The organism is Pseudomonas sp. NPDC086251, assembly GCF_044746405.1.
Taxonomy (GTDB): Bacteria; Pseudomonadota; Gammaproteobacteria; order Pseudomonadales; family Pseudomonadaceae; genus Aquipseudomonas.
In genome coordinates this window covers 1,683-58,553 of the sequence record NZ_JBIVBY010000017.1, presented here as the reverse complement: position 1 = coordinate 58,553, position 56,871 = coordinate 1,683, and the positions used below count along the sequence as shown (strand labels likewise).

The window sequence follows — 56,871 nt, the reverse complement described above, 5'->3', positions numbered from 1 at the left end:
GATCTTGCGGCGCATGCCGATGACCGGGATTTGTTCTTCGTCGTTACGTTGGGCGTAAGCAGCGGTGGCGGTCGATTGCGGCTTCTGACCCTGAGCCAGATAGGCGTCGAGGTCTTCATGCAGCACGCGACCGGCAGGGCCAGTGCCCCGCACCAGACGCAGCTGGATGCCGAGATCGAGCGCATGTTTGCGCACAGCCGGGGAGGCCAGTGGGCGTTCATCCGCCTCGCGAGCCACCATCGGCCCTTGGCACACGGCCGCTCGTGGAGCGGCAGCAGCGACCGGTCTGCTTTCAGCTATGGCGGCAACTTTTGGCGCCGCAACCGGTGCTTCTTTCACAGCAGTAGCAACGGTCGCCGGCTGAGCCGACTCTTTAACGTTCCCCGCGCCTTCGACTTCAATGCTGATCAGGATGCTGCCCACCGCCATGACTTCGCCAGGCTGTCCGCCCAGCGCAATCACCTTGCCGTGGACCGGCGAAGGGATGTCGACCATCGCCTTGTCGGTCATCACATCGGCCAGCACCTGATCTTCGACGACCATGTCGCCGACCTTGACGTGCCACACCGACAATTCAACTTCTGCAATGCCTTCGCCAATGTCCGGCATTTTAATAACGTGCGTGCCCATTCAGACCTCCATAACCCGATGCAAAGCCGCGCCCACTCGGGACGGACCAGGGAAATACGCCCACTCTTGTGCGTGCGGGTAGGGAGTGTCCCAACCGGTGACGCGCTCGATAGGCGCTTCCAGGTAGTGGAAGCAATGCTCTTGCACCAGGGCGACCAGTTCGGCACCGAAGCCGCAAGTGCGGGTCGCTTCGTGAACGATCACGCAGCGGCCGGTTTTCTTCACCGACTTGACGATGGTGTCCAGGTCCAGCGGCCAGAGGCTGCGTAGGTCGATGACTTCCGCGTCGATCCCGGTTTCTTCAGCCGCGACTTGCGACACATAAACCGTGGTGCCGTAGGTCAGGATGGTCACGTCCTTGCCCGGACGTGCGATGGCGGCAACGTCCAGCGGCACGGTGTAGTAACCGTCCGGGACTTGTGCGGCCGGGTGTTTCGACCACGGGGTTACCGGGCGGTCGTGGTGGCCGTCGAACGGGCCGTTGTACAGGCGTTTCGGCTCCAGGAAGATTACCGGGTCATCGTTTTCGATGGAGGCGATCAGCAAGCCTTTGGCGTCGTAAGGGTTGGACGGCATGACCGTGCGCAGACCGCAAACCTGGGTGAACATCGCCTCGATGCTCTGGCTGTGGGTCTGGCCGCCGTAGATGCCGCCACCGCAAGGCATGCGCAGGGTCATCGGTGCGGTGAACTCGCCGGCCGAGCGATAACGCAGGCGCGCGGCTTCGGAAATGATCTGGTCCGACGCCGGGTACACGTAGTCGGCGAACTGAATCTCGGCCACCGGACGCAGACCGTAGGCGCCCATGCCCACGGCGACGCCGACGATGCCGCTCTCGGAGATCGGCGCGTCGAACACGCGGGAGGTGCCGTACTTGTTCTGCAAGCCTTCGGTGCAACGGAACACGCCGCCGAAGTAGCCGACGTCCTGGCCGAAGACCACGACGTTGTCGTCACGCTCAAGCATCACGTCCATGGCCGAGCGCAGGGCCTGGATCATGGTCATGGTGGTTGTGGTCATGGCGGTTTCCGTGTTCAGCTCGATAGTGGTGTTGTGGTCGTTCATGTCAGATCCCCAACTCTTGACGCTGGCGCTTCAAGTGCTCCGGCATCTCTTTATAAACGTCTTCGAACATCGTCGCGGCGCTTGGAATCTGGCCGCCGGCGAGGGTGCCGTACTGCTCGGCTTCTTTCTGCGCGGCAATCACTTCGGCTTCCAGTTCAGCGCTGACGGCGACGTGTTCCTCTTCGGACCAGTGGCCGATTTTCACCAGGTGCTGCTTGAGGCGCGCAATCGGGTCGCCCAACGGGAAGTAGCTCCAGTCGTCGGCAGGACGGTATTTGGACGGATCATCAGAGGTGGAGTGCGGGCCGGCGCGGTAGGTGACCCACTCGAGCATGGTCGGGCCGAGGTTGCGGCGCGCCCGTTCGGCGGCCCAGGCAGAGGCGGCGTAGACCGCGACAAAATCGTTGCCATCGACCCGCAGGGAGGCAATCCCGCAACCGACGCCACGACCGGCGAACGTGGTGGCTTCACCCCCGGCAATCGCCTGGAACGTGGAGATCGCCCACTGGTTGTTGACCACGTTGAGGATCACCGGCGCACGGTAGACGTGGGCGAAGGTGAGGGCGGTGTGGAAGTCCGATTCTGCGGTGGCGCCGTCGCCGATCCAGGCCGAGGCGATTTTGGTGTCGCCCTTGATCGCCGAGGCCATCCCCCAGCCCACGCCCTGTACGAATTGGGTGGCGAGGTTGCCGGAAATGGTGAAGAAGCCGAAGTCTTTGACCGAGTACATGATCGGCAACTGACGTCCCTTGAGCGGATCACGCTCGTTGGACAGCAGCTGGCAGATCAGGTCCACCAGCGGCACTTCGCGCGCCATCAGGATGCTTTGCTGGCGGTACGTCGGGAAGCACATGTCATCGACGTTCAGCGCCAGGGCCTGGCCGCTGCCGATGGCTTCTTCGCCAAGGCTTTGCATGTAGAACGACATTTTTTTCTGACGCTGGGCGACCACCATGCGGTTGTCATAGATCCGCGTCTTGAGCATGGCGCGCATGCCTTTACGCAGGATCTCAACGGGCACGCCTTCAGCCCACGGACCGAGGGCATTGCCTTCGTCGTCGAGCACGCGAATCAGGCCCTTGGCCAGATCAGCCGTGTCAGCCGGTTCAACGTCGATTGGGGGTTTGCGCACCGTGCCGGCGTCGGTCAGACGCAGGTAGGAGAAGTCGGTTTTGCAGCCAGGACGGCCCGAAGGTTCGGGAACGTGCAGATGCAGCGGTTCGTACGCTTGGTTCATGGCTTCTACGCTCGATCTTGTGAATTTTTTGTAGTGAGCTGACAGAATTCCTTCGATAAAAGGAATCTTGTCCTACAACAATAATAGGCCCGGGCCAGAAGAATATTTATCTCTGTTTCGTTGCGCTGGAGATCATTTGAGGATAAATAATCTGCATAAACATAAAAAACAGGTGGTTTTGTCTCATGCGCAAACTGGACCGTACCGATATCGGCATTTTGAACAGCCTTCAAGAGAACGCCCGTATCACCAACGCCGACCTCGCACGCTCGGTCAACCTGTCGCCGACGCCGTGTTTCAACCGGGTCAAGGCGATGGAGGAACTAGGGCTGATTCGTGAGCAGGTGACCCTGCTGGATGCCGATCTGCTGGGGCTGCACGTGAATGTGTTTATCCACGTCAGCCTGGAGAAACAGGTGGAGGAGGCGTTGCAGCATTTCGAAGAGGCGATCTCGGATCGTCCGGAAGTGATGGAGTGCTATTTGATGGCCGGTGACCCGGACTACTTGATCCGCGTGCTGGTGCCGACGATTCAGTCGCTTGAGCGCTTCATGATGGATTTTTTGACCAAAGTGCCGGGCGTGGCGAACATTCGTTCGAGCTTTGCGCTGAAGCAGGTGCGCTACAAAACCGCGCTGCCGTTGCCGGCCAACGGGTTAACCCTTGCCAGCTGAAATATCACCCTGTAGGAGCGAGCTTGCTCGCGATGGACTTGAGGGCGATGCGTTTATTCAGATAACTCGCGTCATCGTTAACGTCCATCGTCGGAGCGCCGCCCGGAGCAAGCTCGCTCCTACAGGCAGGGTCAGAGTTTGTTCAGGGGAATTTTAAGGTACGTGACGCCATTGTCCTCGGGCGGCGGTAGATTCCCCGCCCGCACGTTCACCTGAATCGCCGGCAACAACAGCGTCGGCATGCCCAATCCGGCATCGCGCCCGGTACGCATCGCGACGAACGCGGCCTCATCAATGCCATCGTGAATGTGAATGTTGCTTTTACGCTGCTCACCCACCGTGCTCACGCACTGAGGTTCGCGACCTGCGGGCGGGTAGTCGTGGCAGACATACAGTCGCACGCTGGCAGGAAAGGCCAGCAGTTTGTGAATCGAGGCAAACATCTGGTTGGCGTTGCCGCCGGGGAAGTCGCAACGCGCGGTGCCCACATCCGGCATGAACAGCGTATCGCCCACCAGAATCACATCGCTGTCGATCAGGTAAGCCATGTCCGCCGGGGTGTGGCCGGGCACATGCAGGGCCGTGGCTTTCAGATTGCCGATGCGGAACGATTCGTCCGGCGCAAACAAATGATCAAACTGCGAACCGTCGACACAAAACGCCGGCTCAAGATTGAACAACGCCTTGAACACCCCCTGAACCTTGCTGATCGATTCGCCAATGGCAATCTTCCCGCCCAGCTCCCGGCGCAGGTACGGCGCGGCGGACAGGTGATCGGCGTGGGCGTGGGTTTCCAGCAGCCATTGCACGTGCAACTGATGTTCACGCACGAAGGCGATGATGTTGTCGGCCTGGGTGGTGGCGGTGCGCCCGGCGGCCGGGTCGTAGTCGAGCACCGGATCGACGATCGCGCATTGACCGCCATCGGCTTCGTAGATCACGTAGCTATAGGTCGAGGAGGCAGGGTCGAGGAAGGCTTCAATCAAGGCGGGCATGGTGGCTGTTTCGAGTGGGACAAGTGTTGAGGGTAGTTTCATTTTCCCCGGGTTGACCAGCCCCGGCTGAATTCAATGCAGGAAAAAAGCTGTGCGGGCTCTATCCTGTCACTCAATCGATACCGGGCGTTCCCGGCTTTTTTCGCGGATCACGAGTGTTTTATGTTGCTGGCAGGTTTTTTTGGCGTGGTGATGGGATTGGTGCTCGGCTTGACCGGTGCCGGGGGCGGCATTCTTGCCGTGCCGGCCCTGGTGCTGGGGTTGGGCTGGAGCATGACCCAGGCGGCGCCGGTCGCGCTGTTTGCGGTGGGCAGTGCGGCAGCGGTCGGCGCCATCGACGGTTTGCGGCACGGTCTGGTGCGTTATCGCGCGGCGTTGCTGATCGCACTGTTGGGCGCGATTTTTTCGCCGATCGGCATCTTCTTCGCCCATCAGTTGCCGGAAAAAATCCTGATGATTCTGTTCAGCTTGTTGATGGTCATGGTGGCGTGGCGGATGTTGCGTCGCGAGCGCCAGGACGAAGGGCCGAGCGACCACGGTCACGCCAACTGGGGCCAGAAAAACTGCATGCTCGATCAACAGACCGGGCGCTTTTCCTGGACCGCCAAATGCACCGCGACCCTCGCGGCGCTCGGTGCGGTGACCGGCGTGGTCTCCGGGCTGCTCGGCGTCGGCGGTGGCTTTCTGATCGTCCCGGCGTTCAAGCAACTGACCGATGTGCAGATGCGCGGCATCGTCGCCACCTCCTTGATGGTGATCAGCCTGATCTCCGCCATTGGCGTGATCGGGGCCTTTCATGCCGGCGTGCGCATCGACGGTTTGGGCGTGACGTTCATCCTCGCGAGCATCGTCGGCATGGTCATTGGCCGCAACCTTTGCGCACGCGTAGCGCCGCGGGCACTGCAAACCGGCTTCGCTTCCATCTGCGTGGTGGTCGCCGCTTACATGCTGTTTAGAGCGGTCGTCTAGCCCGTAGCGGTTCCTCTGAACGCCAGTCCGCCCGGCAGGCGTACACCCTTAGTTCCGGGCCTTGGCGTGGCCCGGTCTTACACCGAACTTGCCGCGCACCAGCGGCCAAACCAAAGCACCTGCAAACCGCCTCCAAGGCAGCGTATGACGCCGCCGGTCAGCTTTCGATAATCGCCTCCGACATCCAGTCCCCCCGCTGCGGAGCGCGTCATGCACAACAATAAGAACTTCAAGCATCGTTTCTTGCCGGCCTTCATCGCCAGCCTGTCGACCTTCGGTTTGAGCTCGATCGCTGAAGCCGAGATCATGCTGTACGACAAGGACCAGACCACGTTTTCCACTGACGGCTACATCAACGCCTTCTACGTAAACAGCGATGTCGACCGTGCCGGCGATCAGTACGACCGCAAGCAAGCGCGAGTGAAAATGGGGTATCTGCCCAACTACCTGGGCTTCAACATGGGCAAGCAAGTCGATGACCTGAAGCTCGGCGCCCGGGCATCGTTCTGGGTGACCATCAACGACAGCCAGACCAACGGCACCGACACTGCCATCGATGTGCGGCAGTTCTACGGCACCGTGGCCAATCCTGAGTGGGGCGAGGTGCTGATCGGCAAGGACTTCGGCCTGTTTGCCCGCTCCAACATCCTGCTGGATGAGTTGCTCGCCGGTTACGGTCAGGTCAGCGATACCTTGGGGCTGGTGGACGGTGGCGGGGTGTCGTTCGGCAACATCGGCACGGGCTATCCGTACCCGTTCCCGACGTCGCAGATCACCTATCGCACGCCGGTGATGGAGGGACTGCGGGTGGCGGTGGGGATCATGGACCCGGTGGACACCAACGACAGCAGCCCGTTGGGCAAGGCGTATCAGGAAAACCCGCGTACCGAGAGCGAGGTCACCTACCAGTTCGACGTGGCCGGGGCGAAGATTTATAGCTGGGTCAACGGCAGCTACCAGACGTCGGACAATACTGATTCCACCGTCAACTCGGTCACCTCCAAAGGTGTTGGCTACGGCGTGCAGGCGAAAATGGGCGGCCTGACCCTGGTCGGTTCTGGCTTCCAGGCCAAGGGCATCAACCCGTTCTTCACCAACAACGCCGGTGAGCCGACCCTGCGCAACGTCGACAGCGACGGCTACCTGTTGCAGGGCTCCTACAAACTCGGCAAGAACCGCCTGGCCTTGTCTTACGGCAAGACCAACGACGATGGCAACGGCGTGGTCGGCAGCGGTGCGGACTACGAGACCCGGGGTGTTGCGCTGTTCCATGACATCAACGACAACCTCAAATTGGTGGCCGAGTACAACCAGTTCGAAATCAACGGCCACGACACCAGCGACCAGAATGAAAACACCGACACCTTCGCGGTGGGTGCTGTGTTGACCTGGTAACCCCACGCCAACCCCCTGTAGGAGCGAGGCTTGCCCGCGAAGAGGCCATCACATTCAACATTGATGTCGACTGGTACACCGCCTTCGCGGGCAAGCCTCGCTCCTACAGTGGGGGCGGTGTGGGCCTGGTAGTCCTGCGCCAATCCTTTGTAGGAGCGAGGCTTGCCCGCGAAGAGGCCATCACATTCAACATCGATATCGACTGGCACACCGCTTTCGCGGGCAAGCCTCGCTCCTACAGGGGATGTGTGGCGTTTTTTAGATCCGCGATAGACCGGCTCTCATCCCATCGAAGCGGCTATTCGCTACCCAAGTAGCATACGTCGCAGCCCCTAGCCTTCGTACACTCGTGCCTCATACACGCGCACCTGCGGGAGGCGACAATGCAGCAGGTCCAGAATGAAGGTGTGGTCAGTGCGATGTCCCAGGCCACCGATGCCCAGCAGGTGGCGCAGGAGCTGGCGCGGCAGCTATTGCACCCGCATTTGGGCTTCGTACTGTTTTTCTGTTCCGCCGAGTACGACTTGCAGGCGCTGGGCCAGGCCTTGCAACAAAGCTTCGGCGGTATTCGCCTGGTCGGTTGCACCAGCGCCGGGGAAATCACTCCGCTGGGCTACGGCCGCAATTGCGTGACAGCGGTGGGTTTCGACCATCGGCATTTTTCCATCGACGCTGAACTGATCTCCGAAATGGAGCACTTCAGCCTGATCGACGCCCAGCAAATGGTCGAGCGCCTGGTGAGTGGCTGTCGCAGCAACACCCTGGCGCCGATCAAGGGCAACAGCTTCGCCTTGACCTTGCTCGACGGCCTGTCCAGCCGCGAAGAAATGGTCCTCGCCGCCCTGAGTGCGGCACTGGGTGACATCCCGCATTTCGGCGGCTCGGCCGGCGACGACAACCGCCTGACCCACACCCATGTCTATTGCAATGGCGAGTTCCACAGCGGCGCCGCGGTGGTGGTGCTGGTCAACACCTGGCTGGATTTTGAAGTGTTCACCACCCACCACATCCTGCCAAGGGCGGAAAAACTGGTGGTCACCGGGGCCGACAGCGCCTCACGCCGGGTCTTCGAACTGAATGCCGAACCCGCCGCCGAGGAGTACGCCCGCCACATCGGCGTGCCCGTCGCGGAGCTCGATCACCGGGTCTTCGCCGCGCACCCCTTGGCGGTGCGGATCAACGATCAGTATTACGTGCGGGCGATCCAGCAGGTTCACCCGGACCTGAGCCTGAGTTTCTACTGCGCGGTGGAAAACGGCATCGTCCTCACGGTCATGACCCCAGGCCCGATGCTGCCGAACCTGCAAACCCTGTTCGAAGGCCTTCAAGAGCGCCTCGGCGACCTGTTGCTGACCATCGGCTGCGACTGTTTTCTCAGGCGTCTGGAACTGGAAGACGGCGGCAGTCTGGAGCAGATCGGAAGGTTTTTGCGTGACCAGCGGGTGATGGGTTTCAACACCTACGGAGAACAGTTCAATGGCATGCACATCAACCAGACCTTCACTGGGGTTGCCATTGCCCGAGGCCGGACCCCTGGACATCGCTGAGCTTCAGGCACAGGTCGCCAGCCTGCGTCACGACAACCAGAAATTGCAGCGCATCAATGGCGCGCTGATCGAGCGGATCGAGTCCGGCATCACCCGTGGCAACGACCCGTACGCGGCGTTCCAGCATTCGGTGGTGCTGGCTGAACAAGTTCGCGAGCGCACCGACGCCTTGAACCAGGCGATGGCCGAACTCAAGTCGGGTAACCATTTGCTCAGCGAAGCGCGCCTGCGGGCAGAAACCGCCCATCAACATTTGATCGACGCCATCGAGAGCATTTCCGACGCCTTTGTACTGTTCGATGCCGATCAGCGAATCGTCCTGTTCAACAGCCGTTTCAAGGCGTTCTGGGGCAACAGCCGGGTGCGGATCAACGCCGGCATGCGCCTGTCCGAGGTCAAGCGCTTGATGGCCTCCACCGGGTTGTTCACCGAAGAACCCCGTGGGCATGCCGACGAAAACCTGCTCTATCGCCTGCAGAACGGTCGCTGGCTGCAAGTCAGCGAACGGCCGACCCAGGAAGGCGGGCGGGTGATCCTGTTCACCGACATCACCGACGTCAAACTCAGTGAAACCGTGCGCCGTGAACAAGCCGTGGCGCAGAAATCGCATTTGCTGCAACGGGCGGTCGACAACCTGTCCCAAGGCGTGGCGATGGTCAACGCCGAAGGCATCCTGGAACTGTGGAACCGGCGTTTCCTTGAGCTCAGCGGACTCGCTCCAGTGGCGGCGCATCGACCGTTCGCCGAGGTGATCGCCGACAGCGAATTGAACCTGCTGACCCCGGCCAGCCGCGATCCGAACGGGCGGCACGTGCAGGAATGCGAACAGCGCCTGTACGATGGCCGAGTCCTGGAAATCCGCACCCATCCGTTGCCCACCGGTGGCTTCGTCAACACCTTCACCGACATCACCGAACGCTACCAGCACGCCGAAGCCCTCAGCGAAAGCGAGCGCTGGATTCGCCTGATCACCGACCATGTGCCGGCGTTGATCGCCTACCTCAACGCCGATCTGGTCTACGAGTTCACCAACAAAGTCTACGAAGAATGGTACTGCTGGCCGCGTGGCGTGATGCTAGGGCAGAGTCTGCGCGAAGTGCACAGCGAACAGCATTACCAACGCCTGGAAGCCTACGTGGCGCGGGCGCTGGCCGGTGAAAGCGTGACATTTGAGTTCGCCGAAACCAACATCAACAATCAGGAGCGCTACATGCTGCGCTCTTACGTGCCCAATCGCCTGGCCACCGGGGAAGTGGTGGGGATTTTCGTGTTGATCCGCGACATCACCGAGCGTCGCCGCACTGCCGAGGCGTTGCACCAGGCTTATCAGAACCTTGAACTGCGAGTGCGCGAACGCACGGCGGAGCTGACCACGCTCAATGACCAGTTGCTGCGCGAGATCGATGAACGTCGGCGCATGGAATCGCGCTTGCGTGAAGCCAAACTCGAAGCCGAGCAGGCCAACCTGTCAAAGACCAAATTTCTCGCCGCGGTCAGCCACGACCTGCTGCAACCGCTGAATGCTGCGCGGCTGTTTACCAGCGCGCTGATGGAGCGCCGCGAGCCGGTGGCCAACGCAATTCTGGTGCGCAATGTCAGCAATTCCCTCGAAGACGTGGAAAACCTGCTGGGCACATTGGTGGACATTTCCAAACTGGATGCCGGAGTCATCAAGGCCGACATCGCGCCGTTTGCCCTCAGTGAGTTGCTGGACAACCTCGCCGCCGAATACACCCACGTGGCGCGTAGCGAAGGGCTGCAACTGCATTTCATCCCGTGCTCGGCGCTGGTGCGCAGCGACATTCAGTTGCTGGCGCGGATTCTGCGCAATCTGCTGAGCAACGCCATTCGCTACACCTACAGCGGTCGGGTGGTGCTCGGGTGCCGGCGTCATCATCAGCGGTTGTCGATTGAAGTCTGGGACAGCGGCATGGGCATCGCGGAAAACCGCCTGGAAGAGATTTTCCAGGAGTTCAAACGTGGTGACGTGCAACGTCCGGATCAGGATCGCGGGTTGGGTCTGGGGCTGGCGATCGTGGAGAAGATTGCCGGGATTCTCGGGCACCGGATTCATGTGCGTTCGTGGCCGGGCAAGGGCTCGATGTTCTCGGTTGAAGTGCCTTTGAGCGCGACCGCACCGAAGGCGCTGCCGAGTCTGGTCATGAGTGAGCCGATGCTTGAGCGTCTGCGCGGCGCCCGGGTGTGGGTGCTGGACAACGACGCGGCGATTTGCGCCGGCATGCGCACCTTGCTGGAAGGGTGGGGATGCCGGGTGGTGACGGCGTTGTCGGAGCAGGACCTGGCGCGGCAGGTGGACAACTACCATGAAGAAGCCGACCTGCTGATCGCCGACTATCACCTGGATGACGATCAGAACGGCGTAGATGCCGTGGCGCGGATCAATGCCCGGCGTGGCTCAGCGATCCCGGCGATGATGATCACGGCCAATTACAGCAATGAACTCAAACTGCAGATTCGCGAGCTGGGTCACACGTTGATGCATAAGCCGGTGCGGCCGATGAAGCTCAAGACGGCGATCAGTCATTTGCTCGGCAGGCCTTGAGGCTTCTGGTGTTTGTGCTGGTCTCTTCGCGAGCAAGCCCGCTCCCACATTTGATTTGAGGTGAACTCGGTCAAATGTGGGAGCGGGCTTGCTCGCGAAAGGGGCGACGCGGTCTCAGCGCCGTAGGTAAGACCCGAAATCAATATCCCCGGCACTCAGTATTGCCTGCACCCGGTTGTGCACATTGAGTTTGCGCAAGATCGCCGAGACATGCGCCTTGACCGTGGTTTCGGCGATTTCCAGGGTGTAGGCGATCTGCTTGTTCGACTCACCTTTCGTCATGCGTTCGAGCACCAACAACTGCTTGCGGGTCAGGGCCTGGAGCAGTTCGGTCGGGAAGCTCGGGTTGTCGTTCATGCGGCGATGAGTGCCGGGTTTTTGCGTGCGGATGATGTCCGGCGGCAAGTAGACATTGCCGTTGAGAATCTGCTGGATGGCCTCGGTCATCTGCACCCGCGGCGAGGATTTGGTGATGAAACCCACCGCACCATACGTGATGGCTTGCAGCACGATCTGTTTGTCCTGTTCGGCCGAGACGATCACCACCGGAATGGTCGGCGCCTCGTTGCGCAGGTTGATCAGGCCATTGAGGCCGTGCATGCCGGGCATGTTCAGGTCGAGCAGGATCAAGTCCAGGTCGTCGTGGTCCTGCGTCAGCGCCAGGGCGCTGTCGAGGTCGGCGGTTTCCATCACTTCGCTGCCGGGGAAACCGTCGCTGATGACGTTATGGATGGCTTCGCGAAACAGCGGGTGATCGTCGGCAATCAGAATTTTATACATAGCCTTTCACCTCATTATTTTGATTATGGTGGGACAACACGCAAGCGTAAAGATCAGGGAAAGGGCTCGGGCTGGGCCGGCACCACGGGCAGGTTCGCCGCTTGCCAGGCATCCAGGCCATCGCGGTACCAATACAGTGTTTTATAGCCCATGGCGGCGGCGCGCCTGACCGCGTTCCAGCTCAACCAGCAATCGGAGCGGCAGTAGAAGACCAGCGGTTGCGCGCGATCGCCGGCGGTCAATGCGTTCAGCTTACGCGCAAAATAGTCGCGCCAGTCGGGCGTCAGGTCACCGTCGCCGGTATTGGCCAGCCAATGGCTGCCGGGCAGGTTCTCGTGGGGCTGGTCTTCGATGAAACGGCCTTGCAGCCATTGACGGCGGTAGACATCGATCAGCACCGGACGCGGTGTTTGGCTCAGCAGGGTTTGCAGGGCGGCGGTGTCGACGATGGCCGCTCCGTCCAGTTGATTCGGCGTTGGGCTGCGGTATAGACCGATGCGGTAGCCGTCGGCGGAGAACAGCGGGGTCTCGGCGTGCGCGACGCCCAGCAACAGGCTCAACGACAGCACAGCGAGCGAAGGGCGCAGCAGACGACGTCGGGCACGCGGCATGGGGTTCAATCCTTATAGTTATGAACCCATTACATGCCAGTCGCGGTGCGATTGGAATGCGACGATAGACAGGTAAACCGGTACTAAAGTAGTAATTTTCTCCTATTCAACGAAGATCAAATGTGGGAGCGGGCTTGCTCGCGAAGGCGGCGTGTCAGACACCTACTGTGTCGACTGGATGGCCGCTTTCGCGAGCAAGCCCGCTCCCACATTGGATTTGTGGTGTTAGCTGGATTTGCGTAAGGCGGCGTGTTGCGGGTTGAAGGTGAGCACGGCGAGCAGGGTGAACAGCAGCGTCAAGCCCACGCAGACCCCGAGCGCCAACGGATTGAAGCGTTCATACAAGGCAAACCGCACCAGCTCCACCGCATGGGTGAACGGATTCACCGCGCACAACCAGTACAACCACTCGCTGGACTCGCGCATTTTCCACAGCGGGTACAACGCCGACGACAGGAAAAACAGCGGAAAGATCACGAAATTCATTACCCCGGCGAAGTTCTCCAACTGGCGGATCGCATTGGATAGCAGCAGGCCCAGTGCACTGAGCATTAACGCCACCAGCAACAGCGCCGGCAAGGCGATCAACAAGCCCATGGCCGGCGGCTGCACGCCATACAGCCAGGCGATCGCCAGAAAGGCATACACCTGCAACAGCGAAATCAGCGAGGTAGCCAACAACTTGCTGCACAGCAGGAAGGTCCGGGGCAGGGGGCTGGTCAGCAGCACGCGCATGCTGCCCATCTCCCGGTCGTAGACCATCGACAGCGAACCTTGCATGCCGTTGAACAGCAGAATCATGCAGGCCAGGCCCGGGATGATGTAGACCTCGTAGGGAATGTAGGTGTCGTAAGGCTCGATGATCGCGATCCCGAGGGCCGCGCGGAAACCGGCGGCGAACACCAGCAGCCACAGCAGCGGCCGCACCAGCGCACTGAGAAACCGTGTGCGCTGCAACACGAAACGCAGCCATTCGCGCAGGACGATGCCGCTGAAACATTGCCAGTAAGCGTTCATCGGGCGGCTCCAGAGGTGGTCAGGCGAGCGAAGGCCGAGCCGAGATCGCCACCGTGTTCCAGGCTCAGCGCGTCGGCCTGTCCGCTGGCGACCAAGCGGCCCTGATGGAGAATCAGCAAGTCATCGCTGGGCTGCACTTCATCCAGTAAATGAGTGGTCCACAGCACGCTGATGTGCTGTTCGCGGCACAGGCTGCGGATGTGTTGATTGAGCGCCAAGCGACTGGCCGGGTCGAGACCGACACTGGCTTCGTCGAGCAGCAACAGGCGTGGTTCATGCAGCAAGGCGCGGGCGATTTCCACTCGGCGACGGTGGCCACCGTTGAGTTCGCGCACCCGTTCCCGACGGCGTTCTGTCAGCGCTTGGCGCGCCAGTTCGGCCTCGACCCGCAGGCCGGTCTGGCGCCGCGACATGCCATGTAGCGCGGCGTGATAACGCAGGTTCTGCTCGACGCTGAGGTCCAGGTCCAGAGTGCTTTGCTGGAACACCACGCCCAATTGCTTGAGTGCCGGCCGCGCGGCGTTGCGCAGCGAACAGCCGCCGACCGAAATGTCACCGCGTTGCAGATCATACAGCCGGGTGAGCAGGGCGATCAGCGTCGACTTGCCCGCGCCGTTCGGCCCCAACAGCGCCGCGAAACGTCCGGGCGCCAGGCTGAAATTCACCTGGCGCAAGGCCTCGCGTGTGCCATAAGCAAAGCTCAGGTCGCTGACGTCCAGTGCGTTCATGGCGTTACCACCACGCCCCACGGATAGCGCCCGACCTTGACCGATTTGGTGACCTTGAGGCTGTCGACATCGATCACCGACACATCACCGCTGACGCCATTGGTGGCAAGCAATTGCTTTTGGTCCGGGGTAAATGACATCTGCCAGACGCGCCGACCGACCAGCAGGTAATCGAGGATTTCGAAGGTCTTGGCATCGATCACCGCCACATGATTCGCCGGGCCGAGGGCGACGAAACCGTACTTGCCGTCGGCGCTGAGCTTGATGCCCACCGGTTGCACCTTGTCCGGGTGCACGCCCTTGATCTGGAAGGTCAGGGTCTTGAGGATCTTGCGCGTCGCCACGTCGAGAATGGTCACCGTGCCGCCGATCTCCGCCGACGCCCAGAGCTTCGAACCGTCCGGGGTGAACTCGACGAAGCGCGGGCGCTGATCCACCAGCGTGCTGTCGGCCAGGGTCTGGGTGCTGGTGTCGATCCAGTGCAGCATGTTGGTGGTTTCACTGGTGTTCACCGCCCATTTGCCATCGGGGCTGACGGCCATGCCTTCGGGCTCGACGCCGACGTTGATCTGGCTCAGGACCTTGGAGGTTTCGGTGTCGATCACCGTCACCAGCGCATCGTCCTCGTTGGAAACGTACAGCCACCGGTTGTTGGGATGCAGGGCGAATTGCTCGGGGTCCTTGCCGGACGGCAGTTCCTTGATGATCTTGCGCGTGGCCACGTCCATCACCTGCACTCGGTCCGAATCGCTGGCGCAGATGTACAGCAGCTTGTTGTCATGAGACAGCAACAGGCCGCGCGGGCGCTGGCCGACGGGCAGGGTGTCGGTGACTTGCAGGGTCTGCAGGTCGATCAGGCTCAGGCTGTTGTCCTTTTCGTTGGAGACCCAGGCGGTGCTGGCCGCGGCGTGCCCGGCGGCGAGCAAGAGGGCGCAGGAAAGCAGGGTGCGGCGCATGGCAGATTCCTTGTTGTTTTAATTATCGGCTCAGGGAAAACGGCAGGTGACTTCGGCCTTGTCGTAGCCGAGGCTGTCCATTTCGTTAAAGGGGTGCAGGAAACCGTCCTGGGGCGAGGTGCTGACCAGTGCGCGGGGCTGGACGATCGGTATCGGTTGGCGCAACTGGCCGTTCCACGGTCGATAACTGAGTTTGCGACCCTTGAAACCGTCCAGCGGCAATTGATCGCTGATCTCAAGCGTACGGATCGCCATCGGATCGACCTGACGCAGTTTGCTCACCGCGCTGGCGAGGCTGCGCACGGCGATCCATGCGGCGAAATCGCGGTCGTTCATCCAGCGTTCGGCCAGGGCTTCGAAGCGCTTTTGCAATTGCGCGGCGCCGTAGGTTTCCACGGTTTTGTGCCAGCCCACCGGCGTCAGGCCCTGGGTGCCGGCGACCGGGCGGGGATACCAGGTCTGGTAGGGCACGTACTCGCCAAAGTCGCCGCGTTCATCGGCCACTAGCACCACGTCGTACTCGGCGGTTTGGGTGAACAGCGGCATGTCGGCCTGGGCGCTGCGGCGCTGATCGTTGTCGAAGCTCCAGGCTTTTTCCGCCACCAGTTTCAGCCCGAAGCGTTTGGCCGCGCGGCGCAGGGCGGCGGCATAGGCTTGATCGTCCGGGGTCGGGCCGACGATCAGCAGCGCCCGTTGCCATTTGCGCACCACCAGGAATTGCGCCAGCGCATCGGCGAGCATCGCGCGGCTCGGCAAGCTGTGCAGCACGTTCGGCAGGCAATCGGTGGTGCGCAGGCTGTCATCAGGGCTGCCGGCGTTGAACAGCAAACTGTCGGGCAACGCGGCGCTGAGTTGGCGCAGGCTGGCGGCCGGCGCGTTCACCACAAACAGACGCAGGCCCTGTTCATGCTGGGCCTTGGCCGCTTCGAGCAGCGCATCCGGCGTGTCGACGTTGGCGCTGAGCAGGCTGTAACTCTGGTTGAGAAAACGCCCGGTGCTGTTGCTGTCGGTGATCGCCAGTTCGGCGCCGCGCAACCCGGCATCGACCGGTTCGGGAATGATGTTCGACAGCAGCGGGCCCGGATCGGTGCGATAGCCCAAATAGCCGATCTGCACCTGCAACGGCGCGTCGGCCGCCTGGCTCTGGGTCGCCAGCCCGGCGGCGCAGGCAATCGCCAGCAGGTAGATCAGGGCGTATGGGGCAAGCTGGCGCATAAGGCACTCCGTTACAGGTAGCGCCAGCATAGGAAGCCTGCGAGGCAGAATGAAATATGCAGAAAGTACCGCTCAGGCAGTACCAAGGTAGTAACTCATCGGCGGCGGCGCGGTTTTAGCATGGGTTTCAACGGCCATCACTGTGAGGGAGATCGACCATGCGTATTCTCAAGGCGCTGCTCCTGCCGTTGCTGCTGATTTTGACGTTGATCGGCGTCGACAAATTGCATGGCCCGCGACCGACGCTGGTGCAGGTCTTGCCCGCGACACCGGCGCGTTAGGCGGCGCGGATCAACGTTGGTAGTGGCGCCCATGGAGGTAGTCACAGGAGCTGACGCTCGACCTAGCCCCCTGTAGGAGCGAGCTTGCTCGCGAAAAACGTCAATGCTGGCGCGTTTTAACAGGGAAAACGCGGCGTCTATGCGTCCATCGCGAGCAAGCTCGCTCCTGCAGGGGGGAGTGGTTTTCGGATTTGGGTGTGCGCCACAAGCCCTACTACCAAGGTACTGGGTGGCGGCCACCAAAGCAGCATGGGGCTGGCGCGAAGTCGTTCCTAAGATGGGTGCCATAGCCTCTTCAAAGAGGTTTTGCGTGCAATCCTGAGGGCATAACAATGACAACAAAACGCAACGCCTTACTCGTTGCCGGACTGCTGGCCGGTTTTATCAGCGCAGGTTCCGTCTGGGCCCACGGCAACGTGGTACCGCAGGCCATCGCTACGCCGGGCCTGACCCCGATCAAGGATTCCGGAGTGCCGGTCGATGCCGATGGCTGGGCCTCGGTGAACCCTTATCGCACCTCACCGGAACATGACAAGGCCGTGGAAATCGGTTCCTCCGCCTACAACCAGAACTGCGCGGCGTGTCATGGCCTGGAAGCCAAGTCCGGTGGCATCGCCCCGGATTTGCGCATGCTCGATGTCGCTGACGCCGGGGATGAATGGTTCGTCGAACGCGTGCGCCACGGCGCGGTGCGTGATGGCCGGGTCTACATGCCGAAGATGGCCGACTACTTGAGCCAGGAAGCCTTGTGGGCGGTGCGCACTTACCTGGATAGCGTTCACGTCGAGGAGTAACCCATGCGCCTGCTCGCTGTGTTGATCAGCGCTGCGCTGCTGTGCTGCCAGGTGGTGCAGGCGCAGGTTCGCACCTATGACGAAATGATCGCCGCCGGGGAGCTGAAAGTGGCGGTCTACAAGGACTTCGCCCCCTACAGTTTTGAAGACGCCGGCCAGCCGCGAGGCGTTGATGTCGAACTCGCCCAGGCACTGGCCAAGTCGCTAGGCGTGCAGTTGAAACTGATCTGGGCACCGGCCGGCGAGAAGCTCGACGACGACCTGCGCGACTACATCTGGCGCGCCAGTCAGTTGCACGATCAGCAACTGGCCGACCTGATGATGCGCGTGCCCTACGACCGCGATTACGCGCAAAAACGTAACGAACTGGGTGAGCTGGAAAACGGCCACGTGGTGATGTTCGGGCCGTACCAGAACGAAAAATGGCAAGTCGCCTATGACCGCCGTCGACTGGACAAGGTCGGCAGCGTCGCGGTGTTCGAGCAACACCCGATCGGCGTTGAGGTCGACAGCGTGCCGTCGTTTTACCTGACGTCGGTGTTCAACGGCATGCTCGCCGCCAAGACTCACCACTATCCCGACGTGCCTCAGGCCTTTGCGGCGATGAAGGCCGGCGAAGTCGATGCGGTGATGGCCATGCGCGGTGAAATCGACTGGCAAGTCCACGAAGCGGCGGACCCGCAAGTGGCGCTGGCGGAAAACGCCTACCCGAACATGGGCAAGCAACTCTGGGAGATCGGCATGGCGGTGCACGAAAGCAACCGCCAGCTGGCGTATGCCGTGGAAGAGGCGCTGGAAGGCCTGATCCGCGAGGGCTCGGTCAAAACCATTTATGGCCATTACGGCCTGCGCTATGACGTGCCCGAGATGTATCAACAGTGAATTGGCCAGCGATGTGCCTGATCTGCTGGTTGCCCATTGCTGCGCACGCGTCGGACCTCGAACCGCGCAAGGACCCGGTGCCGTCGGTGATGTGGGACTTCTATCACAAGCAAATGCTCGGCGACGCACCGTTTGTGTTTGATGACCGCGTGAAGCTGCTGGCGCCGCCGTTTGCCGAAGACGCCCGGCAAGTGCCGCTGGAAATCGACGCCCGGGCGTTCAAGGGCGAAGTGGTGAAGATCCTCGCCTGGGCGGAACTCAATCCCTTGCCGAAAATAGTCGACTTCCAGCCCCTCGACCGCGTACTGCCGTGGTTGTCGATCCGCATCCGCATCGAGCAAGCCACACCGTTGCGTGCGGCGGTGCTGACCCGCGACGGCGTGTGGCATGTCGGTTCAACCCTGATCGATGCGGCGGGCGGCGGCTGCACGGCGCCGAGCGTGGTGCGCACGCAGCCGGGCTGGGAAGAGCACATCGGCGAAGTGCTTGGCGGGCGTTATCCCCGTGGCGAATTCAGCCGTGTGCGTATGCAGGTGGCGCATCCGATGGACAACGGCATGGTCAGCGGCATTCCTGAGTTCTTCATCAACCATGCCGAACTGCGCGATCAAGACGATCAAGTGCTGGCCCGTCTCGAACTGTTTCCCGCCGTCAGCGAAAACCCCAACCTGACCTTCGACATCGAAGGGGCAGGGCAGACGCGCCTGTTGTTGCGTGACAACAGCGGCAATCAATTCGATGCGGCCATACCCTGACCTCAAGGAGCGCGTGATGCGCTGGATACTGCTGCTGTGTCTGAGCCTGAGCCTTCCTGTGTGGGCCGACCTCGACTACTCACTCAAACCCCGACAGATCGCCCAAGACACCTGGCTGCTGGAAGGCAGTACCGACAATTTCGCCAAGGCCAACGGCGGCAACATCGTCAACACCGCGTTCATCGTCACCGAGCGTGGGGTGGTGGTGATCGATACCGGGCCGTCGAAGCGCTACGGCGAAGCGATGCGCAAGGCGATTGCCGCCACCACCGACAAACCGGTGATTCAGGTGCTGCTGACCCATCATCACCCGGACCATGTGCTGGGCAATCAGGCTTTCACCGATGTGCCGATTGGCGCATTGGCGGGCACCACCGAGCTGCTGCATCAGCAGGGCGACGGCATGGCCGAGAATATGTATCGGTTGGTGGGCGACTGGATGCGCGGCACCGAAGTGGTGTTGCCGACCGAGACGCTGACATCTGGCGTGAAAAGTTTTGGGAATCACGATTTGCGCCTGCTGAGCCTGGGTGGGCACACCGGCGCGGACCTGGCTATTCTCGACCAGAAAACCGGCGTGTTGTTCGCCGGGGATTTGGTGTTTTATCAACGGGCGCTGACCACGCCGAACAGTCCTGGGCTTTCAGTCTGGCTGGCAGATATCACCACACTCCAGACCTTGCCGTGGACGCTGATCGTGCCCGGCCATGGCCCGGTGGCCAGCGATCAACAACCCTTCGAACAGATGCGCGATTACCTCACCTGGCTCGACCAGTTGCTGCGCGATGGCGCCGCCAACGGCAGTGACATGGCCGAGATGATCCGCAGCCCCATCCCCGAACAGTTCGCCAGCATCAACCTGAGCCGCTACGAACTGATCCGCAGCGTCAGCCATCTGTACCCGCGTTACGAGCGCGGGCAGATGACCCGAGTCGATTCCAGCGCGAACAAATGAACAACACCGATCCAATGTGGGAGCGGGCTTGCTCGCGAAGGCGGTGGATCAGTAAATAAATGCTTCAACTGACACACTGCCTTCGCGAGCAAGCCCGTTCCCACATTGGGCCGGCGTTGATCACCACATCGGTGTTCATTTCCTCCGACCCGCTACTAAGGAACTAGCAATCTCAGCACTGCGGGCAATTGTTGCAAGGGCGGTGGCGGCGAAGAATCTGCACCAGACCGGGAAAATTTCCCGGGTATAACAAAAACCGCAGAGGTAGCCGTCATGACCCAACCCGCACGTCGCCAACCCTTCGTCTTGAGTGTGTTGCTCAGTGCCATGCTGCTGTCTGGCCAGGCATTGGCCGGCGTCACCGACCAGGACATTCTCCAGGACCCCAAGAACCCGGAGCAGATCGTCACCAACGGTCTGGGCGTCCAGGGTCAGCGCTACAGCCCGCTGGACACCCTCAACGTCGATAACGTGAAGGATTTGCGGCCCGCTTGGGCGTTCTCCTTCGGCGGTGAAAAACAGCGCGGTCAGCAAGCACAGCCGATGATCAAGGACGGCGTGATGTACATGACCGGTTCCTACTCACGGGTGTTCGCAGTCGATGCACGCACCGGCAAGAAACTCTGGCAATACGATGCGCGCCTGCCCGATGACATCCGTCCGTGCTGCGACGTGATCAACCGTGGCGTCGCCCTGTATGGCGACCTGGTGTTCTTCGGCACCCTCGACGCCAAGCTCGTGGCCCTGAACAAGGACACCGGCAAAGTCGTCTGGAGCAAGAAAGTCGCCGACCACAAAGAAGGCTATTCGATCAGTGCCGCGCCGCTGGTGATCAACGGAAAACTGATCACCGGCGTGGCCGGTGGCGAGTTCGGGGTGGTCGGCAAAATCGAAGCCTACGACCCGAAAAACGGCGACCTGCTGTGGACCCGACCTACCGTCGAAGGCCACATGGGCTACGTCTACAAGGACGGCAAAGCGGTGGAGAACGGCATCTCCGGCGGTGAAGCAGGCAAAACCTGGCCCGGCGATCTATGGAAAACCGGCGGCGCCGCGCCTTGGCTCGGCGGTTACTACGACCCGGAAACCAATCTGCTGCTGTTCGGCACCGGCAACCCGGCCCCGTGGAACTCGCACCTGCGTCCTGGCGACAACCTCTATTCCTCATCACGCCTGGCACTCAATCCGGACGACGGCACAATCAAATGGCACTTCCAGAGCACGCCTCACGACGGCTGGGACTATGACGGCGTGAACGAGCTGGTCTCGTTCAACTACACCGAAGGCGGCAAGGAAATCAAAGCCGCGGCCACCGCTGACCGCAACGGTTTCTTCTACGTGCTGGACCGCACCAACGGCAAGTTCATTCGCGGCTTCCCGTTCGTAGACAAGATCACCTGGGCTACCGGCCTGGATAAAGAGGGCCGGCCGATCTACAACGAAGCCAGCCGCCCCGGCGCGCCAGGCACCGAAGCCAAAGGCAGTTCGGTGTTCGTCGCCCCGGCGTTCCTCGGCGCGAAAAACTGGATGCCGATGGCCTACAACAAGGACACCGGGCTGTTCTATGTGCCGTCCAACGAGTGGGGCATGGACATCTGGAACGAAGGCATCGCCTACAAGAAAGGCGCGGCGTTCCTCGGTGCCGGGTTCACCATCAAACCGTTGAATGACGACTACATCGGCGTGCTGCGGGCGATCGACCCGAAAACCGGCAAGGAAGTCTGGCGCCACAAGAACTTCGCGCCGCTGTGGGGCGGGGTCCTGACCACCAAGGGCAACCTGGTGTTCACCGGCACGCCGGAAGGTTTCCTCCAGGCGTTCAACGCCAAGACCGGCGAGAAAGTCTGGGAATTCCAGACCGGCTCCGGCGTACTTGGCTCGCCTGTGACCTGGGAAATGGACGGCGAACAGTACGTCTCGGTGCTCTCCGGTTGGGGCGGTGCTGTACCGCTGTGGGGCGGCGAAGTGGCCAAGCGCATCAAGGACTTCAACCAGGGCGGCATGCTCTGGACCTTCAAACTGCCTAAAGACCTGGTTGCCAAGCACTAAAACGAAATCCACCGCGTAAACCCTGTGGGAGCGGGCTTGCTCGCGAAGGCGGTGGGTCAGTCGACATCAATGTTGCCTGATAAACCGCCTTCGCGAGCAAGCCCGCTCCCACATTTGATGTGCGCGAACCTACTACCAAATAACGAGAGTCCCCCTGCCAACGGCGCATTCGTCTGGCGCGCGGGGCTCTCTACTATCGGTTCATCGCCTGTTTGCCCGACAGGCATCGACCCAGACAGAGGCCCATCATGATCTACGCACAACCCGGAACACCTGGCGCCATCGTTTCCTTCAAACCACGCTACGGCAACTTCATCGGCGGCGAGTTCGTCCCGCCGGTCAATGGCGAGTACTTCACCAACACCTCGCCGGTGACCGGTGAAGTGATCGCCGAATTCCCACGCTCCAGCGCTGCCGACATTGACAAGGCCCTCGATGCGGCTCACGCCGCTGCTGACGCGTGGGGCAAGACCTCGGCGCAGGATCGCTCGCTAGTGCTGCTGAAAATCGCCGACCGCATCGAACAAAACCTTGAAATCCTCGCCGTCTCGGAAACCTGGGACAACGGCAAAGCCGTGCGCGAAACCCTTAACGCCGACGTGCCGCTGGCCGCTGACCATTTCCGTTACTTCGCCGGGTGCATCCGCGCGCAGGAAGGCGGCGCCGCCGAGATCAACGAGCTGACCACGGCCTATCACTTCCACGAGCCATTGGGCGTGGTCGGGCAGATCATCCCGTGGAACTTCCCGCTGCTGATGGCCGCCTGGAAACTCGCCCCGGCCCTGGCCGCCGGCAACTGCGTGGTGCTCAAGCCGGCCGAGCAAACGCCGCTGTCGATCATGGTCTTCGCCGAGCTGGTCGCCGACTTGCTGCCGCCCGGCGTGCTCAATATCGTCCAGGGCTTCGGTCGTGAAGCGGGTGAGGCACTGGCCACCAGCAAGCGCATCGCCAAGATCGCTTTCACCGGTTCCACCCCGATCGGCGCGCACATCATGAAGTGCGCTGCCGAGAACATCATTCCAAGCACCGTTGAACTGGGCGGCAAGTCGCCGAACATCTTCTTTGAAGACATCATGAACGCCGAGCCGCAGTTCATCGAGAAGGCCGCTGAAGGCCTGGTGCTGGCGTTCTTCAACCAGGGCGAAGTCTGCACCTGCCCGTCTCGGGCCCTGGTGCAAGAGTCGATCTATGACGACTTCATGAAAGTGGTGATGAAGAAAATCGTCAAGATCAAACGCGGCAACCCGCTGGACACCGAAACCATGGTCGGCGCCCAGGCGTCCGAGCAGCAATACGACAAGATTCTCTCGTACCTGAAAATTGCCCAGGAGGAGGGCGCTGAGCTGCTCACCGGCGGTGCGGCCGAGCGTTTGGAAGGCGACTTGTCGACGGGTTATTACATCCAGCCGACCCTGCTCAAGGGCCACAACAAGATGCGCGTGTTCCAGGAAGAAATCTTCGGCCCGGTGGTGGGCATCACCACCTTCAAGGACGAAGCCGAAGCCCTGGCGATTGCCAACGACAGCGAGTTCGGCCTCGGCGCCGGCCTGTGGACCCGCGACATCAACCGCGCCTACCGCATGGGTCGGGCGATCAAGGCCGGTCGTGTGTGGACCAACTGCTACCACCTGTACCCGGCCCACGCCGCGTTCGGTGGCTACAAGAAATCCGGTGTCGGCCGCGAAAACCACAAGATGATGCTCGACCATTATCAGCAGACCAAAAACCTGCTGGTGAGCTACGACATCAACCCGATGGGGTTCTTCTAACACGCCACTAGAACACCGCAAAACCCTGTGGGAGCGGGCTTGCTCGCGAAGGCGGCGTCACATTCAGCACATGGGTTGAGTGACAGACCGCTTTCGCGAGCAAGCCCGCTCCCACATTGGTTTTGTGTGTAACCCCCCTACCAACGCACGCCGCCACTTCGTTCGAAAGTAGCATTCGGCCGTCCGGCGCCTCGTGCATTAATGGCTTTACCGGAATCGCCCGGCACAAGAAGAGGATTGACCCATGTGGACTAAACCCGCGTTTACCGACCTGCGTATTGGCTTCGAAGTGACGATGTATTTCGCCAACCGCTGATTGTTCACCCGGCCAGCCGTTGCGTTGGCCGGGCCTGCCTTCTGGAGCATCGCCCATGCACATCCGCGTTCTCGGTTCCGCCGCTGGCGGTGGTTTCCCGCAGTGGAACTGCAACTGCCAACATTGCGCCGCGATGCGCAACGGCAGCCTGCGCGCGCAACGGCGCACGCAGTCGTCGATTGCCCTGAGCGACGAGGGTGTGGAGTGGGTGCTGTGCAACGCTTCACCGGACATCCGCGCGCAACTCGAGAGTTTCGCGCCCCTGCAACCGGCCCGCCAATTGCGCGATACCGCGATTGCCGGCGTCGTCCTGCTGGACAGCCAGATCGACCATTGCACCGGCCTGTTGAGCCTGCGCGAAGGTTGCCCGCATCACGTCTGGTGCACCGAGCGCGTCCATCAAGACCTGAGCAGCGGTTTCCCGCTGTTCACCATGCTCAAGCACTGGAACGGTGGCTTGCAGTGGCAACCCATCAGCCTGGACCGCGAGCCGTTCAGCATCGCCGCGTGCGCACACCTGCAATTTCGCGCGATCCCCTTGCTGAGCAACGCACCGCCGTACTCGCCCAATCGTGGCAATCCGCAGCCGGGCGACACCATTGGTTTGTTTATCGAGGACCTGCGCAGCGGCGCCTCGGTGTTTTATGCGCCGGGCTTGGGGCAAGTCGACGATGAAGTCCTGAGCTGGATGCAGCGCGCCGATTGCCTGTTGCTGGACGGCACGCTGTGGCGTGACGACGAAATGCGCGTGTGCGAAGTCGGCCAGAGCCTGGGCCGTGAAATGGGGCACCTGTCGCAAAGCGGCCCCGGCGGCATGCTTGAGGTGCTGGAGGATTTTCCGCGCCAGCGCAAGGTGCTGATCCACATCAACAACACCAACCCGATCCTGGATGAAGATTCGGCGGAGCGCGCGTTGTTGGAGCGGCGGGGGATTGAAGTGGCCTACGACGGCATGAGTATTGTGCTGTAGCGGATGGCCTCTTCGCGGGCAAGCCTCGCTCCTACAGATTTTGTGTCGTGCCTTGTAGGAGCGAGGCTTGCCCGCGAAGGCGCCAGACCAGACACCGCAGAGCTTCCAGGAGCACCGCAATGACCAAACCACCGATGACCCCCAGCGAATTCGAAGCCGCCCTGCGTGCGAAAGGCGCCTACTACCACATCCATCATCCCTTCCACCAAGCCATGTACGCCGGCCGTGCCACCCGCGAGCAGATTCAAGGCTGGGTCGCCAATCGCTTCTACTACCAGGTCAACATCCCGCTGAAAGACGCCGCCATCCTCGCCAACTGCCCGGACCGCGATGTGCGCCGGGAATGGCTGCAACGGATCCTCGACCACGACGGCGTGCCCGGCAGCGAAGGCGGGATCGAAGCCTGGCTGCGGCTGGGCGAAGCCGTAGGGCTGGATCGCGAACAAATCCTCTCCCAGGAGCTGGTGTTGCCCGGCGTGCGTTTCGCCGTGGACGCCTACGTCAATTTCGCCCGTCGCGCCTGCTGGCAAGAGGCGGCCAGCAGCTCCCTGACCGAACTGTTCGCCCCACAGATCCACCAATCCCGGCTCGACGCCTGGCCGAGCCATTACCCGTGGATCGACGTCGCCGGTTACGACTATTTCCGTACTCGCCTGAGTCAGGCACGGCGGGATGTGGAGCACGGCTTGCGCATCACCCTCACGCATTACGTCACGCTCGAAGGCCAGCAACGCATGCTGGAAATTCTCCAGTTCAAGCTCGACGTGCTGTGGAGCATGCTCGACGCGATGAGCATGGCCTACGAACTGGATCGTCCGCCGTATCACACCGTCACTCGTGAGAACGTCTGGCACCGGGGGATTGCTTTGTGAGCCTGATGAATCGCCAAAAAACACCGACCTTGCGCCAGGGTTTCCGTCTGCAATGGGAACCCCGTCAGGACTGTCACGTGCTGCTGTACCCCGAAGGCATGATCAAACTCAACGCCAGTGCCGGGAAGGTGCTCGATCTGGTGGACGGTCAACGCAGCGTCGCGGCGATCATCGATCTGTTGTCCGCGTGCTTTCCCGGCGAGCCGGACATTGACCTGGACGTGCTGGCGTTTCTGGAGGTGGCCCATGCTCAATACTGGATCGAATGACTCGCGTCCGGGGCCGCCGTTGTGGCTGTTGGCGGAGCTGACCTATCGCTGCCCGTTGCAATGCCCGTACTGTTCCAATCCGCTGGACTTTGCCCAATCAGGCGAAGAGTTGAGCACCGAAGAATGGATTCGCGTATTCCGCGAGGCCCGGGACATGGGCGCGGCGCAACTGGGCTTTTCCGGTGGCGAGCCGTTGGTGCGCCAGGACCTGGCCGAGCTGATCAAAGCCGCGCGGGACATGGGTTACTACACCAACCTGATCACCTCGGGCATCGGCCTGACCGAGCAGAAAGTCCGCGACTTCAAGGTCGCCGGGCTGGACCATATCCAGATCAGCTTCCAGGCCGCTGACGAAGCGGTGAACAACATGCTCGCCGGCTCGCGCAAGGCCTTCGCGCAGAAACTGGCCATGGCCCGGGCAGTGAAAGCCCAGGGTTACCCGATGGTGCTGAACTTCGTCACCCATCGGCACAACATCGACCAGATCGACCGGATCATCGACCTGTGCCTGGAACTGGAAGCGGATTTTGTTGAATTGGCCACGTGTCAGTTCTACGGCTGGGCCGAGCTCAACCGCGTCGGCCTGTTGCCGACCCGCGATCAATTGCAGCGTGCCGAGCGCATCACCAACGAATACCGCGAGCGGCTTGAGGCTCAGGGCCACCCGTGCAAGCTGATTTTCGTCACCCCGGACTACTACGAAGAACGCCCCAAGACCTGCATGAACGGCTGGGCCAACCTGTTTCTCGACATCACCCCGGACGGCACCGCGTTGCCTTGCCACAGCGCCCGGCAGTTGCCGGTGCAGTTTCCCAACGTGCGCGAGCACAGCATCGAACACATCTGGACCGACTCGTTTGGCTTTAACCGGTTTCGCGGCGATGACTGGATGAAAGAGCCGTGCCGTTCCTGCGAAGAAAAGCACAAGGATCTGGGCGGCTGTCGCTGCCAGGCGTTCATGCTCACCGGCGATGCCGAAAATGCTGATCCGGTGTGCAGCAAGTCGCCGCACCATGGGGTGATCCTCAAGGCCCGCGAAGAGGCTGATGCGCCGGGGCAGGGCATGGAACACCTGACGTTGCGCAATGAAAAGGCTTCTAGGCTGATCTATCGCGGATGAACTGTGCCCGCTCCCACATTTTGATCTGCGGTGAGCCAACCTGCTGTCCTTTGGTCTGATTGCATTCGCAGCCGGATGCTTTAGTGTGGGTTCTACCTTTCAAAACAATAAAAACAGGCTTTCCAATGAGCCAGAATCTCAGCCAGCTGCGTAAATTCGTTTCGCCTGAAATCATCTTCGGTGCCGGTTGCCGGCACAATGTCGGCAACTACGCCAAGACCTTTGGTGCCCGCAAGGTGCTGGTCGTCAGCGATCCCGGGGTGATTGCCGCCGGGTGGGTCGCCGATGTCGAGGCCAGCCTGCAAGCCCTGGGCATCGATTACTTCCTGTACAGCGCCGTTTCGCCCAACCCTCGGGTCGAAGAAGTGATGCTCGGCGCTGATCTGTACCGGGAAAACCACTGCGATGTGATCGTCGCCGTCGGTGGCGGCAGCCCGATGGATTGCGGCAAAGGCATCGGCATCGTCGTCGCCCACGGCCGGAGCATCCTCGAGTTCGAAGGCGTGGACACTATCCGCGTGCCCAGCCCGCCACTGATCCTGATTCCGACCACCGCCGGCACCTCGGCCGACGTCTCGCAATTCGTGATCATCTCCAACCAGCAAGAACGCATGAAATTCTCCATCGTCAGTAAGGCTGTGGTTCCGGATGTGTCGCTGATCGACCCGGAAACCACCTTGAGCATGGACCCGTTCCTGTCGGCCTGTACCGGCATCGACGCGTTGGTGCACGCCATCGAAGCCTTTGTTTCCACTGGCCACGGGCCGTTGACCGATCCCCATGCGCTGGAAGCCATGCGCTTGATCAACGGCAACCTGGTGCAGATGATCGCCAACCCGAACGACATCGCCCTGCGCGAAAAAATCATGCTCGGCAGCATGCAGGCCGGGCTGGCGTTCTCCAACGCGATCCTCGGCGCGGTGCACGCGATGTCCCACAGCCTCGGCGGCTTCCTCGATTTGCCCCATGGTCTGTGCAACGCGGTGCTGGTGGAGCACGTGGTGGCGTTCAACTACAACTCGGCACCTGATCGCTTCAAGGTGATCGCCGAGACGTTCGGCATCGATTGCCGTGGCCTCAATCACCGGCAGATCTGCGGGCGCCTGGTCGAACACCTGATTGCCCTGAAACACGCGATCGGCTTCCATGAAACCCTCGGTTTGCACGGGGTCAGCACGGCGGACATTCCGTTCCTGTCACAACACGCCATGCACGACCCGTGCATCCTGACCAACCCGCGTGAATCCAGTCAGCGTGATGTCGAGGTCGTCTATGGCGAAGCCCTCTGACGAACAGCAACGGGCGCTGGCCGGGCTACTCGGATTAGGCAGCCATTCGGCGCGCAAGAGCCATTACCCGGAACTGGCCGCGCGCCTCGATGAGCTGGAAGCCGAGCGCAATCGCTACAAGTGGCTGTTCGAAAACGCAGTGCATGGAATCTTCCAGGCCAGCCTGCTCGAAGGCATGCGCGCCGCCAACCCGGCGTTGGCGCGCATGCTCGGTTATCAAGACCCGCAAGAGGTGCTGTTTTCCCTGGCGGACCTGGCGAGCAACCTGTTTGTCGGCGGTGCAAAAGAGCTGGAAAATATCGGCGAAATGCTCAGGCACCAGGGCAGCCTGCACGGCTATGAAACCCAACTGCGGCGCAAGGACGGTAGCAACCTCGACGTGTTGATGAACCTGTTGCTCAAGCCTGATCAGGAAGGGCTGGTGGAGGGGTTTGTCGCCGACATCACCGAACGCAAACTCGCCCAGCAACGCTTGCAGCAACTCAATGACGAACTGGAGCAACGCGTCACCGCGCGCACCGACGAGTTGCTGGAAGCCAACCGCAACCTGCAACAGCAGATCACCCAGCGTAAACAGATCGCCCAGGCCTTGCGCGATGCCCGTGACGCCGCCGAAGCCGCCAATCGCAGCAAGGACAAATACCTCGCCGCTGCCAGCCACGATCTGTTGCAACCGCTCAACGCCGCACGTTTGCTGATCTCGACCCTGCGCGAGCGCAAACTGCCCGACGTTGAACAGGTGCTGGTGGAGCGCACGCACCAGGCGCTGGAAGGCGCCGAGGATTTACTCACCGATTTGCTGGATATTTCCCGGCTTGATCAAGCGGCGGTGAAACCGGACATTGCCTTGTATCGCCTCGACGAACTGCTCGGGCCGTTGGTCTCGGAGTTTCAGTCGGTGGCCGAAGCCGCAGGCTTGAACCTGCGAGTGCACATGGGCGACTACGCCATCAGCACCGACTTGCGCCTGATGACGCGCATCCTGCGCAACTTCCTCAGCAACGCCTGCCGCTACACCGACGAGGGCAGCATTCTGCTGGGTGCCCGGCGCCGAGGGGAAATGCTGCGCCTGGAAGTCTGGGACACCGGACGCGGGATCGCAGCGGATCGACTGGATTCGATCTTTCTCGAATTCAATCAGCTGGACGTTGGCCGCGCCTCCGACCGCAAAGGCGTCGGCCTGGGGCTGGCTATCGTCGAGCGCATCGCGAAGATTCTCGGCTATACAATCCGCGTGCAGTCGCGGCCGGGACGCGGGTCGATGTTCAGCATCGAGGTGCCGATATCCCATGAGATTCCGTTGCCCATCAGCCAGGCTGCGCCGCTGCCGGGCACGGGCAATCCGCTGCCGGGCCGGCGTTTGCTGGTGCTGGACAACGAAGTGAGCATTCTCGACAGCATGAGCGCGCTGCTCGGGCAGTGGGGCTGCGAAGTGGTGATCGCCACCGATGAGTTCTCGGCGCTGGCCGCCTTGCAGGGGCGCGCGCCAGAGCTGATTCTGGCGGACTATCACCTTGATCACGGGGTGGTGGGCTGTGATGTGGTGCGGCATTTGCGCGAGCATTTCAGCCAGAGGATTCCAGCGGTCATCATCACGGCCGATCGCACCGACCAATGTCGGCGCTCGCTGCAAAGACTCGAAGCACCGCTGCTGAACAAACCGGTGAAACCCGGCAAGTTACGCGCGGTGCTGAGTCAGATGCTGGGTTAAGCCAGTTCGCGGTATTGCAGACTGAAACCCAATTCAGCCGACTGGCCTTGCTCCAGCAAGCGCAACCCCGGCCGCCCCGGCAGGTGGTGCGCGTTAACCGGGTGACTCACCGGCTCGATGCAGAAAAACCCCAGGTCCACCGGGCAGTACAGCAGGTAATAATCGCTGCCGGTGGCCTGGCATTCCAGTTCATAGCCCAGGTCGGGCTGCTGGATCAGGCAACGGCCGTCCCAGTGGCAGAAACCGTTGTCGACCAGTGTCGCGGGCAACGCGGTGGTTTGCTGGAAGTCCCATTCAGCGGGCAGGGCGCTGAGTTGTGTCGGCAGTTTTGACGCGTCACACAACCAGACCTGCTCGGCCTGAGCCTGCAGCCGCGTGTTGGCTCTACGCGGAAAATAAGGGTGCAAACCGAGCCCATGCCACGCCGCGCGATCGGCCAAATGGGTGACCTGCAACTCGATGCTCAATCGACCTTCACGCAGATGGAAGCGTTGCCGGGCGCGATAGGCAAACGGCGTTGTGCTGTCGAGTTGCAGCACGATTTCATCACGGGTTTGCGACACCACCTGCCACGCCTGTTGCCAGGCGCTGCCGTGAATCGGCAGCGGATCGGTCAGGCTGTTTGGCGTCAGTGCCAGCCAGCCATCGGGGCAGTCAAAACCCCCTTCGGCAATGCGGTTCGACCACGGCACCAAAGGAAAGCAGCCGAGCTTGCCTGGCAACCCGGTGTTCAGCGCATGAGCGTCACTGTGGCGCAACAGCGGCTGACCGGTGCTGCGTACCGTCCAGTTGACGATGCTCGCACCGAGTTCCGGGGCGAGGGTGAGGCGGGTGAATTCGTCTTCGAGGTTCAGCAATGTTGGCGTCATTCAATTGAACTCTAATGTGATAACACCGCTGCTCCTTGTAGCAGCCTTCGGCAGCTGCTACACGGGGATCTGGTTCATCCCTTGAACTGCGGCTCTGGCAAGCCTTTGACACCCGGATTAAGCGCGAACACGCCACCCGCCAGCGACTGTTCGTCGTGGTCGTCACCGGGGCGGATCGAGGTCACGAACAGCGTGTCCAGTCGGCTGCCACCAAAGGCGCACATGGTCGGCTTTTTCACCGGCACCGCGAGGGATCGGTCCAATCGGCCATCCGGGGTAAAGCGGTGAATCAACCCGGCATCGTTGGCGCAGATCCAGTAGCAGCCTTCGGCATCCACGGCGGCGCCATCGGGGCGGCCGGGGAACAGATTCATGTCGACAAACAGTCGGCGGTTGGAAGGCGTGCCGCTGTCGAGGTCGTAATCAAAAGCCCAGATCTGCTGGGCCAACGGATGGGAATCAGACACATACATCGTGCGCCCGTCCGGGCTGAAACCCAGGCCATTGGGCACGATGAATCCGTTGAGCTGAGCGTCAATCGGTCCGCGTTGACCGGCGCTGTAGCGATACAGCGTGCCTTTGGCCGCGTTGGCGCCCATGTTCAGCACCATGCTGCCGGCCCAGAAACGCCCCTGACGATCACAACGACCGTCGTTCAAACGCATGTCAGGGCGGGCGTGATCAACGCGGGCCAGCAGTTCGCTGTCGAGGCTGCCATCGTTGTGCGTGTGGAGATGGAAGAACCCGCTTTCCATCCCCGCCACCCAGCCACCGTCACGATGGCGGGTGATGCAGGCGAGCATTTCCGGCGCGGTCCAGGCGTGGACATGACCGCTGTCGGCACTCCAGCGCTGAAGTCCGCCGGCAGGAATATCGACCCAGTACAGGGCGTTTTCCTCGGGGACCCAGACCGGGCACTCACCGACCGCATTACGAGCATCGACAATCAATTCGGCTTGCATGCAACGCATTCCCTTGGGGTCAAGTGAAGGAAGAGGTTCAGTCGCCGAACGGGCCAGACGCAACAAACGCGCCACCCTGGTAAACCATCGCCGGGTCATCGGCGGCGGGCATCGGTTGGGCTTCGACTTTATCGCGGAACACTTCGGAATTGTCCTGCGGTTTGTAACCCAGGCCGGCGGCAAAGCGGTTATCCCACCAGACGTGCTTGTTATCGGACACGCCGTAGACCACGGTGTGGCCGACGTTCGGGGCGTACAACGCGCATTCGAGCAGCTGGGTCAGGTCACCGAAGCTCAGCCAGGTGCTCATCATCCGGCGGTTTTGCGGTTCCGGGAACGAGGAGCCGATACGCACGCTGACGGTCTCGATGCCGTAGCGATCGAAGTAGAAACTCGCCACGTCTTCGCCGTAGGACTTGGACAAACCGTAGTAGCTGTCCGGGCGGCGCGGCGAGTGGGCGTCGATGACTTCGTTCTGTTTATAGAAGCCGATCACGTGGTTGGAGCTGGCGAAAATCACGCGTTTCACGCCATGCCGGCGCGCGGCTTCATAGATGTGGAACACGCCGCAGATGTTGGCGCCGAGGATATCTTCGAACGAATGCTCCGTCGACACGCCGCCGAAGTGCAGGATCGCGTCGACGCCTTCGACCAGTTGATGCACGGCTTGCTTGTCCGCGAGGTCGCAGATCACGACTTCTTCGTGATGATCCTGGGCCGGGGCGATGTCGGCGATGTCGGACAGGCGAATCACGTTGGCATAAGGCCGCAGGGTTTCGCGCAGGACTTTGCCAAGGCCACCGGCGGCACCGGTCAGCAGCAGGCGATTAAAAGGGGCTGGAGGAGTAGTGATCATGGAAGTCCCTGAAACGCAGTTATTGTTAATTGTTGTAAGTTGTCGTACGACTAAAGTGAAGTATCCTAAGCCTGTCCGGTGCTTGTCAACGCGTCATCACTTGAAATTGACGAAGGGTCCGCCAACCCCCGCAATCCCTGTAGGAGCGAGGCTTGCCCGCGAAAGCGGTGTGTCAGACAAGCAGCCTTCGCGGGCAAGCCTCGCTCCTACAGGTGGGCAGGCTCAGGTGCCTTACAACAGGGAGATCGGGTAGTTGATGATGATGCGGTTTTCGTCGAATTCGTTGGTGCTGAAGTCCTTGCGAATGCTCGCGTTGCGCCATTTCACGTTGAGGTTTTTCAACGGACCGCTCTGTACGGTATAGGCCAGTTCCGATTCGCGGCCCCATTCCTTGCCGTCGGTGATGGTGCCGGTGTGCACGTTATCACCGCTGATGTAGCGGTTCATCATGGTCAGGCCGGGAATGCCCAGCACGACAAAGTTGTAGTCGTGGCGCAGCTGCCAGGATTTTTCCTTGGCGTTGTCGTAGCTGGAGTTGTAGCTGTCGTTGGCCAGGGTGCCGCCGCTGGTGCCGTTGACCCGCATCCAGAGATCGTCGCCGGTGAGTTTTTGCAGGCCGACAAAGAAGGTGCTGCCGCCGTATTTGGCCGAGAGCATGGCGAACGCGGTTTTGTTGTCGAGGTCGCCCGCCAGGGCGCTGCCGTCTTCCTTGCCGATGAAGTAGCCGAGGTTGGCGCCGAGGGTCCAGTCGCCCATCGGCTGGCTGTGGCTCAGGTTGAAATACTGCTGCTGATAGATGTCGCTGAGTTCCGCGTACCAGACACCGACCTGGGTGCGCTTGTCGTTGAACGTGTATTCACCGCCGCCGAAGTTGAAACGGTCCGAGGTGAAGGCGGCCGATTTGCCGTTCATGAACATGTCTTCCATGCTCGCATCGTTGCGCGGACTGTTCTGGCGGAACTGGCCGCCGTAGAGCGTCAGGCCACTGATCTCGGTCGAGGTCACCTGGCCACCGCTGAAGGTCTGCGGCAGGGAGCGGCCGTCGTCCGAGCGCAGGATCGGCAGCACCGGCATCCATTCGCCGACCTTGAATTCGGTTTTCGAGATTTTGCCTTTCAGCGCCACGCCCAGGCGACCGAAATTGTCGGCAGGGCGGCCATCGTCATGGATCGGCAGCAAGCTAGTGCCGCCCGTGCCTTTGCCGCCGTCGAGCTTCTGCGAGTACAGCCCCAGCACATCCACGCCAAAGCCGACCGGGCCTTGGGTGAACCCGGATTTGGCGTCGAGGATGAAGTTTTGCGTCCACTCTTCAGCCTTGCCCTGGGGATAGGCCGGGTTGGTGAAGTTGCGGTTGATGTAGAAGTTGCGCAGGCCCAGCGTGGCTTTGGCGTCATCGACAAACCCTTCGGCGTTGCCGGTCATGGGCACGGCAAGTGCCAGGCTGCTGAAGCCAATCAAGCTCAGGGTATAACGGCGAGCGAAGGATGGACGAGGGGTGCTGGCGGAGAAATGACGGACGAGCTTGCTCAAAGTAACGCTCCCTTGAATCTTGTTGTTTTTATTTTTGTTATACGTCGTCGTACAACATGGCGGCGATTATTTGCGAGGGGTTCAGGGATTGTCAATCAGAAGTTGTACGATGACTCGACGGGATTTTGTGGGATGGCGAAGAACCCTGTGGGAGCGGGCTTGCTCGCGAATGCAATCTTACATTCAAGATTGATGTTGGCTGATACACCGCTTTCGCGAGCAAGCTTTGCTCCTACAGGGGCGTGTTTTAGCTGGAGATCATCGGTGGCAGGGTGCCGAGCAGGGACACCGCCGCCACGGCACCCATTCCCAGCAACCATTCCACGATCACGCTGGCACGTAACGTGGTGAGGCGTTGATTGCAGTCGTTGAGCCGCAGTCGGTTGAACAGCGCGAGCCCGAGCATCCCGGCGACCAGCACCACCTTGATCAACAGAATCAAGGCGAACCCGGACAGCAACGGCGTCGGCCAGAACGCCCCGGTGAGCACCCGCACATTGATCAAACCGGTCAGCACCAGTCCCGCCACCAACACGTAGCCAACCCCGCTGAAGCGTCGCAGGATTGCGCCGACGGTATGGCCCGCCGGTTGCCGAAGAATCATCACCAACAGCATCAAGCCACCGAGCCAGGCACCGACGCAGGTCAGGTGGATGATTTGATTGAGGATCAGCAAATGACCGCTGAGGCCGTCGAGCATGGCGCCGTGACCGACCGGGGCGAGGGTTGCCAGCAGCAAACTGGCCAAGCCAATCCGCAACGTCTGGTTCGAACGCAACGGCGTCATCAGCAACGCCACCAACACAACATTGAGCAGCAAATGCCAGCCCCAGACCTGGCCGAAAAACGTGTTGCGCAACACCAGGCGCAAGGTCGGCAGATCGAATGCCGCGCTCCAGGTACCGGCCATGCTGGCGGTGATCAGCAGCAACCAACCGATGCCGCTGAGCAAAGCCACCGCCGCCAGCCATCGACTCACGCGCGCCAGAGGCCCATCGAGCGCCGTCTCCCGGCCCAACAGCAGCGGCTTGAACACCCAGGCCCCGAACAGCATCAACACCACGGTGAAATGCAGGAAGCGGCACAGCACCATCGCGTCTGTCATGAATTATTGGCCAACCTTGAAGCGGTAGGCGCCTTCGCTTTTGTGGGTGTCGACCGACACGGCATGCCACTCGACTTTATAGGTGCCCGCCGCCAACGGTGCGGCTGGCGTCACGATCAGAGTCTTCTTGTCGCTGCCTTCGGTGGCCAGGCTTTTCACCGGCACATCGGCACCGTCCTTGCTGATCGTGACTTTGGTAAAGGTCGCTTCAACGCCTTCGGAAAACACCAACCGCAGGTCCGGCGGCGCGCTCACGGTGCTGTCGGCGGCCGGCGTCTGTTCTTTCAGATGGGCGTGGGCAAACACCGACGAAGCGACGAGCAGCGAGCCGAGCAGGGCGGCGGCGGTGAGGGTTTTCTTGAGCAGCATCGTGGATACCTCAGAGGCAGGTTCAAAGTGCCGTCAGTTTAGCGGCGAGAAGCGCTGTGTACGAAGTTTCGTTTTCCCCTGTCGCCGCGATGTAGAGCGGATGCTAGTCTTGATCAACGTTGGTGTCAGGGAGCCCTCATGGGCAATCACAAGATCGAGATTCGTCGCAGTAACGTCGAGAAAATTCTGCTGGGGGCTGAAAAGGTCTTCGCCGAAAAAGGTTTCGGCAGCACTGCCATGGCCGATATCGCCGCCGAAGTGCAACTGCCGCGCTCCAACCTGCATTACTACTTCAGCACCAAGACCGAGCTGTACAGCGCCGTGCTGTTTGACTTGCTGGAAGTCTGGAAGCAGGACGCGCTGTGCTTCGAGATGTTCGACGACCCGCGCGTGGTACTCAGCAGCTACATCCGCGCCAAGATGAACCACTCCCGCAGCCGGCCTTACGGCTCGAAAGTCTGGGCCAACGAAATCATCCACGGCGCGCCGACCCTGGGTGAGAAACTCGACGTCAGCCTGTACGACTGGGCCAAGATGAAAGAAGCGAAAATTCGCCAGTGGGTGGACGACAAACGCATCCTGCCGGTGGAGCCTTCCAGCCTGCTGTACATGATCTGGGCCTCGACCCAGCATTACGCCGACTTTGATCATCAGGTGAATATCCTGAACGATCATCAGCCGTTGTCGGACATGCAATTTGAGCGGGCGGTGCAGACGGTGACCAGTGTGATTTTGCGCGGGATCGGGTTGGAGCCTTGAGGTTTGCGGTGTAGCGACGGGCCTCTTCGCGGGCAAGCCTCGCTCCTACAGGTTTATGCGATCCCAGTAGGAGCGAGGCTTGCCCGCGAAGGCGTCAGCCCAAACAACACATCATTCAGACGGTTACATGGTACGGATTCCTCGGATCATGATTCCAATCCAGAAACGGCTTGCCGTTGTCCATCGGCACCATCTCGATGCAATCCTGCACCGGGCACGTAATCTGGCACAGGTTGCAGCCCACGCATTCCTCATCAATCACTTCATACTTGCGCGTCCCGTCCGCCTGCTTGAGGCTGGCAACCGCCTGGTGCGAGGTGTCTTCGCAAGCGATGTGACAGCGACCGCAACCGATGCAGACTTCCTGATCAATCTTGGCAATCACTTGATAATTGATGTCCAAGTACTTCCAGTCCGTGGTGTTGCCCACCGCACGCCCGGAAAAGTCCGAAATACGGGCGTAGCCCTGACTGTCCATCCAGCGTGACAAGCCGTCCTTCATCTCCTCGACAATCCGGAAACCGTGCAGCATCGCCGCCGTGCACACCTGCACCGAGCCGCTGCCCAGCGCGATGAATTCCGCCGCATCACGCCAACTGCCGATACCGCCAATGCCGGAGATCGGCAGGCCTTGGGTCTGCGGGTCGCGGGCGATTTCGGCGACCATGTTCAGCGCAATCGGCTTCACCGCCGACCCGCAGTAGCCGCCATGGGTGCTCTGGCTGCCGACGGCGGGATTGGCGACCATGCGCTCCAGGTTGACGCTGGTAATCGAGTTGATGGTATTGATCAGCGACACCGCATCGGCGCCGCCACGATGGGCTGCACGGGCAGCGACGCGAATGTCGGTGATGTTCGGCGTGAGCTTGACGATCACCGGCAGCGAGCAATAGGTCTTGCACCAGCGGGTGACTTGCTCGACGTACTCCGGCACCTGACCGACCGCCGCGCCCATGCCGCGTTCCGGCATGCCGTGCGGGCAACCGAAGTTCAGCTCGATGCCGTCGGCACCGGTGGCTTCCACCAGCGGCAGAATGAATTTCCAGGATTCTTCGACGCAGGGCACCATCAGCGACACGATGAGTGCGCGGTCCGGCCAGTCCTTTTTGACCTGGGTGATTTCCCGCAGGTTGATCTCCAGCGAGCGGTCGGTGATCAGCTCGATGTTGTTGAAGCCCACCACCTCGCGGTTGGCACCGAAGTGCGCTGAGTAACGCGACGACACGTTGACCGCCGCCGGGTCTTCACCCAGGGTTTTCCAGACCACGCCACCCCAACCGGCCTCGAAGGCGCGAACCACGTTGTAGGCTTTGTCGGTAGGCGGCGCGGAGGCCAGCCAGAATGGATTGGGGGCTTTGATGCCGGCAAAGACAATCGAGAGATCGGCCATTTACGCAGCCTCCACGTTGAGCATGAGTTGGGCGTTGATGGCTTCGGCCGCCAGTTTGCCGTGCTGCACCGCTTGCACGGTGAGGTCCTGATCGAGGCTGGTGCAGTCGCCGCCGGCGTACACGCCGGGGATGCTGGTGCGCAGCTGTTCGTCCACCAGGATTCGATCGCCCGAACGCTTGAGTTCACGGGCCAGCGGATCGGCGAGGGCGCTGCCATCGAAGGCCTGGCCGATGGCTTTGAAGATCGCATCGGCGGCCAGCTCGAAGGTTTCGCCGGTGGTTTGCAAGCGACCTTCTACCAGGTGCGTGCGGGCGAAACGCATGCCGCGCACCTGACCGTTGTCATCGAGCAATACTTCATCGGGTTGCGCCCAGGTCAACAGTCGCACCTGATTGGCCTTGGCGATGTCCTGTTCGTGGCCGGTGGCGCCCATGTCCTCGACACCGCGGCGGTACACCAGGTTGACGTCGTGAGCCCCGAGACGCGCCATTTGCACGGCCATGTCGATGGCCGTGTTGCCTGCACCGAGGACGATGCAATGGTCCGCGAGAGGGAGCTGGGTCAGGTCATCGGCCTGACGCAGTTCGCGGATGTAATCGGTGGCGGCGAGCAGGCCGGGTGCCTCTTCCTGAGCCAGGCCCAGTTGTTTGCTGGCGGCCAGGCCGAGGCCGAGGAACACCGCGTCGAATTGCTGGTGCAGGTCGCTGAGGGTCAGGTTTTCCCCGAGCTTGTGGCCGTGGCGGATTTCGATCCCGCCGATCTCCAGCAGAAATTCCAGTTCCTTTTGTGCGTAGTCATCCACCAGTTTGTACTTGGCGATCCCGTATTCATTCAGGCCGCCAGCCTTTTCCCTGGCCTCGAAAATCACCACGTCATGGCCGTGCATGGCGCTGCGGTGCGCGCAGGACAGCCCGGCAGGCCCGGCGCCGACCACGGCGATGCGCTTGCCGGTGGCGGCGGCTCGCTGGAAGGGGTGTTCGCTGAAGTGCGCGTTGTCCACGGCATAGCGTTGCAACAGGCCGATCAGCACCGGTGCGCACTCATGGTCGTTGTTGCGCACGCAGGCTTGCTGGCACAGGATTTCCGTCGGGCAGACCCGGGCGCAACTGCCGCCGAGGATGTTGGCCGAGAGGATTTTCTGTGCCGCGCCTTGAACGTTTTCCTGATGGATATTGCGGATGAACGAAGGAATGTCGATGTCGCTCGGGCAGGCGTTCACGCACGGCGCGTCGTAGCAATACAGGCAGCGCGAGGCTTCCAGATGCGCCTGACGGTCGTTGAGTGGCGGCGCGAGATCGGTGAAATGGCCGGCGAGGGTGGCCGCATTCTCATAGGGATGCGGGAGGTGGGTCAGGGTCTTGATCACGGTGTTGGCCTCACGGTTATTGAGGTACTGCCTCTGATGGGCATTGGTTTTTGTGTTGCCTGGGCCGGCCTCTTCGCGAGCAAGCCCGCTCCCACAGGGGAATGCATTTCAAATGTGGGAGCGGGCTTGCTCGCGAAGGCCGAAGGCCTCGATTTCAGCGTTTCACTGCCACAGGCTTATTCAACTCCGCCCGCTTGCTCAGCAAATCAAACACCGCCGGGTACGCCGGCCGTTCGACATACCGCCCGGCACCCCGCTCGGCGCGCAGGTCGCCATCGGCCCAGACCACACGACCCTGACTGACGGTATGACTGGGCACGCCACGCACGGTCTTGCCTTCAAAGATGTTGAAGTCGACTTGCTGGTGATGTGTCTTCGCCGAAATCGTCCGCGTGCCCTCCGGGTCCCACAGCACCAGATCGGCATCGGCACCGACGCGGATCGCGCCTTTGCGCGGGTAGAGGTTGAAGATCTTCGCGGTGTTGGTGGAGGTCAGCGCCACAAAGTGCTGCATCGACAAACGCCCGCTGTTCACCCCTTCATCCCACAACACCGCCATGCGGTCTTCGATCCCGGCGGTGCCATTGGGGATCTTGCTGAAATCGTCCTTGCCGGCGGCTTTTTGCTCGGCGCAGAAACAGCAGTGGTCGGTGGCGGTGGTGTGCAGGTTGCCCGATTGCAGCCCGTGCCAAAGCGCTTCCTGATGACCGCGCGGACGGAAGGGCGGGCTCATCACGTAACCGGCGGCGGTCTGCCAGTCCGGGTGTTGATAGACGCTGTCGTCCAGCAGCAGGTGCCCGGCCAGCACCTCGCCGTAGACTTGTTGGCCCTTGCTGCGGGCGTAAGTGATTTCGTCGAGGGCTTCCTTGGTCGAGACATGCACCAGGTACAGTGGCGTGCCCAGGGTTTCGGCGATACGGATCGCCCGGCTCGCGGCTTCGCCCTCAACCTGCGAGGGCCGCGACAGCGGATGCGCTTCCGGGCCGGTCATGCCCTGGGCCATCAACTTGCGTTGCAGGTGATACACCAACTCACCGTTTTCCGCGTGCACAGTGGGCACGGCGCCAAGCTCCAGGCAACGTTCGAAACTCGCCACGAGCGTGTCATCGGCGGCCATGATCGCGTTCTTGTACGCCATGAAATGCTTGAAACTGTTGACCCCGTGATGGCTCACAAGCTCAGCCATTTCCTCACGAACCTGTTCGCTCCACCAGGTGATGGCGACGTGGAAACCGTAATCCGACGCCGACTTCTCGGCCCAGCCACGCCACTGGTGAAACGCTTCCATCAGCGATTGCTGCGGATTGGGAATCACGAAGTCGATGATCGACGTCGTGCCACCGGCCAGTCCCGCCGCCGTGCCACTGAAAAAATCTTCGCTGGCCACGGTGCCCATGAAGGGCAGTTGCATGTGCGTGTGCGGATCGATGCCGCCGGGCATCAGGTATTGGCCGCTGCCGTCGAGCACTTCGGCACCCGCCGGAATATCAAGGTTTTCACCGATGGCTTTGATCACACCGTCGGCACAATAGACGTCGGCGCGATAACTTTCATCGTGGGTAATAACGGTGGCGCCACGGATCAACAGAGACATTCCGAGTTCCTCGCAGGCAATGACCGACTTGTGTCGGTTCTAACTGTTTTATATGAAGCCAGTGCAAACAGGTGTATTCCTGTCAGTGCTGTCAAGAATAGACGCTAGCTGTAGATTGTGGATTGAGCAAGAATATTTTTTATAAGCTTATATCTGTTTTAACTAATTGATAATTAACGATTAAAACTACGAATCACCAAAATGGTGAGCCTAATCACCATTTTGACGCACTTGACAGGTTCCAGAAATAGACGAGATTTCCTATGTGAAATCAGCTGTTTGAGAATGGTCTATGGTTGATGCGCAACTTTGAAAAAAAGTCGCCTGCACCAGATTGAGTCCTGACGGTATGCACAACTTGCCCGGCATTCGGCCTGAGTGAACAGGCAAGCACCGAGGACTTAGTGGCGATACACATAAAACTGATAAACATCAGTTGGTTATAAAGTTTTTATGGAACTGCCCGATGCGCAAACGGGGTGCCCGGCACGCTTATTGATGTCGTGAGCCCCTGATGAGCAAAAAATAATTCAAAGAACAGTGGAGCGGCCATGCAACAGATCAGATCGCAAGTGACCGAGCGCGACGGCTTGTTTGAGCTCGAAGCCGGCAGCGACGTCCTCGACAGTCCCCGTTATAACCACGACATGGCGCCGACCAAGGTGCGCGAACGGACCTGGAACAAATGGCACATCACGGCGTTGTGGGTCGGCATGTCGATCTGCGTGCCGACGTACACCCTTGGCGGCGTGCTCACCGCGTATTTCGGCCTGACCGTCGGCGAAGCGCTGGTGGCGATTCTGTTCGCCAACATCATCGTGTTGATCCCGCTGACGTTGAACGCCTTCCCCGGCACCAAGTACGGCATTCCGTTTCCGGTGTTGCTGCGTTCGTCCTTCGGCATCCTCGGTTCCAACATTCCGTGCCTGATCCGCGCCTTGGTGGCGTGCGGGTGGTTTGGCATCCAGACCATGTTTGGCGGGCTGGCGATTCACCTGTTCCTCGGCTCGGTGTTCGAAGGCTGGAAATCCTTGGGCGGTACCGGTGAAGTCATCGGTTTCATGATCTTCTGGGCGTTGAACCTGTGGGTGGTGATTCGCGGTGCGGAGTCGATCAAGTGGCTGGAAACCCTGTCGGCGCCGCTGTTGGTGCTGGTGGGTGTGGGCTTGCTGGTGTGGGCGATGCCGAATGTGTCGATGACCGAGTTGCTGGCGATCCCGGCCAAGCGTCCGGAAGGCGCCAGCGTCGTCAGTTACTTCGCTGCCGGGCTGACCGCTATGGTCGGTTTCTGGGCCACGTTGTCGCTGAACATCCCCGACTTCAGCCGCTACGCGAAAAGCCAGAAGGACCAGATCGTCGGGCAGATCATTGGCCTGCCGCTGACCATGTTCCTGTTTGCCTCGCTGGGCGTGGTGATGACCGCCGCGTCGGTGAAACTGGTGGGCGTCACGGTCTCCGATCCCGTCACCTTGATCGGCCATATCCAGAGCCCGGTCTGGGTGGCGTTGGCCATGGCGCTGATCATCATCGCGACGCTGTCGACCAACACTGCAGCGAACATCGTGTCGCCGACCAATGACTTCCAGAACATCGCACCGAAGGTGATCAACCGGACTAAAGCGGTGATGCTCACCGGCTTTGTCGGGTTGCTGCTGATGGGCCATGAACTGCTGAAAAAGCTTGGGTTGATTGTCTCCGACGTCAGCCTGGAAACGGTCTATTCCAACTGGCTGCTGGGCTATTCCAGCCTGTTGGGGCCGATCGCCGGGATCATGGTGGTGGACTATTTCCTGATCAAGAAACAGCAACTGGACCTGGCCGGACTCTACCGCGACGACGTGTACCCGGCGTGGAACTGGTTCGGGTTTATCGCGTTTGGCGTGCCGGTGGTGTTGACGTTGCTGTCGCTGGGTAGCGATGCGTTCAGCTGGTTCTACAGCTATGGCTGGTTCACCGGCTCGGCGCTGGGCGGGGTGATTTATTACGGGTTGTGCTCGATGCGGCCTGACCCGTCTGTCGCGAAATCTGCGGTGTGAGGGATGGCCTCTTCGCGAGCAAGCTCAGCGCCTACAGAGGTATGCATTCCTCTGTAGGAGCCGAGCTTGCTCGCGAAGACGGCCGCCAAGACACCCAAAAAATGCCTGAAGAAATCCATAAGAACTGCCTGAGGAGATCATCATGAACGCTGCCGTAGACGTTCTGCAGTCCACGCATCAGCACATCAACCGCGACCGCCTGTGGCAGTCGCTCATGGACCTGGCCAGGCTCGGCGCCACGGTCAAGGGCGGCGTTTGTCGCCTGGCCCTGACCGACCTCGATCGCCAGGCCCGGGACATCTTCGTCCATTGGTGCGAAGAGGCGGGCTGCACCGTCAGCATCGACGCCGTCGGCAACATCTTCGCCCGTCGTCCCGGCCGCAACCCGAACCTGCCCCCGGTGATGACCGGCAGCCACATCGACACCCAGCCCACCGGAGGCAAATTCGACGGCTGTTTCGGCGTGCTTGCCGGCGTCGAAGTGCTGCGCACCCTCAATGATCTCGGCGTCGAAACCGAAGCGCCATTGGAAGTGGTGGTCTGGACCAACGAAGAAGGCTCGCGCTTCGCTCCGTGCATGATGGGCTCTGGCGTGTTCGCGGAAAAATTCACCCTCGAAGAAACCCTGGCCAAGGTCGACGCCGAAGGCATCACCGTTGGCGAAGCTCTGAATGCCATCGGTTATGCCGGCCCGCGCAAGGTCAGCGGGCATGCCGTTGGCGCCTATTTCGAAGCCCACATCGAACAGGGGCCGATCCTCGAAGACGAGCGCAAAACCATTGGCGTGGTGATGGGCGCCCTCGGCCAGAAATGGTTCGACCTGAAACTGCGCGGTGTCGAAGCCCACGCCGGCCCGACCCCGATGCACTTGCGCAAGGACGCGTTAGTTGGCGCGTCAGTGATCGTCGGTGCCGTCAACCGCGCGGCCCTCGGCCATCAACCCCACGCCTGCGGCACCGTCGGCTGCCTGCAAGCCTATCCGGGTTCGCGCAACGTCATCCCCGGCGAAGTGCGCATGACCCTGGACTTCCGGCATCTGGAACCGGCGCGCCTGGATTCAATGATCGCCGAAGTGCGCGAAGTGATCGAAACCACCTGCGAGGAGCACGGCCTGACCTTCGAACTGACACCCACCGCCGACTTCCCACCGCTGTACTTCGACAAGGGTTGCGTCGAGGCGGTACGCGGTGCGGCTCAAGGCCTGGGACTGTCACACATGGACATCGTCAGCGGAGCAGGGCACGACGCAATCTTCCTCGCCGAGCTTGGCCCGGCCGGAATGATCTTCGTCCCGTGCGAAGGCGGCATCAGCCACAACGAAATCGAAAACGCCGCGCCGGATGATCTGGCGGCCGGGTGCGCGGTGTTGTTGCGGGCGATGCTGGCGGCGTCGGCGGCGATTGCCAAGGGCGAATTGGCGGCTTGAAGATCAAAAGAGCGCAGGCTCCTGCATTGACCGCGCATACCCGTGAGATTACCGGTGTACGCAGCCCCTGTAGGAGCGAGCCTGCTCGCGATGGTCTTGAATGCACCGCGTTTACCCTGTTGAAACGCGTCATCGTCAACGTTCTTCGCGAGCAAGCTCGCTCCTGCAGGTGACGGTATTGACTGCCCCATCATGCCTTCACCACCACTGCATCTGCACTATCCCACCCCACTGCGGTCGACATCTTCACAGGCCGGCGCGTGAAGGCGCCGGCCGCACCCGTGGAGATGCAATGAGCCAGGACGTCCTGACCACCGAAACCAATCGCCGCCAGTTGCAACAAATCATCGCCGGCCTGTCCGACGGCGTGATTCTGCTGGAACTCGACCAGACCCTTCTCTGGGCCAATGACGCCGCGCTGGCCATGCACGGTGTCAGTCGAATCGGCGACCTGGGGGCCAATGCCAAGGAATACGCCAAGCGCTTTGCCTTGCGCTATCGCAACAATCATCCGGTGCCCGCCGACAACTACCCGATCAACCGCGTGGCCCGCGGCGAGACGTTCAGCGATGTGCTGGTGGAAGTGACGCCGGCCGATGATGAGGAACGCACCTGGGTTCACAACGTGCGCAGCATGGTGTTGGCCGACAGCAGCGGCGAGCCGGAGTCGCTGGTGCTGATCATGGACGATGTCACCGAGTGGGCCAGCGCCGAACAGCGCTTCGAGAAGACCTTCAACGCCAACCCGGCCCCGGCGGTGATCTGTCGCCTCAGTGATTTACGCTACATCAAGGTCAATCCCGGATTCCTGGAAATGACCGGTCACTCCCGAGATCAGGTGATCGGTTGTTCGACCTATGAACTGGACGTGCTCGAAGGCGCCGAGAACAAAGACCTGGCCAAGCAGCGATTGCGTGAAGGGGCGACCATTCCGCAGATGCAGGCCGAGTTGCAGGTGGCCGACGGCGGCACCAAACAAGTGATCGTCGCCGGCCAACCGCTCGAACTCAATGACGAGGCCTGCATGCTGTTTTCCTTCGTCGACATGGAGCCTCGGCACAAGGCCGAAGTCGCCCTGCGTCAGAGTGAGGAGCGTTTCGCCAAAGCCTTTCGCTTGACCCCGGTGCCGATCCTGGTGTGCAACGCCAGTGATCAGGTGGTGATGGATGTGAACGAGGCGTTTCTCGACACCTTTGCGTATCCCAGCGAAGAAGTGATCGGCAGGACCCTCGTGGAGATTGACTTCATCCACGACAAAGGCGCTCGAACCAAGCTGCTCGCCGCGCTGGAAAAAACCGGAAGCCTGGATCGGGTCGACGTTCGCATGCGTAAAAAAGACGCCGAAGAGATCGATTGCGCCGTTTCCGCCGACACCGTGAACATCCAGAACAATCCCTGCTACTTGCTGGTGTTGATGGACGTCACCGAGCGCAAGCGCACGGAACTGGAGTTGGTGTCAGCCATCGAAGAGGTGATGAAAGATGCCTCATGGTTCAGCCGTACGCTGATCGAAAAACTGGCCAACGTGAAGCACGTCAGCTCGCCGAAGTTGCCCAGTGTGTCCTTCACTGACCTGACTGCCCGTGAACGCGATGTGCTCGGCCTGATCTGTGAAGGCCTGGCGGACAAGGAAATCGCCGCCCGCCTGAAACTGGCGCCCAACACCGTGCGCAATCACGTCTCTACGGTGTATTCCAAACTCGATGTGCACAGCCGCAGTGAGGCCATTGTCTGGGCGCGCGAGCGTGGCTTGTTCTCCAGCGAGTGGCGGCCAAAGGGCTAGCGGTAAGGTGCAAATGCACTAGTTCGAGAGGTGCATTTTGATGTTCTGGACAGGTAGGGCAATTCTTAATCTGTAAGGGTGCGATACAGGTCTTTGAACCGTACGCGTCCCCTTAGAAACAGCTTGAGGAACAGCCACATGCTTCGCCCATTCAAAACGGTTTCGATCGACGGGGCTACCCAACAACCTGGAGGTGAATCGTAATGATTTATCTGACGCAATTGCGCGCGCAATTGGAGCAGCAGTTTTCTCCCCGGGCTTGTGAGTGCAGCGTGTCGGGTGACAACTCGGTGACGGTGAAGCTTTATCACCCGGTATCCGGGCAAGTGGATCTGGTGGTCAGCGGGCTGAATGTGTCGAACCTCAGATCACCCGAGGCCGTGGCCGCTCTGGTTGAAGAGTTGCGGTATGAACTTGAGAGCAATTCCTTGCATCATCACCCGCAAACTTCATAAACCTGTCTTTTCTGCTGTCGACCCGTGGACTTTCCCGCGCTGTTTTGTTGTCACAAAACTGTGTACATCACTCATCGCGGGTCAACCTATGAAAAGTCTTGGGAAACGCATGTTCGCACCACTGCCGCTTGCACTCTGCGCGGCCATTCTCGGTGGTTGTGCCAGTCCTCCGCCGCCACCACCCCTTGCTCCACCGCCGCCCCCTGTGCGGACCTGCCAGACCACCGAAAACACAGATGTGCAAGGCGACATGCGAGCTGAAGGGCAGGTGACCCGAAACACCACGCTGACACGCTGCGTCACTCAGTAAGCGCGGATCAGTGTGCAAGCCGCCAGCGGCGTTGTGCTGCTGGCGGCGATCGCTCGTTCAGACGTCCTCGATCCTGACCCACCGCGATTCCCGCGCCGCCAGGCGAATCGCCGTTGCCAGGCGTTCGACTTCCCACGCCTGTTCGAAATCCGTCCCGCCCTGACCAAGCCCGGCCAGTGCCATCACCAGATCATGCACTTCCAGGGTCTTGAGCTCGTTGTAGCCCAGTTGATGCCCGGCCGCCGGGCTGAACGCCGCGTAACCCGGTAGGTTCGGTCCGGCCAGCAGGCGCTGAAAGCCATCCTGTCCGGCGCGATGCAGGCGCAGTTCATTCAAACGTTCCTGATCGAACGCCAACGTCCCCCGCGTGCCGCTGATTTCAAAACTCAGATGGTTCTTGTAGCCGTGCTTGAGCCAGCTGCTGCTGACCGTCCCGCGCGCGCCATTGGCAAACCGCAGCAGGGCATGGGCCTGATCGTCCACCGCGATGGTCCGTTGCTCCTGGCTACCCGCCGTGGCAGGACGTTGCCCGTGTACAGTCTGGGTGTCGGCGCAGACCGATTCGACATCACCCACCAGATAACGGGCCATCGCCAGCAGGTGACTGCCCAGGTCCGCCAGTGCACCGCCGGCATGTTCAGCGTCGCAGCGCCAGGACCAGGGTGACGCGGGGTCGGCCATGAAGTCTTCGCTGAACTCACCCTGAAAACTGACGATCTGCCCCAACTCGCCGTTCTCGATCAACTCGCGCGCCAGCCCGATGATCGGGTTGTGCTGGTAGTTGTAGCCCACCCGCGTCACCACACCTGCTGCTTTGGCGGCAAGTCGCATGGCGTTGGCCTGCTCCAGACTGACTGCCAGGGGTTTTTCGCAATACACCGGTTTACCGGCAGCCAGGGCCGCCATGGCCATGGGGTAGTGCAGATGGTTGGGCGTGGTGATGGCGATCAGATTGACCTTGGGGTCATCGATCAGTTTTTGCCAGTCGCTGTGGGCGGTTTCAAAACCCCAGGCGTCGGCACAGTGACGGGCGCGTTGCGGGTCGGCATCGGCCAGGGCGGCGAGCCTGAGCTTGAGGGGCAGTTCGAAAACCGCGCTGACATTTCGAAACGCCAAGGCATGGGCGCGGCCCATGAAACCTGTGCCAATGAGTCCGATACCGAGTTCGCGCATAGCCGGGGTCCTTTTGAATTTTTGTTTTCAAGAGGACTCTTTATGGAATAAATATTCACTAAATGCAATTAATAGAATAAATATTCTCCAGGCGAGCGAAGACCCTGTAGGAGCGAGCTCGCTCGCGATGAACCCGAGAACGACGCGTTTAACCAGCAAACACGCGTTATCGTTCACACCCATCGCGAGCAAGGATTGGGTCAGGACAGAAAGCCGCCATCCACGTTCAGGGAAACACCCGTGGTGTAGCTCGAAGCGTCGCTGGCCAGGTACAGCACCGCGCCGGCCATTTCGCTCGGGTCCGCCACGCGCTTGAGTGGAATCTGCTGCAACGCGGTGTTCAAGATCGCCTCGTTCTTCACCAGTGCCGACGCAAACTTGGTGTCCGTCAAACCCGGCAGCAGGGCGTTGCAGCGGATGCCGAACTGCGCGCATTCCTTGGCGAACACTTTGGTCATGTTGATCACCGCAGCCTTGGTCACCGAATAGATGCCCTGGAAGATCCCCGGTGAGATGCCGTTGATCGACGCCACGTTGATGATGCTGCCGCCGCCGTTTTCGCGCATCAGCTTGCCGGCTTCCACCGACATGAAGAAGTAGCCACGGATGTTCACGTCGACGGTTTTCTGGAAGGCGCTGAGGTCGGTGTCCAGTACGTTGCAGAACTGCGGGTTGGTCGCGGCGTTGTTAACCAGGATGTCCAGGCGCCCGAACTGTTCGCGGATGCCAGCGAAAACCTGGCTGATCTGTTCCATTTCTCCGATGTGGCAAGCGACGGCGGTGGCTTTGCCGCCGGCCGCGATGATCGCGTCGGCCACGTGTTGGCAGCCGTCGAGTTTGCGGCTCGAAACGATCACATGGGCACCTTGCTGGGCCAGCAGTTTGGCGATGGCCTCACCGATGCCACGGCTGGCACCGGAGACGAAAGCGATCTTGCCGTCGAGGTCGAACAACTGAGTCTTGGACATGGGGTTCCCTTATAAAAAGTCTTGTTTTTGGACCTGGTTGCAATAGAGAGCCGTGATCAGAGGCTGGATTTTGAAATGACCTGCAAGCTCATCTGCTCCAGCAGTTTGTTCATGTGAATGAACTGCGCGAAGCGTTTGTCCTGGGTCTGGCCATGGAAGAAGCGGTAGTAGATCTGCTGCACGATACCGGCCAGGCGGAACAGGCCGTAGGTGTAGTAGAAGTCGAAATTGTCGATCTGGATGCCCGAACGTTCGGCGTAGTAATCGACGAATTCGCGGCGGGTCAACATGCCCGGAGCGTGGCTCGGCTGGCGACGCATCAGTTGCACCGGCGCCGGGTCATCGGCTTCGATCCAGTAGGCGAGGGTGTTACCCAGGTCCATCAGCGGGTCGCCGAGGGTGGTCAGTTCCCAGTCGAGCACGCCGATGATCTGCATCGGGTTGTTCGGGTCGAGGATGACGTTGTCGAAGCGATAGTCGTTGTGCACGATGCTCGACGTCGGATGATCGGCCGGCATCTTGTCATTGAGCCAGGCTTTCACCGCGGCCCACTGCGGCGCGTCGGGGGTCAGGGCTTTCTCGTAGCGATCGCTCCAGCCTTTGATCTGCCGCGCCACGTAACCTTCAGGTTTGCCGAGGTCGGCCAGGCCGTAGGCCTTGTAGTCGACCCGGTGCAGCTCGACGAATTTGTCGATGAAGCTCTTGCACAGGGCTTCGGTCTTTTCCGAGTCCAGACCCAGTTCCGGTGGCAGTTCGGAGCGCAGGATGATCCCGTTGACTCGCTCCATCACATAGAACTCGGCACCGATCACCGATTCATCGGTGCAATGCACGTAGGCTTTCGGGCAGTACGGAAAGCCGTCCCGGAGTTGATTGAGGATGCGAAATTCGCGGCCCATGTCGTGGGCGGACTTGGCCTTGTGGCCAAACGGCGGCCGACGCAGGACGAACTCCTGTTCGGGGTATTCCAGCAAGTAGGTGAGGTTCGACGCACCGCCGGGAAACTGGCTGATTTGCGGCAAGCCACTCAGGCCCGGAATATGGGCCTTGAGGTACGGATCGATCAGGCTGGCATCGAGTTCTTCGCCGGTGCGGATACGGGTGGACTGGTCAGTAAGCGCCATGCTTATCCCTTCTGCTTATTCTGGAGGCCTGAGACTATTGGCTAATCTAATGCGCGCAGGGGCCACCCACAACCACGAACGGCCCTTATAGGTGAGCGTGTTGCCGGCCAATCATTGCTTTTGATACAACCGTTTGAATGGCCCCTTATAGCACTGCCTTGATTTCGCTGGCAGGCAGATCAATAGGCGTGAGCACCGGTTCGCCAGAAAAGAACGCCATCAGGTTGCGACCCACCAGCTCCACGGTGCCTTGAGTGGCTTCCGGGGACAGCCCGGCGACATGCGGGGTGAGGATCACGTTGGCCAATCCCTTGAGTGCCTCCGGCACGTGGGGTTCGGCATCGAAGACATCCAGCGCCGCGCCGGCGATCCTGCGTTGCTCCAGGGCGCTGATCAAATCAGTGGTCACGATCACGCTGGCCCGGGCGATGTTGACAATGAAGCCCTTGGGACCCAGCGCGTCGAGCACGTGTCGGTTGATCAGATGTTTGGTGCCCAGGCCGCCAGGTGTGGCGACGATCAGGAAATCCGATGCGCGAGCCAGTTCGGCGGGCGTCGAGCAGAAGCTGTAGGGCACGTCGCTGCGATGCTGGCGATTGTGGTAACTCACCGTCATGTCGAAACCGTTGGCGGCACGTTTGGCAATGGCCATGCCGACGGCACCGAGGCCGAGGATGCCCAGGCGTTTGCCGGCGAGGGAAGGGCGCATGATTTTCGGCCATTCGCCCCGGCGCACAGCGGCATCACAACGAGGAATGTCGCGCACCAGCGACAGCAGCAGCGCCATCGCGTGGTCGGCGACTGATGAGGCGTTGACCCCGGCGCCATTGGTCACGGTGATGCCGCGGTCGGCGGCCGCTTGCAGGTCGACGTGCTCATAACCGGCGCCGATCACGCAGATGATCCTGAGCTTGGGCAGGGCGGCGATTTCATCGGCATACAGGCCCAACGGGCCACGGGTCAGGACGGCATCGATCTGTCCACCGTGCCGCGAAATGGCGGCGGCGCGCTCGGCAGGCGTCGGGGCAAGAATCAGGTGAAAGCCCTGATGTTCGAGAATCGGCAGGTAATCATTAATGGTTTCAACCAGTACCAGAACGGTTGCGGGCATTGCTAGGCTCCTGTTGTCTGTCGTCGGCGTGTCGGGCGCAAAAGTAATTTCAGGGTGCTGATACCAGAGTTGTTTGGCAATGGTCGTCAATCGCAGAGCGGTACTTTTCAGTCTGGACTGCTTCTCGGAAGAAGCAAATTATCGATTCAAGGCCGCCGGAGGCGGTGTCACGACTGTGCAGCACACTGCAAATACAGTGTGCAGCTGTAAGTGTCACTGGGCCGTTTGTGCTTGTTGTGCCTTGTTTTGTTCTGCCAGCGCTATCGCTTTGAAGTCGTAGGTCGGATAGAACTCGGTTCTGTAAGTCCCCCACGCCGTATTTTCGAGTGCAAGGTTTACTTCTGCCAGGCGGGACGCCGGAAGGCGCAGTGTCACGACCTGTCCGATGCCCATCATAATGTTCCAGCTAACGACCTCGACTCCAGCCGGTGGAAATGTTTTATAGAATCCTTGCTTGGCTAGCTGCGCCTTTAGTTCGCCGAGCGGTCTTGACTGATCATGTTTTAAAAATACGGTAAGCATGACCGCATTATCAGGCGTGGCAATGGCATTTTTCGCCGGGGACGAGGTGGTGGATTGCGCACTGACAACTCCACAGAAGGCCGAAGTTGTCAGTAAGGTAGATATCAATAATGTTTTGAGTGTATTTTTCATATTGAAACTCCGTGTATTTTTAAAAAAATTAACTTGGCTACAGAAATAGCACTAATAAGGTGAAGCTGGCAGGACGTCGTTAGTGCACGACGGATTTCATGTGTGCGACGTATTAATTGGGCTTGATGGCAGACGTTGTGTCCACTGTTCCAGTGTAAGGGGAATGAACGACATAGGTGCGCACAAGCGGGTTGTTAGCTACCATGTCGCGGGGCACTTCGCGAGAATAAGTGAACTCGCTTCGATTTAATGTTTCCAGTTTCCTGATCACGGTTTTAGTCGGCCCTATATCGGGTACCAAAATATGGGTTTTGTGATCGCCAGTGACAAAGAAGTAACCTCCGCCGCCATTGTTGTACTTTGATTCACCCGTATCTGCGTAAAAAAACTCATAGCGATTACGTTCGGTATCCCACGTCGATATTCCAACCACGCCAGGATAATTCGCTTTTACATCTGTTTGTGGTGCCCCCTCTATATAGACCTTGGTTGTCAGCCATCGAGGAGAGGATGCCAGATCTCGAACGTCGGCAGTGACGGGAGCTTGCTGCGCAAAGCTACCGAGAGGAAACAGCAGTGCCGCTAGAAGTAGACCTGTAGAAGTCATAGTGTTTTTTTGCATGCGGATAACCCCTTGTCAACGTCGTTGGTCGCTAGCTCGCTATCAATCTTTGAGAGTAAAGACGTAAAAAACTATAGGCTTGGAGTTGAGGGTGATCAATAGTGAGTTGATTGCTTGTAACAATTAAGTGCGTTTTTTATATGGGGTAATATTCTGTCGCACATGTTTTTCACGCTTCCGCTGTCAGACTTTTCCTACATATCCAGATGGCAATGTGATCGATATTATTTGTCGGTGCTGCACCTGTTGGCTAAAACAGCGCATTTGCCGGAAAAGCCGGGCGCTACAGTGATTGCTTATGCAATATATATACATCGAGTTTGTAATGCGGATGATGAGGTTACAAACTACTCATTGACGCGAGGGACTTCATGGAATGATAGAAAAGGTGTGATGGATCGATTGTGACACGCAAGAAACGGATTCAAGTTCGAGTCAGAAAACTCATTGCGGCCTCAAGAATTTCATCGGATAACGGCTGGCCCTGAGTGGCTCGGGCCAGCGTCAGTGCGCCAACCATCAAGGAATATTGCACCAGCGCCTCTTTCCGGTCGCGAGCGTCATTGCCGCTGTCCAACAGCGTGCCGAAGGTCTCGAGCAAGGTCTCCAGGCCCGCCATGAAGGTGTCGCGCAAACCGCTCTCGGCCGCTTCGTGGCACATGTCCCCGGCGAAGGCCACCACCGGGCAACTTTCGCCCGGCGTGTCGCGGCTGGCGGCTGACAGGTACGGTTCGATCAAGGCCCGGCGGGCGGCGTTTTTATCTTGATGTTCAGCAATGCGTTCCTTCCAGCGTCCGTTGGCCTGCGCGAATGCACGGCCACTGGCCTCTTGCGCCAAGGCTTCCTTGGACTCGAAGTGGCCATAGAATCCGCCATGGGTCAGGCCGGCGGCCCCCATTACATCGACGACACTGATCCCATGCAGGCCGCGCTCACGAAACAGCCGCGTGGCGGCTTCAACGATGATCTCGCGGTTGAGGTCGGCTTGCTTGCGGGAAACTCGAGGCATTAGGGGCTCACAGATCAGTAGAAGTCAGGAATCAAAGGGCGTACTGGGCAATGCCATGGCCGAAGGACCAGTTTTCTTTTTTCACTTCCACCAGATTAATGAAAACGTCCTCCAGGCGCACGGCCAGCTCTGCGTTGAGGCTTTCGGCGATGGTTTTGTAGAGCAGCTTTTTCTGCTCGATGCTCCGGCCTTCGCTCAGGGTGATCTGGATCACCACCAGATTGTCGCTGCGATTGATGCCCAGGTAGCCGGGATCAAAGATGAAATGCTGTTCGTCGTGCTCGGCAAGAATCTGAAAATTATCGTTCTCCGGCACGCCAATGGTGCTGTGCATGGCTGCGTAAATCTGCTGCCCGACGCGTTTGGCGAAAGTAGGGTCCTGATGCTTTTTGATGTCGACACGAACCAGTGGCATGGGATGGCTCCAGAAGGGATGCAGGACACTTCAAAATACATGACGGGAAACCTTTATCAAGCGGGGATTGCCTTTTGTTGATGAACTGCGGGTCCAAGCACGGTTCCGACAACACCGAATATCCTTGTGGGAGCGGGCTTGCTCGCGAAAGCGGTCTATCAGCCAATTTGATGTTGGATGTGCTGACGCCTTCGCGAGCAAGCCCGCTCCCATGGGGCCTTCGTTGCTCACTATTATCTGATCCGCAGCACCGCTCCTCAGCTAAGTCTTTGCTTCTGTTGATTAATCCCGGACAATCGCGCCCCTGTTTCGGCCAGGGCGCTGCCTGTCGGATTTTTCCGACTCGTCCTGACCGAGTGGCAAGTGACCGGAATGTGGAGATCCCACCGGATGAATGATCAGGCCAATAGCGTCGACGAACGCTATGTAGCGGCGACACCAGCGAGCCTCGCGAGCTGGAATCGCCATGACACCACCTGGATGCTGGGCCTGTTTGGCACGGCCATCGGGGCCGGTACCCTGTTTTTGCCGATCAATGCGGGTCTGGGCGGCTTCTGGCCGTTGCTGGTGCTGGCGGTGTTGGCGTTCCCCATGACTTTTTACGCACACCGCGGCCTGACCCGTTTCGTGTTGTCGGGCCGTGAGGGCGCGGACATCACCGAAGTGGTGGAAGAACACTTCGGGATCAAGGCCGGTGCGTTGATCACCTTGCTGTACTTCTTCGCGATCTTCCCGATCCTGTTGATTTACAGCGTGGCCCTGACCAACACCGTGGGCAGTTTCCTCGAACATCAACTGCACATCATGCCGCCACCGCGCGCCGTGCTGTCGTTGGTGCTGATCCTCGGCTTGCTGGCCGTGGTGCGTTGCGGCGAGCAAGTGATCGTCAAGGCGATGAGCCTGATGGTGTATCCGTTCATCGTGGCGCTGCTGTTTCTCGCAGTGTTCCTGATTCCGCACTGGAACGGCGGCATCCTGGCCACGGCTTCGACGCTGCCGGAGCCGTCGGCGCTGCTGCACACGCTGTGGCTGGCGATACCGGTGATGGTGTTCTCGTTCAACCATTCGCCGATCATCTCGGCGTTCGCGGTGGACCAGAAACGTCGCTATGGCGACCACGCCGAAGAGCGCAGCTCGCAGATCCTGTCCCGCGCCCACGCCTTGATGGTGGTGATGGTGCTGTTCTTCGTCTTCAGTTGCGTATTGACCCTGTCACCGGCGCAACTGGCGGAAGCCAAGGCGCAGAACCTGTCGATCCTGTCGTACCTGGCCAACCATTTCAGCAACCCGACCATCGCGTTCGCAGCGCCGTTGATTGCGTTCGTGGCGATCTCCAAGTCGTTCCTCGGTCACTACATCGGTGCCAGTGAAGGCCTTAAGGGTCTGATCGTGAAAAGCGGCAAGCGCCCGGCGCCGAAGACTCTGGATCGTATGACCGCTGCCTTCATGCTGGTGGTGTGCTGGATCGTCGCCACGCTGAACCCGAGCATTCTGGGGATGATCGAAACCCTCGGTGGCCCGATCATCGCGGCGATTCTGTTCCTGATGCCGATGTACGCGATCCGCAAGGTCCCGGCGATGGCGCGTTATCGCGGTCAGGCGTCCAACGTCTTCGTGACAGCGGTAGGCCTGGTGGCGATTACGGCGTTGATCAACTCCCTGACCGCCTGATTCGGAGCCCCGGTGCGGGCCACATTGTCCTCTCTGGCACGCTGGGATCCTGTGGGAGCGGGCTTGCTCGCGAAAGCGGTGTATCAGGCAATTTAAATGTTGAATGACACACTGCATTCGCGAGCAAGCCCGCTCCCACATTTGATCTTCATTCAGGCATGAAAAACGCCGCTCATCTCAGGATGGCGGCGTTTTTTATTGCGTTGAAAACCCCGGGCACCTGATCCAGAGCCGACATGGCGGGCGATTAGCGATTAAGCTTGCGCTGCATAAACGCACGGCTCAAACACGAGGCTAAAGCGGTGCTGTCGAAGTTGCCGACGCGGGAACTGGATCAGGTAATACTCAGCGGTTTGAGCGTCGATGGCGCGGTGCAACAAGCCCTCAACCCATCCGCATAACCCTTGTGGGAGCGAGCAAGCCCGCTCCCACATTTGCTCTTCATAAGGGCATAAAAAAACGCCGCTCATCTCACGATGGGCGGCGTTTTTTATTGCGTTGCAGCGTTAGGCTTGAACGACCGGGATGTTGGCGTTCGCAGCCGCTTCACGGAACTCGGCAATCTGGTCGAAGGACAGGTAGCGGTAAACATCAGCCGCCATGCTGTCGATCTTGCCAGCGTATTCCATGTACTCCTCGACGGTCGGCAGGCGACCCAGGATGGACGCAACGGACGCCAACTCAGCCGAAGCCAGGTAAACGTTCGCGCCGTCACCCAGACGGTTCGGGAAGTTACGGGTCGACGTCGACACCACAGTCGAGTTCGGCTCTACACGTGCCTGGTTACCCATGCACAGCGAGCAGCCTGGCATTTCCATGCGCGCGCCAGCCTTGCCGTAGATGCCGTAGTAGCCTTCTTCGGTCAGTTGGTGAGCGTCCATCTTGGTCGGCGGCGACA

53 protein-coding genes (1 of these 53 cut by a window edge) are annotated in these 56,871 nt (G+C 60.4%); 25 read left to right on the top strand and 28 right to left on the bottom strand.

Features of this window, described 5'->3' with window-relative positions; all coding sequences use genetic code 11:
- The 3 genes in view from ACIPL2_RS20275 to ACIPL2_RS20265 are tightly spaced (at most 1 nt apart) and all read right to left on the bottom strand, a layout consistent with a single transcriptional unit that may run on beyond the window.
- A protein-coding gene (locus tag ACIPL2_RS20275; RefSeq protein ID WP_401358891.1) for a dihydrolipoamide acetyltransferase family protein crosses the window boundary here: on the bottom strand, positions 1-630 show its 5' end (the start). 654 nt of this gene lie to the left of the window's left edge; 630 of the gene's 1,284 nt are visible here — the first part of the coding sequence; it begins with the start codon at positions 628-630; the stop codon falls past the left edge of the window.
- Entirely contained in the window at positions 631-1,695 is a 1,065-nt protein-coding gene (locus ACIPL2_RS20270) for an alpha-ketoacid dehydrogenase subunit beta (RefSeq protein ID WP_401358889.1), read from the bottom strand.
- Position 1,696: 1 nt separating this feature from the next.
- Entirely contained in the window at positions 1,697-2,932 is a 1,236-nt protein-coding gene (locus tag ACIPL2_RS20265; RefSeq protein WP_401358887.1) for a 3-methyl-2-oxobutanoate dehydrogenase (2-methylpropanoyl-transferring) subunit alpha, read from the bottom strand.
- Positions 2,933-3,117: 185 nt separating this feature from the next.
- Here ACIPL2_RS20265 and bkdR point away from each other — a divergent pair, with 185 nt between their 5' ends.
- On the top strand, positions 3,118-3,606 hold the full coding sequence (bkdR, locus tag ACIPL2_RS20260; protein WP_150710645.1) for a Bkd operon transcriptional regulator BkdR: 489 nt from the start codon (positions 3,118-3,120) through the stop codon (positions 3,604-3,606).
- 131 nt (positions 3,607-3,737) lie between these two features.
- Here bkdR and ACIPL2_RS20255 read toward each other — a convergent pair whose 3' ends face one another.
- Positions 3,738-4,601, bottom strand: coding sequence for an MBL fold metallo-hydrolase (locus ACIPL2_RS20255; protein WP_401358885.1), 864 nt, complete (start codon positions 4,599-4,601; stop codon positions 3,738-3,740).
- A gap of 162 nt (positions 4,602-4,763) precedes the next feature.
- On the opposite strand from ACIPL2_RS20255, the gene ACIPL2_RS20250 reads away from it, so the two are divergent.
- The 4 genes from ACIPL2_RS20250 (at position 4,764) to nahK (ending at position 11,075) form a co-directional block, all read left to right on the top strand.
- Positions 4,764-5,570 (top strand): sulfite exporter TauE/SafE family protein, encoded by an 807-nt coding sequence (locus ACIPL2_RS20250; protein ID WP_401358883.1) that lies wholly within the window; start codon positions 4,764-4,766, stop codon positions 5,568-5,570.
- 210 nt (positions 5,571-5,780) lie between these two features.
- Positions 5,781-6,965 carry a porin gene (locus ACIPL2_RS20245; RefSeq protein ID WP_401358881.1) on the top strand — a complete coding sequence of 395 codons (1,185 nt, stop codon included), beginning with the start codon at positions 5,781-5,783 and terminating at the stop codon, positions 6,963-6,965.
- A 383-nt stretch (positions 6,966-7,348) separates the two neighbouring features.
- Positions 7,349-8,512 carry a nitric oxide-sensing protein NosP gene (gene nosP, locus ACIPL2_RS20240; protein ID WP_401358880.1) on the top strand — a complete coding sequence of 388 codons (1,164 nt, stop codon included), beginning with the start codon at positions 7,349-7,351 and terminating at the stop codon, positions 8,510-8,512.
- Positions 8,481-11,075, top strand: coding sequence for a hybrid sensor histidine kinase/response regulator NahK/ErcS' (gene nahK, locus ACIPL2_RS20235; RefSeq protein ID WP_401359081.1), 2,595 nt, complete (start codon positions 8,481-8,483; stop codon positions 11,073-11,075). The genes nosP and nahK overlap by 32 nt, the downstream gene beginning before the upstream one ends.
- A gap of 114 nt (positions 11,076-11,189) precedes the next feature.
- Here the strand turns inward: nahK and ACIPL2_RS20230 are convergent, their stop codons facing one another.
- The 6 genes from ACIPL2_RS20230 to ACIPL2_RS20205 all read right to left on the bottom strand — a co-directional run bounded on the left by ACIPL2_RS20230 (position 11,190) and on the right by ACIPL2_RS20205 (position 16,382).
- Positions 11,190-11,855, bottom strand: coding sequence for a response regulator (locus ACIPL2_RS20230; RefSeq protein WP_401358878.1), 666 nt, complete (start codon positions 11,853-11,855; stop codon positions 11,190-11,192).
- 53 nt (positions 11,856-11,908) lie between these two features.
- Positions 11,909-12,466 (bottom strand): PQQ-dependent catabolism-associated CXXCW motif protein, encoded by a 558-nt coding sequence (locus ACIPL2_RS20225; protein WP_401358877.1) that lies wholly within the window; start codon positions 12,464-12,466, stop codon positions 11,909-11,911.
- A 225-nt stretch (positions 12,467-12,691) separates the two neighbouring features.
- Positions 12,692-13,483 (bottom strand): ABC transporter permease, encoded by a 792-nt coding sequence (locus ACIPL2_RS20220; RefSeq protein ID WP_401358875.1) that lies wholly within the window; start codon positions 13,481-13,483, stop codon positions 12,692-12,694.
- Positions 13,480-14,211, bottom strand: a complete 732-nt coding sequence (locus tag ACIPL2_RS20215; RefSeq protein WP_401358873.1) for an ABC transporter ATP-binding protein — start codon at positions 14,209-14,211, stop codon at positions 13,480-13,482. Before ACIPL2_RS20215 ends, ACIPL2_RS20220 begins: the two co-directional genes overlap by 4 nt.
- Positions 14,208-15,167, bottom strand: coding sequence for a YVTN family beta-propeller repeat protein (locus ACIPL2_RS20210; RefSeq protein ID WP_401358871.1), 960 nt, complete (start codon positions 15,165-15,167; stop codon positions 14,208-14,210). Before ACIPL2_RS20210 ends, ACIPL2_RS20215 begins: the two co-directional genes overlap by 4 nt.
- 30 nt (positions 15,168-15,197) lie before the next feature.
- On the bottom strand, positions 15,198-16,382 hold the full coding sequence (locus ACIPL2_RS20205; protein ID WP_401358870.1) for an ABC transporter substrate-binding protein: 1,185 nt from the start codon (positions 16,380-16,382) through the stop codon (positions 15,198-15,200).
- Positions 16,383-16,540: 158 nt separating this feature from the next.
- Between ACIPL2_RS20205 and ACIPL2_RS20200 the strand changes: the two genes are divergently transcribed.
- The 14 genes from ACIPL2_RS20200 to ACIPL2_RS20135 all read left to right on the top strand — a co-directional run bounded on the left by ACIPL2_RS20200 (position 16,541) and on the right by ACIPL2_RS20135 (position 30,414).
- Complete coding sequence (locus ACIPL2_RS20200) at positions 16,541-16,663, top strand: hypothetical protein (RefSeq protein ID WP_401358868.1); 123 nt, start codon at positions 16,541-16,543, stop codon at positions 16,661-16,663.
- A gap of 332 nt (positions 16,664-16,995) precedes the next feature.
- On the top strand, positions 16,996-17,457 hold the full coding sequence (gene pedF / locus ACIPL2_RS20195; RefSeq protein WP_401358866.1) for a cytochrome c-550 PedF: 462 nt from the start codon (positions 16,996-16,998) through the stop codon (positions 17,455-17,457).
- 3 nt (positions 17,458-17,460) lie between these two features.
- Complete coding sequence (locus ACIPL2_RS20190) at positions 17,461-18,339, top strand: substrate-binding periplasmic protein (protein ID WP_401358865.1); 879 nt, start codon at positions 17,461-17,463, stop codon at positions 18,337-18,339.
- An 11-nt stretch (positions 18,340-18,350) separates the two neighbouring features.
- A complete protein-coding gene (locus ACIPL2_RS20185; RefSeq protein ID WP_401359079.1) occupies positions 18,351-19,094 on the top strand; it encodes a quinoprotein dehydrogenase-associated SoxYZ-like carrier in 744 nt (247 codons plus the stop codon).
- Between the two features lie 16 nt (positions 19,095-19,110).
- A complete protein-coding gene (locus ACIPL2_RS20180) occupies positions 19,111-20,049 on the top strand; it encodes a quinoprotein relay system zinc metallohydrolase 1 (RefSeq protein ID WP_401358864.1) in 939 nt (312 codons plus the stop codon).
- A 273-nt stretch (positions 20,050-20,322) separates the two neighbouring features.
- Positions 20,323-22,098 carry a PQQ-dependent methanol/ethanol family dehydrogenase gene (locus ACIPL2_RS20175; RefSeq protein WP_401358862.1) on the top strand — a complete coding sequence of 592 codons (1,776 nt, stop codon included), beginning with the start codon at positions 20,323-20,325 and terminating at the stop codon, positions 22,096-22,098.
- Between the two features lie 248 nt (positions 22,099-22,346).
- Positions 22,347-23,867: an aldehyde dehydrogenase family protein gene (locus ACIPL2_RS20170; RefSeq protein WP_401358860.1), complete on the top strand. Its 1,521-nt coding sequence runs from the start codon at positions 22,347-22,349 to the stop codon at positions 23,865-23,867.
- 244 nt (positions 23,868-24,111) lie between these two features.
- On the top strand, positions 24,112-24,183 hold the full coding sequence (gene pqqA, locus ACIPL2_RS20165; protein ID WP_003253598.1) for a pyrroloquinoline quinone precursor peptide PqqA: 72 nt from the start codon (positions 24,112-24,114) through the stop codon (positions 24,181-24,183).
- Positions 24,184-24,238: 55 nt separating this feature from the next.
- Positions 24,239-25,153: a pyrroloquinoline quinone biosynthesis protein PqqB gene (gene pqqB / locus ACIPL2_RS20160; protein ID WP_401358859.1), complete on the top strand. Its 915-nt coding sequence runs from the start codon at positions 24,239-24,241 to the stop codon at positions 25,151-25,153.
- Positions 25,154-25,272: 119 nt separating this feature from the next.
- The gene (gene pqqC, locus ACIPL2_RS20155; protein ID WP_401358857.1) at positions 25,273-26,025 is read left to right on the top strand and encodes a pyrroloquinoline-quinone synthase PqqC; all 753 of its coding nucleotides are present in this window, start codon (positions 25,273-25,275) and stop codon (positions 26,023-26,025) included.
- A 5-nt stretch (positions 26,026-26,030) separates the two neighbouring features.
- Entirely contained in the window at positions 26,031-26,294 is a 264-nt protein-coding gene (gene pqqD / locus ACIPL2_RS20150) for a pyrroloquinoline quinone biosynthesis peptide chaperone PqqD (protein WP_401358855.1), read from the top strand.
- Complete coding sequence (gene pqqE, locus ACIPL2_RS20145) at positions 26,272-27,414, top strand: pyrroloquinoline quinone biosynthesis protein PqqE (protein WP_401358854.1); 1,143 nt, start codon at positions 26,272-26,274, stop codon at positions 27,412-27,414. Before pqqD ends, pqqE begins: the two co-directional genes overlap by 23 nt.
- A 125-nt stretch (positions 27,415-27,539) precedes the next feature.
- Positions 27,540-28,703, top strand: coding sequence for an alcohol dehydrogenase-like regulatory protein ErcA (gene ercA / locus ACIPL2_RS20140; RefSeq protein WP_401358853.1), 1,164 nt, complete (start codon positions 27,540-27,542; stop codon positions 28,701-28,703).
- Positions 28,687-30,414: a NahK/ErcS family hybrid sensor histidine kinase/response regulator gene (locus ACIPL2_RS20135; protein ID WP_401358852.1), complete on the top strand. Its 1,728-nt coding sequence runs from the start codon at positions 28,687-28,689 to the stop codon at positions 30,412-30,414. Before ercA ends, ACIPL2_RS20135 begins: the two co-directional genes overlap by 17 nt.
- Here ACIPL2_RS20135 and ACIPL2_RS20130 read toward each other — a convergent pair.
- The 6 genes from ACIPL2_RS20130 to copC all read right to left on the bottom strand — a co-directional run bounded on the left by ACIPL2_RS20130 (position 30,411) and on the right by copC (position 36,105).
- Complete coding sequence (locus ACIPL2_RS20130; protein ID WP_401358851.1) at positions 30,411-31,283, bottom strand: aldose 1-epimerase; 873 nt, start codon at positions 31,281-31,283, stop codon at positions 30,411-30,413. The genes ACIPL2_RS20135 and ACIPL2_RS20130 overlap by 4 nt on opposite strands.
- 74 nt (positions 31,284-31,357) lie before the next feature.
- Positions 31,358-32,245, bottom strand: coding sequence for an SMP-30/gluconolactonase/LRE family protein (locus ACIPL2_RS20125; RefSeq protein WP_401358849.1), 888 nt, complete (start codon positions 32,243-32,245; stop codon positions 31,358-31,360).
- Positions 32,246-32,282: 37 nt separating this feature from the next.
- Complete coding sequence (locus ACIPL2_RS20120; RefSeq protein ID WP_401358847.1) at positions 32,283-33,101, bottom strand: NAD-dependent epimerase/dehydratase family protein; 819 nt, start codon at positions 33,099-33,101, stop codon at positions 32,283-32,285.
- A 231-nt stretch (positions 33,102-33,332) separates the two neighbouring features.
- On the bottom strand, positions 33,333-34,631 hold the full coding sequence (locus tag ACIPL2_RS20115) for an OprD family porin (RefSeq protein WP_401358845.1): 1,299 nt from the start codon (positions 34,629-34,631) through the stop codon (positions 33,333-33,335).
- Between the two features lie 247 nt (positions 34,632-34,878).
- Positions 34,879-35,736, bottom strand: a complete 858-nt coding sequence (copD, locus tag ACIPL2_RS20110; protein ID WP_401358844.1) for a copper homeostasis membrane protein CopD — start codon at positions 35,734-35,736, stop codon at positions 34,879-34,881.
- Between the two features lie 3 nt (positions 35,737-35,739).
- Complete coding sequence (copC, locus tag ACIPL2_RS20105) at positions 35,740-36,105, bottom strand: copper homeostasis periplasmic binding protein CopC (RefSeq protein ID WP_401358843.1); 366 nt, start codon at positions 36,103-36,105, stop codon at positions 35,740-35,742.
- Positions 36,106-36,243: 138 nt separating this feature from the next.
- Here copC and ACIPL2_RS20100 point away from each other — a divergent pair, with 138 nt between their 5' ends.
- Positions 36,244-36,864 carry a TetR/AcrR family transcriptional regulator gene (locus ACIPL2_RS20100; RefSeq protein WP_059404992.1) on the top strand — a complete coding sequence of 207 codons (621 nt, stop codon included), beginning with the start codon at positions 36,244-36,246 and terminating at the stop codon, positions 36,862-36,864.
- A 115-nt stretch (positions 36,865-36,979) separates the two neighbouring features.
- Here the strand turns inward: ACIPL2_RS20100 and preA are convergent, their stop codons facing one another.
- The 3 genes from preA to hydA form a co-directional block, all read right to left on the bottom strand.
- On the bottom strand, positions 36,980-38,254 hold the full coding sequence (gene preA / locus ACIPL2_RS20095) for an NAD-dependent dihydropyrimidine dehydrogenase subunit PreA (RefSeq protein WP_401358842.1): 1,275 nt from the start codon (positions 38,252-38,254) through the stop codon (positions 36,980-36,982).
- Positions 38,255-39,622, bottom strand: coding sequence for an NAD(P)-dependent oxidoreductase (locus ACIPL2_RS20090; RefSeq protein ID WP_401358841.1), 1,368 nt, complete (start codon positions 39,620-39,622; stop codon positions 38,255-38,257).
- 154 nt (positions 39,623-39,776) lie between these two features.
- Positions 39,777-41,216: a dihydropyrimidinase gene (gene hydA / locus ACIPL2_RS20085; RefSeq protein ID WP_401358839.1), complete on the bottom strand. Its 1,440-nt coding sequence runs from the start codon at positions 41,214-41,216 to the stop codon at positions 39,777-39,779.
- A gap of 551 nt (positions 41,217-41,767) precedes the next feature.
- Between hydA and ACIPL2_RS20080 the strand changes: the two genes are divergently transcribed.
- The 4 genes from ACIPL2_RS20080 (at position 41,768) to ACIPL2_RS20065 (ending at position 46,916) form a co-directional block, all read left to right on the top strand.
- Positions 41,768-43,252, top strand: a complete 1,485-nt coding sequence (locus ACIPL2_RS20080) for an NCS1 family nucleobase:cation symporter-1 (RefSeq protein WP_401358838.1) — start codon at positions 41,768-41,770, stop codon at positions 43,250-43,252.
- Between the two features lie 142 nt (positions 43,253-43,394).
- Positions 43,395-44,678, top strand: a complete 1,284-nt coding sequence (locus tag ACIPL2_RS20075) for a Zn-dependent hydrolase (RefSeq protein ID WP_401358836.1) — start codon at positions 43,395-43,397, stop codon at positions 44,676-44,678.
- A gap of 292 nt (positions 44,679-44,970) precedes the next feature.
- The gene (locus ACIPL2_RS20070) at positions 44,971-46,461 is read left to right on the top strand and encodes a PAS domain S-box protein (RefSeq protein WP_401358835.1); all 1,491 of its coding nucleotides are present in this window, start codon (positions 44,971-44,973) and stop codon (positions 46,459-46,461) included.
- A gap of 203 nt (positions 46,462-46,664) precedes the next feature.
- Positions 46,665-46,916, top strand: a complete 252-nt coding sequence (locus ACIPL2_RS20065) for a DUF1652 domain-containing protein (RefSeq protein WP_401358833.1) — start codon at positions 46,665-46,667, stop codon at positions 46,914-46,916.
- A gap of 367 nt (positions 46,917-47,283) precedes the next feature.
- Here the strand turns inward: ACIPL2_RS20065 and ACIPL2_RS20060 are convergent, their stop codons facing one another.
- From ACIPL2_RS20060 to ACIPL2_RS20025, 8 genes are all read right to left on the bottom strand, one after another.
- A complete protein-coding gene (locus tag ACIPL2_RS20060; protein WP_401358832.1) occupies positions 47,284-48,399 on the bottom strand; it encodes a Gfo/Idh/MocA family protein in 1,116 nt (371 codons plus the stop codon).
- Between the two features lie 200 nt (positions 48,400-48,599).
- Positions 48,600-49,367: an SDR family oxidoreductase gene (locus tag ACIPL2_RS20055; protein WP_008149805.1), complete on the bottom strand. Its 768-nt coding sequence runs from the start codon at positions 49,365-49,367 to the stop codon at positions 48,600-48,602.
- A 56-nt stretch (positions 49,368-49,423) separates the two neighbouring features.
- A complete protein-coding gene (locus tag ACIPL2_RS20050; RefSeq protein ID WP_401358830.1) occupies positions 49,424-50,491 on the bottom strand; it encodes a phosphotransferase family protein in 1,068 nt (355 codons plus the stop codon).
- A gap of 145 nt (positions 50,492-50,636) precedes the next feature.
- Positions 50,637-51,602: a 2-hydroxyacid dehydrogenase gene (locus ACIPL2_RS20045; RefSeq protein ID WP_401358829.1), complete on the bottom strand. Its 966-nt coding sequence runs from the start codon at positions 51,600-51,602 to the stop codon at positions 50,637-50,639.
- Between the two features lie 213 nt (positions 51,603-51,815).
- Positions 51,816-52,256 carry a hypothetical protein gene (locus ACIPL2_RS20040; protein ID WP_401358828.1) on the bottom strand — a complete coding sequence of 147 codons (441 nt, stop codon included), beginning with the start codon at positions 52,254-52,256 and terminating at the stop codon, positions 51,816-51,818.
- 112 nt (positions 52,257-52,368) lie between these two features.
- Positions 52,369-52,878 carry a DUF4822 domain-containing protein gene (locus tag ACIPL2_RS20035; RefSeq protein WP_401358827.1) on the bottom strand — a complete coding sequence of 170 codons (510 nt, stop codon included), beginning with the start codon at positions 52,876-52,878 and terminating at the stop codon, positions 52,369-52,371.
- A 424-nt stretch (positions 52,879-53,302) separates the two neighbouring features.
- Entirely contained in the window at positions 53,303-53,887 is a 585-nt protein-coding gene (locus ACIPL2_RS20030; RefSeq protein WP_401358825.1) for a TetR/AcrR family transcriptional regulator, read from the bottom strand.
- Positions 53,888-53,918: 31 nt separating this feature from the next.
- A complete protein-coding gene (locus tag ACIPL2_RS20025; RefSeq protein WP_401358824.1) occupies positions 53,919-54,302 on the bottom strand; it encodes a tautomerase family protein in 384 nt (127 codons plus the stop codon).
- 390 nt (positions 54,303-54,692) lie between these two features.
- Here ACIPL2_RS20025 and ACIPL2_RS20020 point away from each other — a divergent pair, with 390 nt between their 5' ends.
- Entirely contained in the window at positions 54,693-55,973 is a 1,281-nt protein-coding gene (locus ACIPL2_RS20020) for a serine/threonine transporter (protein ID WP_401358823.1), read from the top strand.
- A gap of 506 nt (positions 55,974-56,479) precedes the next feature.
- Here the strand turns inward: ACIPL2_RS20020 and ACIPL2_RS20015 are convergent.
- On the bottom strand, positions 56,480-56,871 hold a 392-nt coding region (locus tag ACIPL2_RS20015; protein WP_401358821.1), incomplete at its 5' end, for an aconitase family protein.

Excerpts from the sequence above, each read along its gene's own strand:
- ACIPL2_RS20270 (WP_401358889.1), bottom strand. The coding sequence starts at position 1,695 with ATGAACGACCACAACACCACTATCGAGCTGAACACGGAAACCGCCATG.
- ACIPL2_RS20265 (WP_401358887.1), bottom strand. The coding sequence starts at position 2,932 with ATGAACCAAGCGTACGAACCGCTGCATCTGCACGTTCCCGAACCTTCG.
- bkdR (WP_150710645.1), top strand. The coding sequence starts at position 3,118 with ATGCGCAAACTGGACCGTACCGATATCGGCATTTTGAACAGCCTTCAA.
- ACIPL2_RS20255 (WP_401358885.1), bottom strand. The coding sequence starts at position 4,601 with ATGCCCGCCTTGATTGAAGCCTTCCTCGACCCTGCCTCCTCGACCTAT.
- ACIPL2_RS20250 (WP_401358883.1), top strand. The coding sequence starts at position 4,764 with ATGTTGCTGGCAGGTTTTTTTGGCGTGGTGATGGGATTGGTGCTCGGC.
- ACIPL2_RS20245 (WP_401358881.1), top strand. The coding sequence starts at position 5,781 with ATGCACAACAATAAGAACTTCAAGCATCGTTTCTTGCCGGCCTTCATC.
- nosP (WP_401358880.1), top strand. The coding sequence starts at position 7,349 with ATGCAGCAGGTCCAGAATGAAGGTGTGGTCAGTGCGATGTCCCAGGCC.
- ACIPL2_RS20230 (WP_401358878.1), bottom strand. The coding sequence starts at position 11,855 with ATGTATAAAATTCTGATTGCCGACGATCACCCGCTGTTTCGCGAAGCC.
- ACIPL2_RS20225 (WP_401358877.1), bottom strand. The coding sequence starts at position 12,466 with ATGCCGCGTGCCCGACGTCGTCTGCTGCGCCCTTCGCTCGCTGTGCTG.
- ACIPL2_RS20220 (WP_401358875.1), bottom strand. The coding sequence starts at position 13,483 with ATGAACGCTTACTGGCAATGTTTCAGCGGCATCGTCCTGCGCGAATGG.
- ACIPL2_RS20215 (WP_401358873.1), bottom strand. The coding sequence starts at position 14,211 with ATGAACGCACTGGACGTCAGCGACCTGAGCTTTGCTTATGGCACACGC.
- ACIPL2_RS20210 (WP_401358871.1), bottom strand. The coding sequence starts at position 15,167 with ATGCGCCGCACCCTGCTTTCCTGCGCCCTCTTGCTCGCCGCCGGGCAC.
- ACIPL2_RS20205 (WP_401358870.1), bottom strand. The coding sequence starts at position 16,382 with ATGCGCCAGCTTGCCCCATACGCCCTGATCTACCTGCTGGCGATTGCC.
- ACIPL2_RS20200 (WP_401358868.1), top strand. The coding sequence starts at position 16,541 with ATGCGTATTCTCAAGGCGCTGCTCCTGCCGTTGCTGCTGATTTTGACG.
- pedF (WP_401358866.1), top strand. The coding sequence starts at position 16,996 with ATGACAACAAAACGCAACGCCTTACTCGTTGCCGGACTGCTGGCCGGT.
- ACIPL2_RS20190 (WP_401358865.1), top strand. The coding sequence starts at position 17,461 with ATGCGCCTGCTCGCTGTGTTGATCAGCGCTGCGCTGCTGTGCTGCCAG.
- ACIPL2_RS20185 (WP_401359079.1), top strand. The coding sequence starts at position 18,351 with ATGTGCCTGATCTGCTGGTTGCCCATTGCTGCGCACGCGTCGGACCTC.
- ACIPL2_RS20180 (WP_401358864.1), top strand. The coding sequence starts at position 19,111 with ATGCGCTGGATACTGCTGCTGTGTCTGAGCCTGAGCCTTCCTGTGTGG.
- ACIPL2_RS20175 (WP_401358862.1), top strand. The coding sequence starts at position 20,323 with ATGACCCAACCCGCACGTCGCCAACCCTTCGTCTTGAGTGTGTTGCTC.
- ACIPL2_RS20170 (WP_401358860.1), top strand. The coding sequence starts at position 22,347 with ATGATCTACGCACAACCCGGAACACCTGGCGCCATCGTTTCCTTCAAA.
- pqqB (WP_401358859.1), top strand. The coding sequence starts at position 24,239 with ATGCACATCCGCGTTCTCGGTTCCGCCGCTGGCGGTGGTTTCCCGCAG.
- pqqC (WP_401358857.1), top strand. The coding sequence starts at position 25,273 with ATGACCAAACCACCGATGACCCCCAGCGAATTCGAAGCCGCCCTGCGT.
- pqqD (WP_401358855.1), top strand. The coding sequence starts at position 26,031 with ATGAATCGCCAAAAAACACCGACCTTGCGCCAGGGTTTCCGTCTGCAA.
- pqqE (WP_401358854.1), top strand. The coding sequence starts at position 26,272 with ATGCTCAATACTGGATCGAATGACTCGCGTCCGGGGCCGCCGTTGTGG.
- ercA (WP_401358853.1), top strand. The coding sequence starts at position 27,540 with ATGAGCCAGAATCTCAGCCAGCTGCGTAAATTCGTTTCGCCTGAAATC.
- ACIPL2_RS20135 (WP_401358852.1), top strand. The coding sequence starts at position 28,687 with ATGGCGAAGCCCTCTGACGAACAGCAACGGGCGCTGGCCGGGCTACTC.
- ACIPL2_RS20130 (WP_401358851.1), bottom strand. The coding sequence starts at position 31,283 with ATGACGCCAACATTGCTGAACCTCGAAGACGAATTCACCCGCCTCACC.
- ACIPL2_RS20125 (WP_401358849.1), bottom strand. The coding sequence starts at position 32,245 with ATGCAAGCCGAATTGATTGTCGATGCTCGTAATGCGGTCGGTGAGTGC.
- ACIPL2_RS20120 (WP_401358847.1), bottom strand. The coding sequence starts at position 33,101 with ATGATCACTACTCCTCCAGCCCCTTTTAATCGCCTGCTGCTGACCGGT.
- copD (WP_401358844.1), bottom strand. The coding sequence starts at position 35,736 with ATGACAGACGCGATGGTGCTGTGCCGCTTCCTGCATTTCACCGTGGTG.
- copC (WP_401358843.1), bottom strand. The coding sequence starts at position 36,105 with ATGCTGCTCAAGAAAACCCTCACCGCCGCCGCCCTGCTCGGCTCGCTG.
- ACIPL2_RS20100 (WP_059404992.1), top strand. The coding sequence starts at position 36,244 with ATGGGCAATCACAAGATCGAGATTCGTCGCAGTAACGTCGAGAAAATT.
- preA (WP_401358842.1), bottom strand. The coding sequence starts at position 38,254 with ATGGCCGATCTCTCGATTGTCTTTGCCGGCATCAAAGCCCCCAATCCA.
- hydA (WP_401358839.1), bottom strand. The coding sequence starts at position 41,216 with ATGTCTCTGTTGATCCGTGGCGCCACCGTTATTACCCACGATGAAAGT.
- ACIPL2_RS20080 (WP_401358838.1), top strand. The coding sequence starts at position 41,768 with ATGCAACAGATCAGATCGCAAGTGACCGAGCGCGACGGCTTGTTTGAG.
- ACIPL2_RS20075 (WP_401358836.1), top strand. The coding sequence starts at position 43,395 with ATGAACGCTGCCGTAGACGTTCTGCAGTCCACGCATCAGCACATCAAC.
- ACIPL2_RS20070 (WP_401358835.1), top strand. The coding sequence starts at position 44,971 with ATGAGCCAGGACGTCCTGACCACCGAAACCAATCGCCGCCAGTTGCAA.
- ACIPL2_RS20065 (WP_401358833.1), top strand. The coding sequence starts at position 46,665 with ATGATTTATCTGACGCAATTGCGCGCGCAATTGGAGCAGCAGTTTTCT.
- ACIPL2_RS20060 (WP_401358832.1), bottom strand. The coding sequence starts at position 48,399 with ATGCGCGAACTCGGTATCGGACTCATTGGCACAGGTTTCATGGGCCGC.
- ACIPL2_RS20055 (WP_008149805.1), bottom strand. The coding sequence starts at position 49,367 with ATGTCCAAGACTCAGTTGTTCGACCTCGACGGCAAGATCGCTTTCGTC.
- ACIPL2_RS20050 (WP_401358830.1), bottom strand. The coding sequence starts at position 50,491 with ATGGCGCTTACTGACCAGTCCACCCGTATCCGCACCGGCGAAGAACTC.
- ACIPL2_RS20045 (WP_401358829.1), bottom strand. The coding sequence starts at position 51,602 with ATGCCCGCAACCGTTCTGGTACTGGTTGAAACCATTAATGATTACCTG.
- ACIPL2_RS20040 (WP_401358828.1), bottom strand. The coding sequence starts at position 52,256 with ATGAAAAATACACTCAAAACATTATTGATATCTACCTTACTGACAACT.
- ACIPL2_RS20035 (WP_401358827.1), bottom strand. The coding sequence starts at position 52,878 with ATGCAAAAAAACACTATGACTTCTACAGGTCTACTTCTAGCGGCACTG.
- ACIPL2_RS20030 (WP_401358825.1), bottom strand. The coding sequence starts at position 53,887 with ATGCCTCGAGTTTCCCGCAAGCAAGCCGACCTCAACCGCGAGATCATC.
- ACIPL2_RS20025 (WP_401358824.1), bottom strand. The coding sequence starts at position 54,302 with ATGCCACTGGTTCGTGTCGACATCAAAAAGCATCAGGACCCTACTTTC.
- ACIPL2_RS20020 (WP_401358823.1), top strand. The coding sequence starts at position 54,693 with ATGAATGATCAGGCCAATAGCGTCGACGAACGCTATGTAGCGGCGACA.